This window comes from Altericroceibacterium indicum (assembly GCF_009828105.1).
GTDB lineage: Bacteria > Pseudomonadota > Alphaproteobacteria > Sphingomonadales > Sphingomonadaceae > Altericroceibacterium > Altericroceibacterium indicum.
The window spans coordinates 1-57,671 of record NZ_WTYQ01000002.1 but is presented as its reverse complement, the minus strand read 5'-3'; the positions used below and the strand labels follow the sequence as shown (position 1 = coordinate 57,671).

Sequence of the window (57,671 nt, the reverse complement as noted above, 5' to 3'; positions counted from 1 at the left end):
TCGTCAATCGCCAGCTTAAAGTCAAGAGACAAATAAACTGGCCTGGATGCAACTACATCACCTGCTACAATCAAAATAGATTCCAGAGATCTGTTTTTAGTCGGAAGCAGTTGTGGACGCTGTTTCCTCATAATACGCATTGTTTTCCCAAACTATCATCAACATATTTTGGTAGCCGCGAGAGGTAAGGCTTGAAATCCTTACCTCTCGCGGCGCAATCTTCCATTGACACTGCAACCTAAGGCCGTAAAAATAGAAGTCAACATAAAATTGATTGTAGTCAGGTGATATAGGGGGTGAAATGAAGCGTGGATCCATTCGTCTCGGTCTTGATATTGGCACTAATTCTATAGGGTGGTGCCTATATGACGGCGATACAATTCGTGACATCGGGGTGCGAATATTTTCTGATGGACGGGATCCTAAATCTGGTGCCAGTCTGGCAGTTGACCGGCGTGATGCGCGAGCGATGCGGCGGCGGCGTGATCGCTATTTAGGGCGGCGTTCGGCACTGGTTGAGCAACTCGTAGTGAGGGGCTTGCTGCCGAAAGAGAAAGAGGCGGCAACTGATCTTCATGGTGAAGACCCATATACCCTTCGTGTACGGGCCTTAGACGAAAAACTCGAACCTCATCAGATTGGACGTGCGCTGTTCCATTTGAACCAGCGCCGTGGGTTCAAATCCAACCGGAAAGCGGACCGTGTTTCAAACGCCAATGAGGATGGCAAGATTGCGAGTGGCACTAAAGCGCTTGACCAGGCGATGATGGATGCTGGCGCGCGTACATTGGGCGAGTTCTTGCATGGCCGCGAAACAAAACGTGTGCGAATGCGGCCTGAGGCTGATGGATATGACTTTTACCCAGATCGCAAGCATTACGAACAGGAGTTCGAGGCAATCTGGAGTGCGCAGGCACCATACTATCCAGCTCTGTTGAGTAAGGAAGAAAAAGCTGCGATCCATCGCATCATCTTTTTCCAACGACCTTTGAAAGCTCAAGTTGTAGGAAAATGCAGCTTTGCCGGATGGTATGGTATTCCTGATGATGAGAGGCGCTTGCCTAAGGCGCATCCTCTGTTTCAGCAGCGCCGATTGTATGAAGAGGTCAACCAGCTCGAAGTGGTGTCAGCTGGCGCTCCTTCGCGCAAGCTGACGCTGGACGAACGCGATAAGCTCATTCTGAAGTTGCAGGATAAGAAAAAGGTTACTTTTAAGGCGCTTGGAAAACTCATTAAGCTCAAAGAAGCAGAGCGTTTCAATAAAGAAAGTGAGAATCGTAAGGAACTGATCGGAGACGAAATCCGCGCCGAACTGATGGATAAAAAACGGTTCGGTCCGCGCTGGACAACCTTTTCAGCTGATCAGCAGTGGAAAATTATCGATCGGCTGATGAATGAGGAAAGTACCGAGCGGCTGCTGGCCTGGTTGAAAGAAAACTATGGCCTGGATCAGGAGGTGGCAGAATCCGTGGCAAATGCCCATCTTCCAGAAGGGTATGGGCGGTTTGGAATTACTGCAACCACCGCACTTCTAGACCAGCTTCGGGCTAATGTCGTCACATATTCCCAAGCTGCCGAAGGCGCAGGTTATCACCATAGTGATTTCCGCGATGGTCAGGAACACCGGGAATTGCCTTATTACGGTGAGGTGCTTGCTCGTGAAATCGCACCGGGTAAAGAGGATTATACGGATAAGCTTGAGCGCCAATGGGGCAAGATCACCAATCCAACCGTTCACATTGGCCTCAACCAATTGCGCAAGCTGGTGAATGCGATCGTCCGTAAATATGGCCGGCCCGACTATATCTATGTCGAACTGGCACGTGAACTGAAGCTAAACGAAAAACAGAAAGCCGAGCATAATCGCCGCATCAAGCAAACCACCGATGCTGCGGCAGCGCGGAGCGAGAAGCTGAAAGAAATCGGCCAGCGCGATAATGGTGGCAACCGAATGTTGCTACGCATCTGGGAACAGCTAAACCCTGCTAATCCGCTCGATCGGCGCTGTCCCTATTGCGGGGAAATGATCTCGCTGGAAATGTTGATGAATGGATCGGCGGATGTCGATCATATCATTCCCTATTCCCGCTGCCTTGATGACAGTGTGGGGAATAAGGTTGTTTCGCATACGCACTGCAATCGGCAGAAGGGCAATCGTACTCCATGGGAACAATGGGGCCAAACGGAGCGCTGGCCGATTGTTCAGGATCAGGTCGCAAGGTTGCACAAATCCAAACAATGGCGTTTCGGCCCGGATGCAATGGAGCGGGTGGACCGCGACGGCGGGTTTATTGCCCGCCAGTTGACCGACACCCAATATCTCTCCCGCTTGGCAGGTAAATATCTTTCAAGCCTTTATACGCCTGACGAAGGCCGCCGGGTCTACGCCATAACCGGGCGGATGACCGCGATGCTGCGTCGCCTGTGGGGGTTAAACGATATTCTGCCTGATCATAATTGGGTAGAAAATGAACATAGCAATGCGCCGAAAAATCGTCTCGATCACCGCCATCACGCGATTGACGCGGCAGTGGTTGGGATAACAGATGCGGCGATGATCCAAAAAATTGCAACGGCTGCGGGGCGTGCAGAGGAGCGTGATCTTGATCGCCAGTTTCTTGATCTTGAACGCCCATGGGATGGTTTTCGGGAAGATCTGCGCGAAAAGCTGTTTGCAACGACGGTCAGCTTCAAGCCTGACCACGGGCGAAAAGGTAAGCCCGAGAAGGATCATGATGTTACATCCGGCCGCCTGCATAACGATACAGCCTACGGATTAACCGGCCGGACAAATGCCAAGGGTGTGCCCATCGTGGTAACACGTAAACCCTTGCTCAGCCTGAAGCCGAAAGACCTGATCGATCCCGAACGTATGCCTGACAGCCATTTGCAGGAAGCCTTATATGAAGCGACCCGCGGCACCAGTGGCAAGGCGTTTGAAAATGCTTTGCGCCAATTTGCAAAGCAAGACGGCCCTTTCAAAGGCATCCGGCGTGTCCGGTTAACGGAGCCGCTCAATGTTATTCCAATCCGGGATAAAGAGGGCCGGGCCTACAAGGCGGTCAAAGGTGATGCCAACGCTCGGTTTGACGTGTGGCGCCTGCCTGATGGAAAATGGGTGACAAAGTGGAAAGATCGCGATGGTCAGGAACAATCAAGCATCATCTCGATGTTCGATGCACATCAGCGCAATTTCAAGCCAGCCAAACCGCATCCAGCGGCAAAGAAGGTACTGAGTTTACGCCAGAATGATTTGCTGGCGGTGGAACGCGATGGCGACAAACCTGAGATTATGAGAGTGATAAAGTTTGGAGGGAATGGTCAGATATTTTTAGCTGAAGACAATGAGGCCGGAGCGTTAAAAAATAGAGACGCGGATTCACAAGATCCTTTTAAGTACACAAGCGCAATGGCGGGATCGTTGAAGAAAATGAAAGCCCGCCAAATCCGGATTGATGAACTCGGCCATATTCATGACCCGGGGCCGCGTGATTGATATTAGATAGTTTAACCGATCACTTACTTTATTCTCATAAAGTTTGCCTGAAGGCAGTAAGGCGAGCGGATGAAACATGGATCGTATCGTTGATGTCGCTACTGATAAGGTTCATCTGTCTGCGTATCGCGGATTGCTGATTGTCACCCTTGATCATGAAGAGATTGGTCGCGTAGCGCTGGATGACATCGCAGCCATTATTGTCCACGCTCATGGTGTGACCTGGACAACCAATCTGGTTGTGAAATTGGCTGAACGTGGTGCGTTGATGGTACTTTGTGCGGCCAATCACGCACCTGTTGCGATGACGATCCCGATCGAAGGGCACCATGCCCAGAATGCCCGGTTTCGAGCGCAGTGGGAATCTACTCTACCTTTCCGCAAACAGGCTTGGAAAACTGTGGTGCAAGCCAAAATTCGTAATCAGGGTAGTTTGCTGAGTGCGCTCGGCCGTGAAGAGGGTGAGGCATTAGGGCATATTGCTGACCGGGTACGTTCAGGAGATAGCGCCAACGCGGAAGCTCAAGCTGCACGGCGATATTGGCCGGCGCTGCTTGGCCGTGATTTCAGGCGAGATCGGGATGCCGGCGGTGCCAATGCATTGCTCAATTATGGCTATACAGTGATGCGTGCCGCCGTTACTCGAGCGATTGTCGCGGCAGGTCTGCATCCCACCATCGGGCTGCACCATGCCAATCGGCTCAATGCTTTTGCCCTTGCAGATGATCTGGTGGAGCCGTTCAGGCCACTGGTGGATGCGGCTGTCCAGCAAATGACAAGCAGCGGCGATAGTGAGTTGAACGGGCTGGCAAAGGCGCGTTTGGCGGCGCTTCTTTCCGCTGATTTGGACATGCAGGGTAGTAATACGCCTGTCATTGTAGCGATGCAGCGTCTGGCCCAGTCTCTGGCAATGAGCTTTGAGCAGAAGAAACAAAATCTCACATTATTTCAACCACTCACTCCACTGGCCTGGAATGCGGTTGCATCTCACATTCCCGATTCAGCGATACGGTGATGGCCTATGACGATATGCATCTTAGCGGGTATCGACTGATGTGGATTCTGGTAATGTTCGACTTGCCTGTTGGCACTCGGGAGGAATCGCGCGCAGCCACAAAGTTCCGAGAATATTTGCTCGACGAAGGCTTTGAAATGAGCCAGTTTTCTATCTATGTTCGCTTCTGCTCGGGTAAAGAACAATATGAAGCTTATGTCAGGCGAATTGAGCGCAATCTTCCCGATAAGGGCGACATTCACATTCTGGGTTTTACGGACCGGCAATATGAAAACATCATACGCTTCAATGGCCAATCACGAAGGCGGCAGCGCAAGAATCCCGGTCAGCTTGCCCTTTTTTGATGATTCAGCGCTTTTTTACTATCCCCGATGTGGCGGAAAAAGATTTATTTTCAATCTTTTAGTGCCACATCGAGCATAGCAGTTCAGAAATCGCGGTCCAGCTGCAACCACATATGGCAGCACTGACACATCCATCGTAGCATAGCAGTTCAGAAATCGCGGTCCAGCTGCAACACGATCGAACGCGAGGAAAGCGACTGGATCAGCATAGCAGTTCAGAAATCGCGGTCCAGCTGCAACCCGGCAAGGTCATCACCTGCAACTGCGGCGAGCATAGCAGTTCAGAAATCGCGGTCCAGCTGCAACTCAAAGGGAGAGCAAAAGGATCGCCTTCAAAGCATAGCAGTTCAGAAATCGCGGTCCAGCTGCAACAGGGGGACCGTTCCTGCGCCAGGCGCTCAAGCATAGCAGTTCAGAAATCGCGGTCCAGCTGCAACTTTGGGCTATCCTTGGCCATTTCCTGAGCAAGCATAGCAGTTCAGAAATCGCGGTCCAGCTGCAACTCACCAGTGGTGAGGGTAAAGTCCCTATCCAGCATAGCAGTTCAGAAATCGCGGTCCAGCTGCAACATGCTGGGCAATGAGCGAGTGGAACGAGAGAGCATAGCAGTTCAGAAATCGCGGTCCAGCTGCAACCTTCAGCCCCAAGGGCAACGCATACAAATAGCATAGCAGTTCAGAAATCGCGGTCCAGCTGCAACTGGAGATCGAGCATCGTTATAAAATATATTAGCATAGCAGTTCAGAAATCGCGGTCCAGCTGCAACTTACTCGATGCGAAATGCGAAAAAGGATGAAGCATAGCAGTTCAGAAATCGCGGTCCAGCTGCAACAGCTGAGCAGCTGCGCCAGCGCATAGATCGAGCATAGCAGTTCAGAAATCGCGGTCCAGCTGCAACTGAGATATGGCTTTCCAGCACCATCGCTCTAGCATAGCAGTTCAGAAATCGCGGTCCAGCTGCAACGCGCCGACGGAACGGGATCACCGCGCGTCCAGCATAGCAGTTCAGAAATCGCGGTCCAGCTGCAACAGTAATTTTGTGGGGTGGTTGTGCTGCACGAGCATAGCAGTTCAGAAATCGCGGTCCAGCTGCAACCGCCAGGTTCTGGAGAGATATTCGGCCCAAGCATAGCAGTTCAGAAATCGCGGTCCAGCTGCAACAAATCTGGCTTGTTTGCCCAATGCGCGGAAAGCATAGCAGTTCAGAAATCGCGGTCCAGCTGCAACCAGTAAAATGTGGAGAATATCATCATGGACAGCATAGCAGTTCAGAAATCGCGGTCCAGCTGCAACAAAGGTCACAGCGAGGACGTGTAAGCGCCCAGCATAGCAGTTCAGAAATCGCGGTCCAGCTGCAACTTCAAAACTGAGCCTACCGACTTTGTGCGGAGCATAGCAGTTCAGAAATTGTAATTCACCTTGACTGCTGTTTCCATATCAAGTGGCGAGCACGAGATATGACGAACTCGCGCTTTGCCTTGAACGGTAAGGGTGCTTTGAGAACCTCTGCTGGCGTTGGTATGAATGTCGCTCGGCCTAGCAGTGCTGTGACACCGTTCTGCAGATCAACCTTTGCAACGTGCTTCAGCACCATTTTGAATATGTCGAGGAGGGCGAGAGCTTCTTCCTTTGATGGTCGCTTGCCTGATATTGCTAGCGACAGCAGGCTGATCTGCTGTTCAATATCTGTCTCACTCGCCAATGGCAGCTCTGGAATGTTGTCCAGGTACTCCTGCAGCCGCTGAGCTGTTTTTGGACCTATCACAGGGCTTTCACCGCTGAGCAGCAGATCTTGCAGTTTGGGCGGCAAGTGTGGCCAGGACGAAGGGATCGCTGGGTCCGTCTGTGTCGTTGGGGGCTCAGCATATGAGCCGCCACAACAAAGCGCACAGCGCCACTGAACCCGCTTCCGATACCGCCTGTGCAACGATCTGAGCCGAAGCTGCCCGTTCGCCGTGCGAAACCCGGCACGCTCGATGACTTGGTTGATTATTACTACAGCCCCATCACGCGCCTTGGGCCGACCCAGATCACGCAACAGAAGGTGATGGCGGTGATCGAAGATTTCCGCAAAGGGCGGGGCGATCGGATGGTGAAGGACGTTCGCTTTCATCACCTTGATGCGATCATCGCTAAAAAGCGTGAAGAGACCATTGGTTCAAACGAAGGCCGGAATACGGCCGACCGGTGGTGTGCACGCTGCACGCAAATTACGCAAAGAGCTGATCCGCCTATTCGGCTTCGCCAAGAAGATCGGCATGATCGATCACAACCCGGCTGAAGACACCGATATCGTTCGGGAGCGCCGGGAAGAAAAAACTGGCGGCTTCCATTGCTGGACAGAAGAAGAGATCAACACATTTCGCGCACGTTGGCCAATTGGCAGCCGTGAACGTTTGGGCATGGAATTGATTCTCTGGACCGATCAGCGCCGAAGCGATGTCGTGCGCATGGGGAGGGAGCAGATCAAGGATGGCCGTATTCCTGTGGTGCAGGAAAAGACCGGCAAGCGCCTGTGGTTGCCGCTGGCACCGCAACTGGTTGAAGCGATTGTGGCTATGAAGCCGCATGAGACGAGCCCGTCCTGCTTTCTCATCACCAAAAAGGGGACGCCATTCACCAAAGAGAGCTTTGGCAACTTCTTCCGCCGGGCATGTTCTGAAGCGGGTTTAGATCATTGCTCAGCCCATGGGCTGCGCAAAGCTACTCTGCGTCGTATGGCTGAGCTGGAAATGGCAAATTCATCCATGAAGTCTGTCAGCGGTCAGACGCGTGATGAAACGCTGGCGGAATATATCCGCACGGCTAATCAGAAGGCACTTGCAGAGAGTGCGATCAACCAACTTTCAAAGTGGGAGAAAGCTCAAAGTGTCTAACTTGATGAAGAAGTTAGACACTGAAGGGGCTGCAAAGGGCTGGAACACTACACTTTCAGAGAAAGTGTGGCTCCCCGAGTTGGATTCGAACCAACGACCAAGTGATTAACAGTCACCTACTCTACCGCTGAGCTATCGGGGAGCAGCCCCTGCGGGTGGAGCGGCGTATATGGGGGGGTGAAAGTTTTGACAAGGGGGTTTTTGCGAGAATTTCACTCAGACGATGAATTGTTCTGTCACGATCCGCTCATCGAGGCTGTGGCCAGGGTCGAAAAGTAATGTAAGTTCTTGAGTTTGTGAGATTTCTAAATGAACTTCGGCAATGTCACGAATTTCCCATTGGTCCGCAACAGCGGCAACAGGGCGCTTGTCAGGTTCCCGGATACGAAAGGTCACTTTGCTACGATCAGGAAGAATCGCACCGCGCCAGCGTCGTGGGCGGAATGGACTGATAGGGGTGAGGGCCAGCATATGGGAATCCAGCGGAAGAATCGGACCGTTGGCGGACAGGTTATACGCTGTAGATCCGGCTGGTGTGGCCAGAAGAATCCCATCACAGGCTAATTCTGCGATGCGTGGCTTGCCATTCACGAGCACTTCGATCTTGGCCGTCTGCCGCGTTTCGCGCAGCAAAGACACTTCATTGATAGCGCAATATTGATGACTTTCACCGTCCTGAGTGATGGCAGTCATAACCAGAGGTGAAACCGCTATGGATCGCGCTTTGGCAATTTTTTGCGTTGGTGTGCGGCTACTATGATAGCGATTCATGAGAAAGCCGACTGTGCCAAGGTTCAGCCCGTAAGCTGGTATCACACGGTTTTCGCGCAACATCTTATGCAGAACATGCAGCATGAAGCCATCTCCACCAAGCACGACCACAGCGTCAGCCTCTTCGACCGGAACCCAATCGCCTGAGCGCTTCAGTTCGGTAGCGGCATTTTGTGCACGTTCGGATGGCGATGCCAGCAGGGCCAGCTTTTCGTAGTGATTCTTGTTGCCAGAGGACATGAATCCCCTCCTTTCCCAGGGTTCCCCCTTACTGTAGCGCCGTCCCGATTTGCAACGCACTCACTATTGTTAGAGATTTTTGTCCCGATGTCGGCAACCACATTCTGATGTTGAGCCCCATCATGTATGACGATGAACTGCAGCGTGATTTGTTGACCGGTTTGGTTTCCGGCTTTTCCGCTATGGAAGCAATCGATTCCTGGCGCGGAGAAGCGGGGGAGCGTCCCTTCGTTCATGCTACGCTGATTGGGCTCAACCGGTTTGATACGGTCAATCTTGCTTATGGCGAAGAAGCTGGTGACAGTGCTTTGGTTGAAGTGGCTGCCCGTATCCAGCGATTTGCTGAAGGTGACGCGGTTGGGCCTGTGTTGGTTTCGCGGATCAAGGGCGGCAGTTTCCTGCTCGCCAGCTCCAAGCCTTGCAGCCGGGAACGGTGGCAATGGCTGGCGGAAGAACTGTTGGAGCGTATTGCGGTTCCGATCCGTAATCCTGAAGCAGGAATCGTCAGATTGTCACCTCGTGCAGTGCTTTATGGCGGCGTGATAGATTCTGCGGGTGAGATGTTTGCCCACCTCGAAGACGCGCAAAGGAGCCTGCAGGTTCAATCGGGTGCGCGATTATTATGGGCTGATCGCAATATCATGTTAGCAGGGCGGCCAACGCAATTGCTCGAAGCCGATCTTTTGACGGCGCTCGACCGGGATGAAATTCAAATCTTCTACCAGCCACAATTCTCTGCGGCTGATGGGAAGTTGCTGGGAGCAGAAGCGCTGGCGCGTTGGCAACATCCTGAATTAGGGCGCATCGGTGCCACGGCTCTGTTTGCCATAGCTGAGCGGGCCGACCATGTGAGCCAATTATCCCGCCATATTGTTCGCAAGGCGATTGCTGGGGCAGTGCCCTGGCCCAAATCCTTGCGCCTTTCACTCAATGTCACGCCTGCTGATCTGGCGTCGGGCAATTTTGCGGAAGAGTTTATCGCGACAGTCAATGATGCTGGCTTTCCGATTGAACGCCTTACCCTGGAAATTACCGAACATACGCTGGTGACCGAGTTGGATCGTTCAGCCATGCAATTGGCGCAATTGGCAGCATTGGGAATGCGGATTGCATTGGATGATTTCGGTGCTGGATTCTGCAATTTTCGCTATCTCAAGCAATTGCCGCTCCATTATTTGAAGCTTGACCGCTCAATGGTGGAAGGCATCACCCATGATGCACGCGACCTTGCGGTGTTTCGTGGTATCATCGCCATGGCCCAAGCGCTCGACCTTCTCGTCATAGCTGAGGGGATCGAGACTGCCGAGCAACTCAGTGTCATCGCAGAAGAAGGCTGTGAGAGTTATCAGGGTTTCCTGAGCGCAAGGCCGATGACAGGGGAAGATTTTCAAAGGCTTGTGGCGAAGACTTCACTGTGACTTGAGCGACTGTAGGCCATCGGCATCAGGCGCTGGCTTCCGCTTTGGCCTGACGCTTTTTTGCCTTGCGGGCGACCCCGCTCAAACCCTTGGTGAGTTGGTATAATCCGTTCAGGCGGCTCTGCGGGTCGCCCCATGCCCGGTTGATGACAAGCTTCATATCCGGCCGCAATTTGGCGGTCCCTTTCAACCGGTCCACATAGGCGATCAGGCCGGCAGGATCGGGGAAGTCGTCATTGTGGAAGGTTACCAGCGTGCCCCGTGCCCCGACATCGATCTTCGCAATATGCGCATCGATAGCCTGATGCTTGATTTCGATCAGGCGGATAAGGTTTGATGTTGCACTCGGCAAAGCGCCGAAGCGGTCGATCATTTCGGCGGCCATGCTTTCAACCTCGGCCTTGGTGTCGGCATCGTTCAGACGGCGATAAAGCGCCATACGGACGGCGAGATCAGGCACATAATCATCCGGGATCATGATCGGCGCATCGACAGTGATCTGTGGTGACAGGCCGGACGTGCTCTTTTCCAACCCATGATCGCCAGCCTTTACGGCTAAAATGGCGTCCTCCAGCATGGATTGGTACAGTTCGAAGCCAACTTCCTTGATATGGCCGGACTGTTCATCACCCACCAGATTGCCGGCTCCGCGAATGTCGAGATCATGGCTGGCGAGCTGGAAGCCTGCACCAAGACTGTCGAGATCACCGAGAACCTTCAGGCGCTTTTCGGCCACTTCTGGCAGTGTTTGGTCTTTGGGCGTGGTGAGATAGGCATAGGCACGCAATTTAGAACGGCCCACACGGCCCCTCAACTGATAGAGCTGGGCGAGGCCGAAACGATCCGCACGGTGGATGATGATGGTGTTGGCAGACGGAATATCCAGGCCACTTTCCACAATGGTAGTGGAGAGAAGCACATCATATTTCTTTTCGTAGAAGGCGCTCATCCGCTCTTCCACTTCGGTGGGCGTCATCTGACCATGGGCGGTGACGACTTTCACTTCCGGCACCGTATTGCCGATCCATTCTTCCAACTCAGCCATGTCGGAAATGCGCGGCACGATAATGAAGCTCTGGCCGCCGCGATGATGTTCGCGCAGCAGCGCTTCGCGCATCACCATTTCATCCCATTCCATCACATAGGTTCGCACAGCAAGGCGATCGACTGGCGGGGTCTGGATGGTGGAGAGGTTACGCAGGCCGGTCATAGCCATTTGCAGCGTGCGCGGAATCGGCGTGGCAGTGAGCGTGAGGACGTGCACATCTGCCCGCAATTGCTTTAGCTTCTCCTTGTGGTTCACGCCAAAACGCTGTTCTTCGTCAACAATTACAAGGCCTAAGCGATTGAACTTTACGCTCTTTGATAAGATAGCATGTGTTCCAACCACAATGTCGATCGTGCCGTTTTCGAGGCCTTCGCGCGTTTCCTTGGCTTCCTTGGCGGGCACCAGGCGGGAGAGGCGGCCAATGTTGAGCGGGAAGGTGGAAAAGCGGTCGCAGAAGTTCTGATAATGCTGGCGAGCGAGCAGGGTGGTGGGGGCAATCATCACCACCTGATATCCGGCCATCGCCGCTATGAAGGCTGCACGCAGGGCTACTTCAGTCTTGCCGAAACCTACATCACCGCAGACGAGGCGGTCCATCGGTTTGCCATCGCCCAAGTCGCCCATGACATCCTGGATAGCCGCTTCCTGATCTTCCGTTTCATTCCAGGGAAAGCGATCAACAAATTGATTATAAGAGCTTTCTTCCGGTTGAATGACGGGAGCTTGTTTCAGCGCGCGCCTTGCAGCGGTGGCCAGAAGTTCACCCGCAATGGCCTGAATACGCTCTTTCAGTTTCGCTCGGCGTTTTTGCCATGCCTCACCGCCGAGACGGTCAAGCCCAACGCCTTCTTCACTGCTCCCATAGCGCGAGAGGACGTCGATGTTCTCAACCGGGATATAGAGCTTATCGCCGCCATGATATTGCAGCATCACGCAATCATGCTGGCTCTTGCCAACCGAAACAGGTTCAAGGCCGAGATATTTGCCGATGCCATGGTCCATATGGACCACCAGATCACCCCGACTGAGCGCTTGTAGCTCGGCCAGAAAAGCGTCGGAATCCTTCTTCTTCTTGCGCCGGCGGACCAGGCGATCACCCAGCAGATCCTGCTCTGTGATGACTTCAATCTGATCGTTGGAAAAGCCGGTGTCGAGCGGCAGGATCATCGCTGCCGCTTTGCCCTTGGCCGATGCGCCGAGCGCTTCCTGCCAACTCTCGACCAGTGCAAGCGGCGTGCCTGCTTCCTCAATGATCGAAGCAATGCGGCTGCGCGAACCCTTGGAATAGGCGGCCAGCAGTGGTCTGCGGCCCTGAACGCCTACGCCTTTGAGGAATTTTGCTGCCGCTTCATAGACATTCACGCCTTGCGAGCGTTCAGGGGTGAAATCGCGGGCCGATTTGAACCCGAAATCCATCACCCGGTCGCTTTCCGGTTCGGCAAAGATGCCGGTGCGGTGGACTGGCCATTCGCCAATTTTGGCCGCAAATTCTTCCGGGCTGAGATAGAGCGCATCCTGTGGTAGCGGGCGGTAGGAGCCGGCTGCCTGGCCTGCCGTATCGGCACGTTGCTTGCGGTAATCGGCAATGTCGGTGAAGCGCTCTTCACCGGCTTGAAGCGCACCATTATCAATCACAATCACGTCATTCGAGGCAAGGTGATCGAATAAAGTGGCGAGCTTTTCTTCGAACATGGGCAGCCAATGTTCCATGCCCGCAAGGCGGCGGCCTTCGCTCACCGCCTGATAGAGCGGATCGCCGGTCGCATTGGCGCCGAATTTCTCCCGATAGCGGCTGCGGAAGCGTTTGATCGTGTCATCATCGAGCAAGGCTTCGCTGGCCGGAAGCAGCAGGTGATGGTCCAGTGTGGCAGTGGTACGCTGAGTGGCCGGATCGAACAGGCGCAGGCTTTCCAGCTCATCACCAAAGAAATCGAGCCGCAAACCCTGATCCAGACCGGACGGGTAAATGTCAAAGATAGACCCGCGCACGGCGAAATCGCCTGCATCCACCACCGTATCCACCCGCGCATAGCCTTGGCGACGGAGCAGGCCGGTCAGGCTTTCATGACCGATCTCAACGCCCGCTTTCAGCTCCCGCACATATTCACGGATGCGGAAAGGTGTGAGGACACGCTGGGTAACGGCATTGACCGTGGTTACGACAAGTTGTGCGCCCGTTGAGCCTGCTTGCAGGCGGTGCAGGGCGGACAGACGGCGGGCTGAGACGGACAGCGCGGGGCTGGCGCGGTCATAAGGGAGGCAATCCCAAGCCGGAAATTCGATCACATCCAGTTCCGGCGCAAAAAAGCGCGCTGCATCGGCCACTGCGCTCATCGCCTGCTCATCGGGCGCGATGAAGACTGCACGGCCTTTGGCGGCACGCGCCAGATCAGCCAGGACAAGCGGCTGCGCTCCACGGGCCACGGAAGCGAGGGTCAGCGGCTGAGACGCGTTCAGAATACGGGAGAGATCAGGCATAGAGGTTTTTAAATGTTCGCTCAGCGGCAGTTGGGGCAGGCCAGCAGACCCACGCATGGGACAAACCGGCCTCAATGCGGAGATTTGGGGCGCGCAAGCTTTAACGGCAAGAGTGCGACCTGTCGATTATCCTCTCAGGCAGGCCCAGAAGGTGGTTAAAGGTAGCTCACCGTTTTGGGTTTTTCGGGGAGGGGAATACGTTCATCTTCATCGCCCGGCACCACAGCAAAACGGCCTTCGCGCCAGTCTTCCTTGGCCTGATTGATCCGATCGCGGGAGGAGCTGACGAAGTTCCAGAACACATGCCGCTTGGTAGAAAAGGCTTCGCCACCCAGCAGCATGACCCGGCCACCATTTGTGCTGCGCATGGTCATCGGTTCACCCGGTTTCAGTATGAGCAGGCTAAACAATTCCATCTCCTGCCCATCAATGCTGGCATCGCCGCCGACGAGCATGACCGCGCGCTCTTCGCTGCGGGCATCAATCGGAATATAGCTCGCCGCTTGCAGCATGATCTCAGCATAAATCGTGTCGCAATAGGTCGTGGTGGGGGCGCATTTGCCCCACAGCGAACCCATGATGACTTTTGCCGTCACACCATTATCTTCCAGCATAGGCAGGTCGGCAATGCCCTCAAACGCGGGGGCGATTTCTTCCTGGCCATCAGGCAGGGCCAGCCATGTCTGCATTCCATAGAGCTTGGGTCGGCCGCTGCGTTCTTCCGGGGGCGTGCGTTCGGAATGGGTGATGCCGCTGCCAGCGGTCATCAGATTGACCTGTCCGGGGCGGATGGTGGCAAATGATCCGATACTGTCACGGTGGTCAATCGCCCCTTCGAACAGCCATGTAACCGTAGCCAGATTGATATGCGGGTGCGGGCGGACATCCATCGCCTGCCCCAAGGCCAATTCTGCCGGGCCAAATTCATCGACGAAGATAAACGGCCCCACCATGGTTCGCTTCCGCGCGGGGAGCGCACGGCGGACAGTGAAGCCGCCTAAATCATGGCTGGTCGGGGTCAGGGTCTGGATAATAGTCATCCTGCATCAAGCTCCGGATAATTGCGGAAAATGCCTTCGGTGCCAAAGGAGGCGCAGCGATCTGAGGAACGATAGGCCGCGATAGCGTCCAGCGCGAAGATCTGATCGCGGATGCTGTGGAGGCGGGGGTACTCTGGTGCCAAAGCGTTCATGCGCTTGGGGAACATGAAATGGAGGCCATCCAGTAGATAAGCGATGGACGTGTCGCCGGTGGACCAATCTTCGCCGCTCAAAAGCCAGTCACCATCATGGGCAGAAGCGACACGTTCAAAATGGCTCAGATATTTGGGAATGCGTTCTTCGCGGAAATGTTTCGCCGCCAGTTTCGCCGCGTCTTTCTGATCCTCGTAATAGAGGCTGGTGGAAATAGGGTGATGCACCGCGTGCACTTCTTCCACCATATCGGCAATGTCACACTGGAGCTGGTTCAAATAGCGAATGCCAGCAGCATCTTTGGGGCCAAGTCCGTGTTCCTGCGCAAGAAAAAGCAGGATATTGGGCGTTTGCGCGATGCTCTCACTGCCGGTTTCCAGCAGTGGCACCGCGAAAGCATGGCGTGTGTCCATGGCATCGAGATGCTGAGGGATTGCTGAAAAGCCATCCTCAACCTCGCGGGCGCGATCCTTGTAAGGAATTTGGGCAGCTTCGAGTGCAAGCCGGACAAACTCCCCTCGGCCGGGAAGTGTGGGCCAATACCAAAGATCATAGGCCATGGCTCACGCGCCTTTTTGTGCATCATCCGGCGCGAAGGCGCGAATGGCCAGGGCGTGAACCCGTTCACCGGGAATATCGCCCAGCGCATGATTGACCATGCGCTGGCGCTGGAGGCGGCTTTTGCCTGAAAATTCAGCGCTTTCAATCACCACGGTGAAATGGGATTCCCCGCTGCCATCATCGCCCGAATGGCCTGAATGCATGGCGCTATCGTTAATCACTTCGAGCCGGTCTGGCTTGAAGCTATTGGTCAGTAAATTGTGGATTTCTGTCTCTAACGGTCCGGCCATAATATCCTCAGGGGTTTTCAACGGGGCATTCTGTCCCCATCCTAATGAGCGTGAAGACGACAAAGTTCCATGGCCGATTTGAGTCCGAAGGTAGACAGTGTGAAAGACCCGGCTGCATCGCAGCGGGAGAATTTCGTGCGCCCGGTTCCTCTGGCCCAGGTTTTGACGGGCCGGGTAATTATCGTTGGTTCTGCCTCGATCATGTGCGCGAATTCAACGCTGGCTATGACTGGTTTGAGGGGATGAGCGCGGAAGAAATTCTCGATGCACAGGCCCCCACTGCCGGATGGCGGACGGAAAACCGGGTCTATCAAGGCATGGGCGCCGATACGCCGCGCTGGGCCGATTATGATGATCCGCTCGACGCAATCAACGGGCGAGCGCGTGATATAAGGCGCAGGGCGGCGGCAATGAATGCCGACCATGGCCGCTTCACCCCGCAGGAACGCGATGCGCTGACCGTGATGGGCCTTGCCTCAGACACGGATCAGCCCACTCTCCGCCGGCGTTATTCCGAATTGGTGCGGCAATATCACCCAGACCGCAATGGTGGGGATCGCCAGCATGAAGCCCGATTGCAGCGGGTGGTGGAAGCCTATCAGCTCCTGCGCCGGGCGGCCGCTTTTGTCTGAACCATTTCAATTGTTGCCAAGGGCTTCGCAGCTTGCTTCACTCTCCGTTGAATGGGGAAGGGCAACACAGCAGGGCCGGGGCCAGAGCATTTACGTGCTTTCCATGTTGCAGCCGCTCGCCTCCACGTCTACTCAAGCGCTGCCATGAACAATATGACCGAAACCAAGCCCCATAACGCTGACACCACCATCCTGGCCGCACCTGACATTGAAATGGATGTGCGCCAGACTTTTGGCATCGATATCGACATGAAAGTTCCGGCTTTTTCCAAAGCCGATGAACGCGTGCCTGATGTTGATGATAGTTACGTGTTTGACCCGGATACCACTCTCGCAATTCTGGCGGGCTTTGCGCATAACCGCCGCGTGATGGTGCAGGGCTATCACGGTACGGGTAAATCGACTCATATTGAACAAGTGGCAGCGCGTCTTAACTGGCCATGCGTGCGCATCAACCTGGATGCGCATATCAGCCGTATCGATCTTGTGGGCCGTGATGCGATTGTGCTGCGTGATGGTTTGCAGGTAACGGAATTTCGTGAAGGCTTGCTGCCATGGGCACTCCAGCACCCGGTTGCTCTGGTATTTGACGAATATGACGCAGGCCGCCCTGATGTGATGTTCGTGATCCAGCGTGTGCTGGAAACGGCCGGTAAGCTGACACTGCTCGATCAGAACCGGGTGATCCGTCCCAATCCTTTCTTCCGCCTGTTCGCCACTTCCAATACTGTTGGTCTTGGTGACACCAGCGGCCTTTATCATGGCACGCAGGCAATCAACCAGGGCCAGATGGACCGCTGGAACATGGTCGTTGGGCTGAACTATCTGCCAGCGGAAACGGAACTGAACATCGTTTCAGCCAAGACCACGCTGGATAAGGAAACCGTGGCCAACATGATTCGCGTGGCAGACCTGTCGCGTCAGGGTTTCGTGAATGGGGATATCTCCACCGTGATGAGCCCGCGGACGGTGATTAGCTGGGCGCAGAACACCGAAATCCTCGGCGATCTGGGCTTTGCTTTCCGCCTATCCTTCCTCAACAAATGTGATGAGGCTGAGCGCATGCTGGTAGCAGAATATTACCAGCGCGTGTTTGGTGTGGATCTGCCTGAAAGCGTTGTCAGCAAGGCTTAAGATCACATCGTCATTTCCGTGAACGCCAATTCGTCATTGTCGTAGATACCATTTCGTCATTCCCGCGCAGGCGGGAATCCAGAATGGAAACGAGCGAGCGAGCGGTGCTAGATTCCCGCCTGCGCGGGAATGACGAGGCAAATGAGTTTCTTGGCTCTGCCTACGCGAGAATCGCGGGCAGGCTGAGGCCTCTACTCCTCGTCTGGATATATGGCTTTCACGAAATACAGGCCATCAGGCGGGGCGTTGAGGCCTAGCGCCTGACGATCCCGCGCTTCCAGAGCCTTGGCCATCTGTTCTACCGCCCATTGCCCCCGGCCGACCATGGCAAGGCAACCGACCATGGAACGGACCTGATGGTGCAGAAAACTGCGTGCGGCGGCTTCGATAATCACCCATTCGCCTTCACGCCGCACATCCAGCCGATCAAGTGTTTTAACCGGACTGGCCGATTGGCAATGGACGGAACGGAAGGTGGTGAAATCATGCAGGCCGATCAGGGATTGCGCGGCTTCATGCATCGCCTGATGATCCAATGGCTGAGCAATATGCCATGCGTGACCACGATCAAGCGTCAATGGCGCGGGACGATTACAAATGCGATATTCATAAGCCCGGCCGATACAGGAAAAGCGCGCGTGCCAATCGTCCGGCTTGATGGTGCATGCTGTCACCACCACCGGATCAGGCCGCATTTTACCATTCAGAGCAGCCATTAATCGTTTAGGCTCAAAGGGTTTTTGAATATCAATATGGCTGCGCATGGCCAGTGCGTGCACGCCCGAATCCGTCCGTCCTGCACTATGCAACGTTACCTGCTCGCCGGTGATGGCGAAGGCTGCATCTTCCAGCGATTGTTGAACAGTCGGCCCAGTGGCCTGCCGCTGGAGGCCCATGAAGGGGCCGCCATCAAATTCAATCCTCAGGGCAAACCGTGTCACGCCAGCACCGTCCCCACAGGAATAGATTTGCCGCGTAGAAAGGCTTCTGTATCCATCACAGGCTTGCCAGCGCGCTGGATGCGCACAGGGCGAAGCGCGGCATTGCCGCAAGCGATGGTGAACTGATCATCCAACACTGTTCCCGCAGCGCCGTTCATGCCAATCACATGGGCTTCCAGCACTTTGACCCGCTCGCCATCAAGCTGGAACCATGCGCCGGGGAAGGGAGCAAAAGCGCGCACTTCGCGTTCGAGCAATTCAGCAGGCTTGGAGAAATCCATCCGGGCTTCGCTTTTGGCGATTTTTGCCGCGTAGGTTGCTTCTTTGTCATCCTGAGCGACAGGATGCAGCGCTTCGAGATCAATCAGCGTGCCGACCATCAATTGCGCGCCGAGTTCGGCCAGTTCTTCAGTCAATTGCCCTGCGGTCTTGTCTTCAATCGGGGTCCGCACGGTGGCGATCATGTCGCCGGTATCCAGCCCTTCAGCCATTTGCATAATGGTGATCCCGGTCACCGGATCACCTGCCAGAATGGCTCGTTGCACAGGTGCGGCCCCCCGCCAATGCGGCAGGATTGAGCCATGCACATTCAAGCAGCCATGGGCGGGTGCGTCCAGAATGACCTTGGGCAAAATCAGACCATAAGCGGCCACAACCGCCAGATCGGCTTCCAGTGCCAGAAAATCAGCCTGAACCGCCACATCTTTCAGCGATGCGGGATAACGAACTTCAATTCCCAGCCTTTCCGCTTCGCGCTGAACGGGGGAGGGTTGGAGCTTTTTGCCCCGGCCCGCTGGGCGCGGCGGCTGGGTGTAAACGGCCACAATCGTGTGGTTCGCTTCGGCAAGAGCGGTGAGGGTGGGCACCGCAAAATCGGGCGTTCCCATAAAGATGATGCGCATATGGTGTGGCGAGGCCTTCCTAAATTCTTCAGAACGCCCTATCTGCCCCACTATGGCATCGCAAGAGATCGACGCGCTTTCCGCTTCATTGTCCCGCCTTCCGGGGCTTGGCCCCCGTTCTGCACGGCGCGCTGTGCTGTGGCTGGTCAAACGGCGTGAAACGGCTCTGCCGCAATTGCTCGAAGCGCTGGCCGCAGTGCGCGATACGCTGGTGGAATGCGCCATATGCGGCAATGTGGATACGCAGAACCCCTGCGGCATCTGTGCCGATACCCGCCGCGATCAGCGCCAGATTTGCGTGGTGGAAGATGTGGCTGACCTGTGGGCACTGGACCGCGCGCGTCTGTTCACCGGCCGCTACCATGTGCTGGGTGGCAAGCTTTCCGCCCTTGATGGCGTGCGGCCCGAAGATTTGTCGATCGGTGCCCTGCTCGAACGGGTGCAGAACGGCGGGATTGATGAAGTGGTGCTGGCGATGAATGCCACGTTGGAAGGCCAAACCACCGCGCATTACATCGCTGAAAAGATGGATGGAATGCCTGTGCGGATCACCCAGCTCGCCCACGGATTGCCCGTTGGTGGGGAGCTGGATTATCTCGATGAAGGCACATTGGCACAGGCCCTGCGGGCGCGCCGCCCGATGGCGGGCTGAGGCGGCTCAGGCCATGACAGCTTCGGCGTCTACAAAGGGCATCACCGCCGCCATCGCACGATCGATATAGGCCTGTTTTTCACCCACTGGCGCGACATAATGCATCGCGTCTATCGCATCTTGCCGACCAGCACCGCGCGCAATCATCCAGCAGGCCAGATATTGCGCCGCCAGACAGCCGCCAGCGGTGGCGACATTGCCATGGGCCACGAACGGCGTGTCGAGCACTTTTACCCCCGCTTCCACGACCCATGGCTTAGTGGTGAGGTCCGTGCAGGCGGGAAGCTCACCCACCAGCCCAAGCTTGGCCAGCAGTAAAGTGCCCGAACATTGCGCGCCGATGAGCTGACGCGCCGGATCAAGTGCAAGCTCAGCCAGAAGCTGCGTATCCTGCGCAATCTCACGGGTCTTGATCCCGCTGCCAATAATCACCGCATCCGCGTTGCGCGCAAAACCAAGCGGTTCCTGCCGGGAAATCGTCACTCCGTTCATCGAGGTGACTTGCGGAGTAGGGCAAGTGATCCTCGCTTCCCACCCTTTGGCCCGAAGTCGGTTCAGAATGGTCGCCGCGACAAAAGAATCCAGCTCGTTGAAACCATCAAACGTCAAAACAGCGATCTTCATAGCGGATTCCTTGAACATGATGCGCATCATGGGCGGAGCGGGGCAGTCATAACATCAAACAAAGCAACACATAAGATTTTATGGAAGAAGAATTGGTTCAATATTCTCAATTTGACTTCAAAAATTCCCGTCCCGGGTTGCTATTGAAGTGAAGGGGTTTGATTCGTTTTTGTTTTATATAGATTCTTTTATTTCAGGATCACTATGTGACCCTGTTTCAGCCCTATAATCTACCGTTTGCCGTCGCTTTGGCCGTTATGTTGCTGTTGGCGCTGGCTCAGTTGATCGGCTTTGGCGATTGGTCTCCCGACACGGATATGGATACTGACGGTGACATCGGCATTGCTGATGGATTGACCAGTATGCTCGGTATCGGACGCTTACCACTTACCATGTGGCTCGCAGTTTTCCTGTGTGTCTACGCGGCTGGCGGTGTGGCTTTGCAGTCTTTCGCTGACAGCCTTACGGGTGCACCCTTGCATGCTGTATTGGCGGGGGTGATTGCGCTTGTTCCTGCGCTTCCCGTGACGGGGCTTCTAGCCCGGCCTTTGGGGGCCATCATTCCCAAGGATGAAACAACCGCCATTGATCGCGCCAGTCTGGTGGGCAAGCGGGGTGTTATCACAATGGGCCGTGCCGCACGCGGATCACCTGCCCGGACCTGCGTGAAAGATCGCTTCGGCCATCCCCATTTCGTCATGGTTGAACCGCATGAGGATAATGTTGAATTTTTCGAAGGCGAAGAAGTGCTGATCGTCCGCAAGGAAGGCGATGGGTTTCTCGCAATCGCAGTTGAAGACCATTTTTTGCTGAACAACGCCTGAGCGCTTGTTCTTAGGGGGACACGGACGGAATGCTGACCAATTATATAGATATCGCCATCTGGGCAGGGGCGATATTTTTCGTCATTTTGATATTCGCGATGACGATTACCCGGCTTTATCGCCGCGCGAGCAAGCAGGTCGGCTTTGTGCGGACAGGTTTTGGCGGGGAAAAGTGGTGATGAATGGCGGCGCGATGGTGCTGCCTGTTCTGCATGAAACCATGCCGGTCAATATGAACACAGTGCGGCTGGCAGTGGGCCGCAACAAGAGCGATGCTTTGATTACGCTCGATCGCCTGCGGATCGACGTGAAGGCCGAATTCTACGTCCGGGTACGCCCGGATGCCGGGAGCATCGCCATGGCAGCCCAGACGCTCGGTGCACGGACGATGCACCCCGAAGCGCTGAAAGATCTGGTCGAGGGCAAGTTCGTTGATGCTCTACGCTCTGTCGCTGCGGGCATGACAATGAATGAATTGCATGAACAGCGTGCTGAATTTGTTCAAAAGGTGCAGCAGGTTTCCTCTAACGATCTGGCCATGAACGGGCTTGAGCTGGAATCCGTTTCACTCACTGGTCTGGATCAGACTTCGATTGAACATTTCAACGCCAATAACGCATTTGATGCTGAAGGCCTCACCAAGCTCACTGAACAAATCGAAGCACGCAAGAAGCTACGCAACGATATTGAACAGGAAACTCGGGTTCAGATTGAGACGAAAAATCTCGAAGCTGACAAGATGTCGTTGACCATTTCGCGTGACAACGAATTTGCCCGGCTTGAACAGGAACGCGAAGTCGAAATGCGCCGGGCAGAACAGATTGCGGAAGTGGCTGGAGAACAGGCACGCCGCAATCAGGAAGCGGAAGCCGCTCGGATCGAAGCCAAACGGGCTGTGGATTCTCGCCAGATTGAAGCCGATCGTTCAGTCGAAGAGGCCCGTATTTTGCAAGCGAAAGCGATTGAAATGGCACAGCAGGATCAGCAAATTGCGGTGCAGAACAAGAGCCGTGAAGAAAGTCAGGCGCGGGCAGAAGTTGATGAAGCGCGCGCCAAGGCCGTGGCGGCCGAAGAAGGCGTTGTTACTGCGCGCAGCACCGAAATTGCTGACCGTGATAAAATGATCGAACTGATTGAAGCGGCCAAAGCGGCTGAACGCGATGCCATCCGCGTCAGGGTGGAAGCTGAAGCGGAACGGGATGCTGCGGCCAATCGTGCTGAAGCCCTTCGCCTGGAAGCAGAAGGTCAGGCTGAAGCGGAAAAACTGCGCGCAGAAGCGGATCGTGTTCGCTTTGAAGTGGAAGCTTCCGGGCAGCGGGCTGTCAATGAAGCGGCGAATATTCTGTCCGACGCTCAGATGTCATTGCAGACGAAGCTCGCATTGCTCAAAGTCCTGCCTGATCTCATTCGTGAATCCGCCAAGCCATTGGAAGCGATTGACTCGATCAAGATCGTGCAGGTCGATGGTTCGACGCAATCTGGCGGCAAGGCTTCCGGTGGCACATCGCATTCCATCGGTGGCTCGGGCAATCTCGCCAACGATGCAGTCAGCGCGGCACTGGCCTATCGGGCGCAGGCACCGGTGCTTGATGGGTTGATGAAGGAACTTGGCCTTGATGGCAGTTCACTCGCCAATCTGGTGAACGGCCCTGCTGGCATGAACGCTGAGGAAAAGGCTGAAGGGCCTGCTGACGCTGACGAAGGCTAACAATATCTGGATCGCTTCGGCACCTCACATGATGAGGGCCGAAGTGATCCACTTTGGGCGATGCCATCAACAAGGCTTTGCTCTCCAGCCGCTTGCGCGTTTGACTTGTGCGCATTATCTTGTCAGCCATGGCTATACGTGAAATCCTGGAAGTGCCGGATCCCCGGCTCAAAACCGTGTCCAAACCCGTTGAGACTTTCGACGATGAGTTGAAGGCGCTTGTCGAAGATATGTTTGAAACGATGTATGATGCACCCGGGATCGGCCTTGCTGCTATCCAGGTGGGTGTGCCGCTGCGTGTGCTGGTGATCGATCTGCAAGAACCCGATCCCGATGCAGAGCCGGAACAGTGCCACGATCACGGTTGCGGGCATGACCATACTCCGGTGATTAAAAACCCGCGCACCTTCATCAATCCTGAAATTCTCGATCCCAGCGAGGAACATAAAGTCTATCAGGAAGGCTGCCTGTCAGTCCCTGAAATTTATGCCGATGTGGATCGTCCGGCAACCTGCCGTGTGCGCTATCAGGATCTTGATGGGAAAACTCATGAAGAAGATCTGGATGGCCTGATGGCCACCTGCATCCAACATGAAATGGATCATCTCGAAGGCATTTTGTTCATCGACCATCTTTCCCGTCTAAAGCGGAGCATGGCGCTCAAGAAGCTTGAGAAGCTGCGTAAAGCGGCGGCCTGATTTTACCGATTTTGAAATGTGAAGGGCGGGGGATATAATGTCCCCCGCTTTTGTTATATGCGCTGTATGTTCAGCACATTCTCAAGCCCTTTAGGTTCTGTTCAGGCGCTTTTATGTGCTGTTCAGCACCCCTTCAAGCAGGACGGGGCATAGCACTTGCAAAGCAGTTGCCACTGCACGTTTGACACCCTAAACCAGACCTTCGAAATTCCTGAAAACAACGCAAAGCCAGTCGTTTGATCCTCTCCCCTTTTGAATGGACTATCGCCAAGCGATATATGCTGCCCGGCAGGGGCGAAGCATTTATCACGCTGGTGGCGGGCATCAGTCTTGCAGCCGTTATGCTGGGTGTTGCCGCACTCGTGATCGTGATGAGCGTGATGAACGGTTTTCGCGCGGAACTCCTTGATAAGATTGTGGGCCTGAACGGCCATGCGATCATTCAGGCCTATGGTGGAAGGCTCGATGATTGGGAAAATGTGCTAGAGGATGTCCGCAAGACTCCCGGCGTTGTCAGAGCCTCTCCGCTCATTGAACAGCCTCTGCTTGGAAGCTTCAACGGCCGTGTTGAAGCGGTGCTTATTCGCGGGAATACGCAGGCCGATATCAATCGTCTGAGTGATAAAGTTGTCAGCGGTGATCTGTCCACGTTGAAGCCGGGTGAGAACAACGTGGCTATTGGCTCGCGCCTCGCCATGAACCTTGGTGCCACGGTGGGCGATACGATCACGATCATTAATCCGATGGGCCGGTCCACGCCATTTGGTACGGTTCCGCGCCAGATTGGCTACAAGATCACGGCAATTTTCGAGATCGGGGTCTATGATTATGACCAATCCTTCGTGGTTATGCCGATCCCCAATGCGCAGACATTGCTGCTGACAGGCAATTCAATCGGCATGATTGAGGTCAAGACAGTCAATCCAGATACGGTTGATCAAACCCTCGCTCCGCTCAAGAGCAAGCTGGCTGGCCAGGCGGTGGTGTCAAACTGGAAAGAGATAAACGGGTCGCTTTTTCAAGCACTTGAGGTAGAGCGCGTGGCGATGTTCTTCGTGCTCTCGATCATCGTTCTGGTGGCGGTTTTCAATATTCTGTCCTCGCTCATCATGCTTGTTCGGGCCAAAACCCGCGATATTGCGATCCTGCGAACCATGGGGGCGACGAGACGTTCGCTGCTCAAGATATTTGTCACAACAGGCTTTGTAATCGGCGCCATCGGCACGGCCGCGGGCCTCTGTCTTGGTTTCATTGTGCTGTATTTTCGCCAGGGGATCGTGCATTTCATGGAAATCGTAACCGGGCAAAACCTTTGGAACCCGGAAATTCGTTTCCTCACCACTTTGCCTTCGCGCACTGATCCGACTGAAGTGATTGCGATTACAGCCATGGCTTTGGTGCTGAGCTTCCTCGCCACGCTGTACCCGGCTATGAAGGCCGCGAGCACGGACCCTGTTCAGGTGCTGCGATATGAATGATTTTCCTATGAATTCTGCCGGAAAACCGGTCGTCAATCTTGTTAACCTCACGCGATCATTTGTGCAGGGCGGAGCGAAGATCGATGTGCTTCGCGGCGTTAATCTGACCATCCAGCCAGGTGAAATCGTCGCATTGCTGGGCCCGTCCGGTTCCGGCAAATCCACGATGTTGCAAGCGGTCGGGCTGCTGGAAGGCGGTTTTGGCGGAACCATTGAGATCGCGGGTATTGATGCCAGCAAGCTCTCCGGCGATGATCGCACGGCTCTACGTCGCAACCATCTTGGATTTGTCTATCAATTCCATCACTTGCTGGCTGATTTTACAGCACTGGAGAACGTGGTTCTTCCTCAGTTAGTGGCTGGCGTTAAGCGTGGTGATGCTGAGGAGAGTGCTGCAAACCTACTCGAAAAACTGGGGTTGGGGCAGCGTCTTTCACATCGCCCAAGCCAGCTTTCAGGCGGTGAACAGCAGCGTGTTGCCGTAGGGCGGGCTTTGGCGAACAAACCCAAATTGGTTCTCGCGGATGAACCCACCGGTAACCTTGATGAAGCAACAGCGGATAAGGTTCTGGAACAGTTTCTTGACCTTGTAAGAGTGCAAGGCAGTGCTGCACTGGTAGCAACTCATAATGAGCGGTTGGCTAAGCGCATGGATCGTGTGCTGAGGCTTCACGAAGGCGTTCTGACCTAGCGTTCAGTCCCAATTTTATAGTAACAACGTATAAAATGCCCCTTCAAGCGGCACAAAAGGTAGAAGGAATAAGTGATGACCGACCATCCCAGCACTTTCAACGCGGGGCCTAGCGAGGGCTCTGACATCGACTGGGACGATCGCGCCTCAATCCATAAAGTTGATGATGGCCGTGGTTTGCTCGACGGAATGAAAGCCCTGTATCGTGGAACACTTGCCGAGATGGTAAAGCGGATCACCCAGATGCCAGAAGAACACCGCGCGGATTTTGTCATTCAGAAAGCAGGCGATCACCGCCTCGAATTGAGTGAAATTATGGCTCTTGCGGCACGGTCGGATTTTCCCGGCTAAACTCTCTGCGGTAGAACATGAATAAAGGCGGTGCAGTGATGTGCCGCCTTTTTCATTTGTTTGCTGAAAACCGCTGAAATCGCAGGAAACTGACAGGGTTTTCCCCAGAGCACATTACGTATCTCTTGATTGAAGTCGCTGCGGGTCGCAAATTACCCTTATGCCTCATGCCCCTTTCGTTCCCTTACGCATCATGTCCTCCTACTCCATGCTGGAGGGTGCGATTGATCCCAAAGATATTGCCAAGCTTGCCAAGCAGCGGGGGTTTCCGGCGATTGCCATCTGCGACCGCAACGGACTTTATGGATCTTCCGCTTTTGCAGCAGCCTGTCAGAAAGAAGGCATTCAACCAATCATAGGCACATTGCTCGGCGTTTCGCGCGGGGATAGCTATGCGATCGACTATCTTCCGCTGTACGCTCAGGATGATGCAGGATGGAATAACCTCTGCTATTTGGTCAGCAAGGCCCATCTTGAACGTCCTCTCGAACTTGAACCCCATGTCCTTTACAGTGAGCTGGAAGGGCATACGGATGGTTTGATTGCGCTGACCGGGGGTAGTGAAGGCGCGATCACCAAGCTCTATGCAGAGGAACAGCGCAATCACGCTGAAGAAATCGCTGAAAAGTTGATCGAGTATTTTCCGGGCCGCTTATATGTCGAGATAGAACGTCGCGGTAATCCAGTGTCTGATGGCGCGGAAGAAGCACTCATCAATCTGGCCTACTCTCGTGAGCTACCACTGGTGGCAACCAATCCCGCCAACTTTGCCGAACCCCACATGCATGCAGCGCATGACGCTATGCTCTGTATCGCCAATTCCACTCATGTGGACACTGAAGAGCGCCCGCATTCCGAACCGGAAGCTTTTGTGAAAACGGCAGAAAAGATGGAGGAAGACTTCGCGGATATTCCCGAAGGCTTGATGAATACGCTGGTGATCGCACAGCGGTGCGCCTTTGCTCCACCCCGCCGGAAACCTATTTTACCCAGTCTGGCTGGAGACCGGGAAGGTGAAGAGAAAATGCTTGGTGATGACGCAAGGCGTGGCCTTGCCAAGCGTCTTGAAGCCTATGAAAATTTCTCGGCTGAAGAGCGCGAAGTTTATGAAAAGCGGCTTCAATATGAAATTGACGTTATCGTCAGCATGGGGTTTCCCGGCTATTTTCTGATCGTTGCTGACTTTATCAAATGGGCCAAGGCGCAAGGGATTCCGGTTGGGCCAGGACGTGGTTCGGGTGCAGGCTCACTGGTCGCCTGGGCGCTGACGATTACTGACCTTGACCCGTTGAAGCTGGGATTGCTGTTTGAACGGTTTCTCAACCCCGAACGTGTTTCGATGCCTGACTTCGATATCGACTTTTGTGAAACCCGTCGCGGTGAAGTCATCCGTTATGTGCAGAACAAATATGGCCATGACCATGTGGCGCAGATCATCACCTTTGGTAAGCTTAAGGCGCGTGCTGTTTTGCGCGATACAGGGCGCATTTTGCAAATGCCTTATGGCCAGGTCGATCGTCTTACAAAGATGGTGCCAAACCATCCCACTGACCCTTGGACGTTGGAGCGCGCACTGAATGGTGCGACAGATTTCAGACGTGAGTATGATAATAATGACGACGTAAGGCGGCTGATTGATCTCGCCAAGCAATTGGAAGGGTTTCCGCGCAATAGCTCTACCCATGCCGCCGGTGTGGTGATTGGTGATCGCCCGCTTAATCAACTCGTTCCGCTATACCGTGACCCGCGTTCAGACATGCCGGTTACTCAATTCGACATGAAATATGTCGAAGATACGGGGCTGGTGAAGTTCGACTTTTTGGGCCTCAAGACGCTTTCCGTTCTTCGCAAAGCCCTTGATTTGTTGGGCCGTCGCGGGATTGAAGTCGATCTGGCGCAAATCCCCATGGATGACCCGGATGTGTTCGGGCTGCTGAAACGCGGCGATACTGTGGGTGTCTTTCAGTTGGAATCTGAAGGGATGCGGCGTACCCTTGCGGCGGTCAAGCCAACGAAATTTGAGGATATTATTGCGCTTGTTTCGCTCTATCGGCCAGGTCCGATGGACAATATTCCGCTGTTCGGGAAGCGCAAGAACGGCGAAGTCGCCATTGAATATCCGCATGAAAAGCTGGCCGGTATTCTGGAGGAAACCTATGGGATCTTCGTCTATCAGGAACAGGTCATGCAGGCCGCGCAGATCCTTGCGGGCTATTCTCTCGGCGATGCAGACCTTTTGCGCCGTGCCATGGGGAAGAAAATTCAGGCAGAAATGGACGCACAGCGCACCCGCTTCTGCGACGGTTGCAAGGAATTGTCCGGGATTGAAAAGAACAAGGCCAATGAACTGTTCGATTTGATCGACAAATTTGCAGGCTATGGTTTTAACAAGTCCCACGCTGCGGCCTATGCTTTGCTATCTTATCAGACGGCCTGGCTGAAGACCCATTACCCGGAAGAATTCTACGCCGCAGCTATGTGTTTCGACATGCATCAGTCTGAAAAGCTGGCAATCTATGTCGATGATATGCGCAAGAACGATATCGCTATTCTTCCACCGGACATGAACCAGTCCGAAGCGGAGTATATCGTCCAACAGACCCAGCATGGCCATGCTGTAAGATATGGTCTCGCCGGTTTGCGTAATGTCGGCGAAAAGGCGATGGATGCAGTTGTCGCCGAGCGGGAAAAGAATGGCCTGTTTGCGTCGCTCGAAGATATCTTCAAACGTATGCCGCCGGGGGCGATGAATCGCCGCCAGTTGGAAGGTTTGGCAGGGGCAGGGGCGTTCGATCAGTTTGAACCGAACAGGGCGAAGGTTCTGGCCAATGCTGATATGCTACTTGCCGTGGCTGAGGCATCTGAACGTGAGAGAAGCAGCGGGCAGGGGGGGCTGTTTGGAGGTGACGATCATGCTGAGCCAGATCTGCGCCTGGTGGACGCTGAGCCGCTGAGCCGTAATGCACAAATGGCGATGGAAAAGGACGTTTTTGGATTTTACTTTGCTGCACATCCGGTGGAACAATATCGCGCTGTGGCGTCAGGCAATGGTGCGCGTAGCTATGCCAGCATTATGAGCGGCGGCGTTGCCGGTGGGCGTACGCAAGCTGTGATGGCTGCCATGGTTGAAGGCGCGAGCAAGGGAAAAACCAAGCGCGGCAAGGACTTTGTTCGGGCTGATTTCTCCGATAGCTCAGGTCAGTTCAGTGCTGCCTGTTTTGAAGAAAACATGGTCGAGCCATTCCAGAAATGGGCTGCGGAAGGCGCCTGTGTTCTGCTGACTGTCGAGCTGGACAGCCCCAGCATGGATGAACCGCCCCGTGTGACCATTCGCGGCGCGCAGCCGCTGGACCAAGTTACAAGTGCGGCCAGAATGCGGCTCACGCTTGAAGTCGCATCGGTTGAGGCTTTGCAAGAATTGCGCCTCGCACTGCAAGAGGGTGATAAGGGACGCGGTGAAGTGTTGGTGCGTCTGCGTTTGAGCGATGGCCCTTCAGACCCACTCTTACGGCTTGGGGCGGATTTTGCGATTGATGGTGAGCTGGCCGAAAAGCTTTCGGAAGTGCCCGGTTTAGCGAATGTCTCCCTGACCACCCGAACTGGATCGGCAAACCTTAAGCTGGTGGCCTGATTATGGAAATATGCCCAAACTTTGCGACCGATCAACGCGGTGCTATAGAGCATTGCGATAATCAAATTTGCCCAGCAATTGCAGGAAATTGGTGAACGATGGCCTATCGCTTCCGCCGCAAGGATCGCACGGCTCAAAAGGGTGTTCGCCGTATTGCGCGGGAACAGATCGATAAGGCAATTGCCTCTATCGATAGCGGCGATGATGATGCCGATGTTATCTATGCGGTTCGCAAAAGATGTAAGAAGCTGCGTGCATTGCTCAGGCTTGTCGAGCCTGTATTCCCGAATTTCACAAAAGAAAACAGGGCGTTCGGTGATATTGCGAAGCTGATTGGTGACTTGCGCTATTCGCATAAGATGCAGGAGGCCTATGCCCGGCTCGTCGTGACCTATGGCAAAGAACTTGATCGCGAAGCCTTCAAGACCATCGGCGAGCATTTCCGGGCCGAACGCGAAGCTGAAATAAGCCGTATGGATGTCGATGCCCGGTTAGCGGCATGTAGTGACCATTTGCGGAAGGCACGAGACCGCGTTACGCATTGGCAAGTGGATGCTGATGGTTGGGATGCAGTGTCTTGGGGATTGCTTTCAAGCTATCAGAAAGCTTGGGATGCGTTTGGCAAGGTGAAAGAAACATCCCAGATGGAGGCTTATGAAGAGCTGCGTAAATGGGCGAAGTGCCACCGCCATCACGCGCGGCTTCTGCGCTCCATATCTCCCGATTTCATGTCCGAGCGTGCCAGCCAGGCGCGTAAGCTAGGGAAATTGTTGGGCGAACATAACGATCTGATTTTGTTTGAAGAAAAGCTCAGGAAAGACCCTCAGATCTACGGTTCCGAAGCGGATGTGGAGGTTGTTCTGATCCTCGCCAAGCGGCAACGTATTGTGCAGGAGGCAAAGATCAGCCGGACAGGCGGAAAACTTTTCGCGCACAAGCCTCAGCATCTGGTCGAAGATTGGCACAAGCTGTGGGATAATTGGGACCACAACGCCCGATAAGGCGCGTTCGTCACAATTCTCAGAAAAGCTCCATCTGCCCTTCCTCTGATGGTCGCCGGAACTGGCTGCAATCGAGATCGAACTTTGGCCTTCCGAGGCCAGATCTTTTGCATGCAAGGCGAAAGCGCGTTCGAAAAAGTTCTGCCCAAACCCCGGTCGGTCGCATTCTGGCACCAAATCGGGGGTCATTGTCGCGGCCTTGGCGGATTGAGCGGATGATCGCCATGACTTTACCTGCTCTGTCGGGGAAGTGGGTCTCTAGCCATTCTCTGAACAAGGGTGCGACTTCATGGGGCAAGCGTATCGCAATCCAGCCTGCTGAGCTGACACCGGCTTCTGCCGCCCTAGCGATGATCGCTTCCAAATATTCATCCGTGATCGAGGGGATGACAGGCGCGATGGAACAGTGTGTAGGAATGCCAGCGTTTGTCAGCTTTTGAAGAGCTACAAGGCGTTTTTCTGGTGAAGCGGCTCGAGGTTCAAGCAATTGCGATAGTTTTGCATCAAGGCTGGTGATCGAGACAGCGACTGCCGTCAGCCTTTGTTCTGCCAGGGCCCGCAACAGATCGATATCGCGCAAAACACGATCAGACTTCGTCGTGATGGTCACCGGATGGCGTGCTGCAAGGCAAGTCTCCAGAACTTGCCGTGTAATGTGATAGCGCCCTTCGATGGGTTGGTAAGGGTCGGTGTTTGTGCCCATCGCGATGGGGCGCGGAATATAGCGTTTGTTGGCAAAAGCTTTACGCAGCAGTTCGGCGGCCTTGGGTTTGGCAAAGAGCTTGGTTTCGAAATCCAGTCCTGGTGACAGGTCATGCCAGGCATGGCTGGGACGAGCATAGCAGTAGATGCAGCCATGTTCGCAGCCGCGATAGGCATTGATCGAGCGGTCAAAACCAATATCTGGGGAAGTGTTGAAGCTGAGGATCGTTCGCGGAAATTCCTCTGTCACTTGCGTGCGCAACTTGGGGCTGGGGCCATCAATAGTTTCTTGGATGTCCAGCCAATCGCCATCAGCTTCCGTTTCAGGAATAGAAAAGCGTGTGCTTTGGCGATTGTGAGTCGCTGCTCTACCACGATGTATTGGCATTACTCGATTAGAACATAAAGAGAACAAATTCGCAAGGGTAGTCAGTTAAACAATTGCCACAATTGTTGACCAGCCAGCACCACAAACAAGATGGAAGATCCGGCCAAAACGACATTGGCAAGCCAGCCATTACGCGCCTCTTCCGGCACCGCTTTGGAGTTGAGTAGCAGGATCAAGGTTACCGCGAGAAAAGGCATGAAGAGCGCACCAAACGCTCCGTAAGCAATAACCAGTAAAAATGGCCGCCCGGCAAATAAGAGGATCATTGGTGGGAAGGTCAGCCAAAAAAGATAGGCTTTGAAAGCAGGCGTTTTTTCCCGTTCCGAGGAGAGGGCCTCGCCCTGCCCTTTCATGTGGTAATACCAATCAGCGAAAAACAGGCTCATTCCATGCCACACGCCGAATACAGAAGAGAGTGCAGTAGCCGCAAAGCCAATGAGGAAGCCGATGGCAATTGTGCTGCCAAAGCGTGCTTCGAGAACATTGGAAAGGTCGAGCAAACCTCTGTCACCTTTTTCCAGTGCAATACCTGCTGAATAGAGCAATTCAGCGCCAACAATCAGCATGGCGATCACGAATATCCCGGTCACGATGTAGGCCGTGGCGTTGTCCAGTCGCATCAGGGGAATCCAGCGTGGTCCGTTCCACCCTTTGACCTGTACCCAATAGCCATAGGCTGCGGTGGTCACTGTCCCGCCGACACCGCCAATCAGGCCAAGTGTGTAAAACAATGCGCCTTCAGGAAGGGAAAATGTCAGGCCTGAGAGGATATCGGGCAGGCTAGGAGTAACCAGAATGGCAAGGCTCACCATGATGATGAACATGGTCCCAACCATAAATTTCATGACCAGTTCAAAAGTTTCATAGCGATTGAGCAGGACAAAGAAGAAACCTGTGAGCCCGGTGATGACGGCCCATGCAGGAAGCGGGATAATGGGGAAGAGTGCGGTGAGGGGGAGGGCTGTGGCGCTCATTGCTGTGGCGCCATAAATGAAGCCCCACAAGATGACGTAAGCCCCGAAATACCAGCTCGTCCATCGACCCAGAATTTTCCAGCCCGCTAAAATGGTCGAGCCAGTTGCCAGATGATAGCGCGCTGAACCCTCCGAGAGAGCAATTTTTACCACACAGCCAAGGACAGCGGCCCACAAAAGAGCATATCCAAACCGCGAACCGGCAATCAGCGTCGCAACAAGGTCTCCTGCGCCAACACCTGTGGCTGCAACAACAATTCCGGGGCCGATCTGACGCCAGCTTTTGCGAATGGTTAAAGCTTTACCTTCCTGCTGTTTCATTGCCAATCTCCCACGAACAAGCCATTTTGCACCACATGTCCCAGCTGAGCAATACACAGCTTGTTAAGCTTCATGCCGCCCGGATTTCGTAGCAATACGGGTGGATGCATGAGCATTAACCTTATGATGAATTTCTAATTTCCCGTTCTGCGCACAGCTTTTTGTGCGCCTCGAAAACGGGGAATTATGATGTCGAAGACTTTCATCCTGTCAGATCGTGCTGGAGCAATGCGCTATCGGTCGCTGCTCTCGCTCGTAGGGGCAACTTCTGCGTTGTGCCTGATCTCTGCCCAGCCAGCCTATGCTGCAAACGATGATCACATTGCATCTTTGCAGATCACCGGTTTTGCGGAACGGCCTTCAGCGATGCTGCCGGTCGCGGCGGTTAGTCCTGCCAAGGATGCAGGCCACACGGTGTTTAAACAGGTAGAGCCACGTTTTGAGCCTGTCTTAGTGGCTCAGAATATTAATGATTTCGACCTTTCGGAAATGAACCGTCCGTCGGGAGGGTATACTGGGCGCAAGACGTATTCAGCCGCGATGACATTTGACAAGGCTCAGCTTGAAAGGCGTGAAGTTACTGACAGTGTTCTGCGCAGTTTTCCAGATCGGATCGCTTACGCGATGCCGGAAAATCAACAAGCTGAGCTTGCAAATTTGCCTGAAGCGATGGAACCGCCGGTTGTGGTGGAAGGCGAAAAGGACCGTGTTCGCTGGAATGACGTGAAGGTCTATGAATACGCTTTCCAGACACTCAATCTCATTGATGCTGTGCAGACTGTGGCGTTGCTCTCAAATGACGGGCATCATGAAAAGAACCCTATTTTGGGAAAAGATCCTTCGCCCATCGTGGTTGTTGGCTACAAAGCGGTGGGCGGTCTGCTCCACTATGGCATGACCAAATTTCTGCTCTCTGAATCTCCGCAACACACCAAGCTTTTCCAGCAATTGAGCCTTGCGGTTCAAGGCGGTGTGGTTGCCTGGAACATGCAGTTCGTTTTCTGAGGGCAGCCGTCGGCGGATTCGGCGGATAATGCTCAAATATTAAGTGTGAAAAGCGAGGGTGTTCTATGGCTGCTGTTCATGGCTTGGCTTCTTCGTTGCGAATACCGCTACGCTCAATAATTTTTCGGGCTTTTTCAGGCCAGGCCGCACCCTCGACTGCGACATTATCGAATGCCCGATTGTTCAGGTAGTCGGTCCAGTTTCCTTGTAGTCGCCCTGAATTATACCAATTGCCAGTTGCCAGATTATCCATCGCCGTGCGTTTTGGTGCGATGTGATCCTGTGAATTGAGGTTCAGCCACACACCGCCCACATCATCGATCACATTGTCGCGAACGGTTACATAGCGTGAGCCTTCGTCGAGATAGATGGCGATGCCTCCTGATCCTTTGACATCTGAGATGTAGTTTTCTGCGATGAGCGAGTCTGGATCAGCAGAGAGGTGATAGATGGCGCCACCATCAGGAAACCATTGCTTTACGCGCGAGACGCGATTGCCCATGATGACAGTGTCGCGCAGGGTGGTGGGCGTATCATAGACATGATTGCCCGGCATGTCGTAATAGCTGCGCTGCTGGCGCCAATATTCTGCGCTACCGCCTGGGTCATTGGCGCCCCATCCCCAGCCTACATCAATCCCATCATAGGGCGTATCAGACACATTATTATTGAGGATCAGCGTTCCGGAAGCATAGGTCACCAGGATGGCAGACTGTTCCTTATAGTCATGCGAGATATTGGTGATGCGGTTGTTGCGGATCAGTATGTCACGCAGACCCATGACGGGTAGCGTAGGGTGGTGGGCATTTGGCTCTATTCCGCCAACCATGATGGCACCGCCTGCAAGATCTGCAAATTCGTTGTCGGTTACTTCGATGGCTGAGGTGCCAAGACCAATCCCGCTTTCGTTGGCATCGGCGTTATTGCCGATGCCGAGGGCTACCTGCCCCAATTGTCCGAAGTGGTTATCGTCAAACACTATGCGAGTGGCTGCTGCTATTTGAACAGCGGCCGGTTGTTGGCTCCAGTGGTTGCGCCTCGCTTCGAAGGCAGGGCATCCCCAACTGCAGTCGCGGATCGGATTGGTGGGATAATCAGAGATTTCTCCCGCGAGATAGGCACCACTTTGTTGGCTGGCATACCCTTCAGGGCCAGAGGGTTGGAGCCAGCTTGTATGCTGAAAGGACAGGCCGCGAAATTGCAGATCGCGGACTGGGCGATCATAGGTGCCAGCAATAGAGATCAAATACTCAAGCCGAGGCAGCACAATTTCTGCCTGTCGCATATCTTCTCCGGCATGTGGCTTGTAATACAGGGTCCCAGCGCGAGGATCAGCATACCATTGGCCAGGTTCACGCAGAAAGGCGAGGGCGTTGACCAGAAACATCCGGGCTACGTCAGCCGAAACTGGCCGGGCAAAAGTATCATATCCAATGAGATTGTTGCGCCACCCTGGCTGCTGCATGATGATACGGTCAGCTTCGATCCGCTCCACCATCGCATGACGATGGGTGAACCAACTCATTCCCTCAACTTCGATCCGGCGCTGATCAGGTAGAGCGGCAAGCGTTTTCCACTGATCGTCTTTAATCAGTAACCCCCATGGATGAAATTCGACCGCGTTGCGGGGAATTTCCACGCGCGCACGCTGTGCAAGGCGTCCGTTGACGCTGAGTTGTCGAGGGTTGGTTCCTTGGGGAATGCGCGCTTGCCAGATGCCCAGCTCGGGGTCTGCAAGCGTCCACCCGCTTACCGTCACGCCTCCGGAGAGAGCAGGATAAGAGCCGCTTGCACCTTCCCAGCGGACAGTAAATCCGTGCTGACCACCATCATCGGCGGTGAACCGCAAGGGGGCAGTGAGAGGATAGGTGCCGCTGGCGATTTGAACTGTTACGTCATGGCTTTGGCTGAATTGGCGAACTGCTTTTTGTGCTTGTTCGAAGCTCACAAAGGGATGTTCAGCAGAGCCATCACCATCAATTGATCCATCCGGGGATAGGTGCAAAATCACAGGTATCGGATCGGGCCGGTTGGGAATGACAATTCGGTGGTGTTCTGGTTCAACATGCGGCGGCGCTGTGGGGATTGCAGGGAAGGGACCTAGCTGAGCGCTGGCAGGTGTGGCGATCATCAGCAGTAATATTGTCAGGTCAGCCGGTCGCAATCTGTGCATCGTCATCTCCCAGGTGAAATGAGATCGCGGTCCAGCAAATAACCCAACCTCTCGCCTCAGCCCCTTTTGTCAGACATTTAATCTAAACGCGTTCGCTAAGATTGCAATGAGATGAGATTACCGTGGAACTGGAGCCCTGCTGCTCGTCATCAAGCTGTAATCGCCTCACAGTAAAGGCGCATCAGCTACGCAAATGGGGCCGCACCGTGAATTTCGATGAAACGACGTATCGCCTGCTTAGAAGGGAAGTCTATGCGCAGGCGTATCGGAGTTTGGGCGATCACCATGCAAGCGAGGATATTGTTCAGGATAGCTTTCTCAAGCTCTCGAAATATCGCGCTGGAGCACTCGCCAATGTTGGGGCGATGATCAATACGATCGCCCGTAATCTGATCGTTGACCATGTGCGCAGCAATCGCCGTCGGCCTTATAGCCCGATTGCGAACGAGCCGGAGATCGCGACAGAAACACCGTCCCAAGAACATGTTTTGCTGCATCGGGAGCGGGCGGAACAGGTTTCTGCCATTATCGCCCGAATGCCTGAACAGCGGCGCAAAGTGTTCATCATGCGTCGCCTGCATGGAAAATCTGCGAAAGAAGTTGCTTCAGAACTGAACATCTCGCCAGCGGCCGTCGATACACATGTTGCCCGCGCAGTTCTTGCCCTGCATAAGGAACTGTCAATCCTTGAAGGGCATGCGTAAGATCACATGAGTTACACAAATTCGCACTACAGCGAAGATGAGGAAGCTGCGCTGTGGGTTGCTCGCCATATGAACAATATGGTGGATGTTATTGAATTCAAAGAATGGCTCGACGGATCACCAGGCCGCCGGGAACGGTTTGACGCGCTCTGGGCAACCTGCATGGAAGATGCAGTGACGCAGGGACTGCAACTCACTGCCGCTCAGGAATGGCCATGGTGGGATGAAACCAGTCCATATTCGGCCAAAGAACGCCAGTCGACTTTCTGGAATCGTACCGGATTATTTGGCGCTGTGGCTGCGAGCCTAGTTGCGATATTGACCTTCGCATGGCCCTATCTCCACCCGGAGGGCCAGGTCTTCACCACCGCAGCCGGGCAAACGCGCGAGGTGGTTTTGGCTGATGGTTCGACAGTCATACTCAACGGTGCGAGCCGTATCTCCGCGCAAATCTCAGACGAACAACGCAATATTACGCTTGAGGCGGGTGAAGCACTATTCGATGTCACCCATGATCCAGCACGTCCATTTACGGTGATCGCTGCTGAGGGACGGGCGACCGTGTTGGGTACCCGTTTTGATCTCGCGCTCAATAACAAGAGCTTAGATCTGGAAGTTGAGCGCGGAAAAGTGCGTCTGGAGCCGCTAGACTATGCGGATCGCGCGGTCGTCGTTACAGCATCGCATCGTGCATCGCTGATGGATAGCTATGTTTCGCAACCTCTGGCTATCGAGAAGGCGACCGCGACCAGTTGGGAGGATGGTTGGCTTGAAGCTCAGAATATGTCCTTGGGAGAGATTATCCCGCGCCTGCAGCGCTGGACTGATCGGCAAATCCGGGTTGAGGATGCCGGGCTGTTAACTATCCCGGCTGCTGGACGGTTTCGTCTGTCTGATCCCGATCTTGTGCTCGAAAGTCTGGGGACGCTGTATCATTTCAAAGTGACGAAGCGCGATAATGCCTTCGTTCTCTCGAAACAGTAGCCCAAAGGGGGGCGAGAAAGTGTATTTTCCCGCTGTCCGGTCATCATGATCGGGCACGATAGATGCTCGGTCATAGCCATTTTGTGTGCCGCCACTATCGCCATGGTGGCAGATGCTACCCCTGCCACGGCCAAGCAGACTACATTTAATATTCCTGCTGGGGATCTTACCCATGCGCTCCCGATGATTTCTCAGGTGAGCGATATTCAGATTATTGCTGATCCCAGAGTTCTGGATGGACACAAGACACGAGGTGTTGTCGGGACATATTCAGTGCGTAGAGCTTTGCGTGTGCTGCTTCAGGGAACGGGGCTGACATTTCGTGAAAGTGGCGGAGTGTTTTTGATTGTCCCTGCACCAAAGGCAAGGCCGGTGAGGCGACAACAGGCCGATAGTTTTGAGAGTAGGAAACCACAGCCGCACCAGAAAGTGCCGGAACCCTTAATCGTGATTGGCCAGCGCCTGGCCGATCAGGCCGCCATTGCGATTAAAGAGCGTGAAGTGAACATCTCGGATGCCGTTGCAGCGGACGATGTGCAGCGTCTTCCGGATAGCACTGTCGTAGATGCTTTGCGCCGCATTCCGGGCGTCTCCGTGTTACCGATTGCGGATAATGAGCATCCCCGCGATGTTCCTATCGCTCCGGTAGTGCGGGGCCTGTCCCAAGCTTATAACAATGTCACCATCAACGGTCTGGCAGTTGCCTCAACCGGTATCCCCGATGCACAATCCAATAGCGTTAGCAGAGGTGTTCGGCTGGATATTTTGCCTGCCTCGGTGATCAGCAGTCTGGTTGTGATCAAGACCTTCACGCCTGATCTCAACCCCAATGCGATCGGTGGGGCGATTGATCTGCGGACCCGTAGCGCTTTTGAAAATGGCGGGGAGCGATATGTCTCAGTGGATGGAGGTGCTGCTGTTTCAAGTCGCCATGGCGAAATCCGCTCACAAGCGCCGCTGGGAACACATGCTTCGCTGACCGCCAGCGATACGTTTGGTTCCGACGATCAATTTGGCATCGTTCTTTCTGCCAATTACCGGCATCGCGAAAATAACAGCGATATCCACGGAACGAGCGACAGCAATTATTTAGAATTCTTCAATGTCGCTGGTGAAAAGATTGACGATCCTGTGGGCGGTGCGTGGATGGCGGTGCCGCGACAGGATAAATATTGGCACAACAGTAGCGACCGTCGCCATTGGGGGCTGACCGCAAGGGCAGAGGCTGAGCTGGGTGACTGGCATTTGTCCATGTTCGGCGGCAATCTGCTTTTTCGTGATGGCTACACCCGCAATGAGATCATTATCGCGCCGCTTTCTGACGAAGTTCAGGATATCACCCCCACTTCAGGGCGGTTCAGTGGAGGAGAGGTGCAGGTCGGTTATCGGGATGGGGTGACGCATAGTAAAACCCGCATTGCGCAATTTGTGGCGGATTGGCAGGCATCGCCGCATGACAAGATGCAATTTGCGGCCGGTTATTCCCGCGCATCTTTGCAGGAAACCTACAAGATGGTGAAGTTTACCGGCGGTAATGCCGATGCTGGAACTGCTGGAAACTTCGGCTTTGGTTATGACACATCCGCATTCCAATACAGTTTCAACCCGCCACCAGCGGCCTATTATGACCTTGCCAACTATGGCCCGGCCTATTGGCGCAAACGTGAGCGACATGCGCGCTCACGGATTGGAGTTGCCCAGCTTGATTGGCGGCATAATATGGAACGGGGCGAAAGCGGTGCAGGCTTCGCGGCGGGGCTGTCATACACAGATGCACGCTTTTCTTACCATTATCAGAACGTTCAATATCGCTCCAAAGACCAGAGTTTGACGCTCAATAAGGTGGGGAAGGTAACGGACGTCCGGTTGCCGTTCAATCAGGAGCATCTGAGCTTTATCGTGATTGATCCGACATTGGCCTGGCGGTTGTTTGATCAAAACCGGCAGAGCATATTTCAATCCGATACGCTCGACGATAATTTGCGCGATGATTTTACCCATGGAGAGACTAATCTGGCTGCATATGCCACGGCGCGATTGTCCAATGGGGGGCTCGACATTCTTGGTGGGTTTCGGTTGGAACAGACCCGCGCACAAACCGACAATTTCTCGAAAATTGAGGAGGAATGGAAACCCGAAGCCAGTTCAGCGCACTATACTCGGTTGTTGCCTTCGCTCCTGGCTGATTGGGAGCCGGGCAATCAATTGAGGGTCCGGGCTGCCTATAGCCGCACAATTGGGCGCCCTGACTATGAGGACTATGCACCGCGTTCAGTTATTGAATTTGCTCAAGGCGCTACGGTTGGCGATCCTGATGCCAAAGGCGTGAGTGTCACTTTGGGTAACCCCGAGATCATGCCACGCCTGTCTGATAATTTTGACCTGAGTTTTGAATGGACAATGCCTGGCCAGCCCAATGGCTTCCTGTCAGCGGCACTGTTCCATAAGGCGATCAGCCATGAGATATTTGAGGCGCAGACTGAGGGCTATGCAATGGATGGTGTGTTCTATCGCTATGCCGAAGTGCACAGGCCCGTGAATGCAGATGCCGCGCATGTTTCGGGAGTGGAGCTCAATGCCATGATCGGTTCGCTCAGACCTGTTTCACACCACCTCACCCATGTAGGCTTTAGCGCAAACTGGACGCTTCTGGATGGTGCCATCAAGGTGCTGCGCAGCGATGGGACGACACGGCATGTGCCGCGCTTTGTTTCCCAGCCGGAACGGATCGGGAATGTCAGCCTGTTTTACAATGATGGCGCATTTGAACTGCGTGGCGCTTACAATGCTACCGGCCTGGCCTTGCGCAGCCTGGCCCCGGACAGACCCGATCAGGATATCTATTGGGCGCCGCGTCACCAGTTTGATCTTCAGGCCCGTTACCGCTTTCAGGCGGGGCCAAGTGTGGTGCTTGATATTGCCAATATCACTGAAGAGCGCGTCACAAGCCTGACCGGGCCGGAGCACAGGTGGCTGAAGGATAGCTATGCTGTCCCGCGTACGATCAGTCTCAGTCTGGTGTGGGGCATCGGCGCCTGAACAGGATCGACACCCCAGCAGCTCGAATTATTTCATGTCCCTGCAGCGATGCAGCGTCTGGCGCAAAAGGGCAGGGTAGTCGGTTTGGATAACAGATACGCCCATTCCGGTCAGCTCATTGAGCTTGGCACAAGTGTCTTTAGCACCCGAGGCCATTGCCTCGTCAGTATCACCCAACGCATTGGCCCAGATACGTGCAGGAATTTGCTTAATCTTGCGCTGGAACTCTGGGGTAAGAGATTGAGGATCGCCATGAACGATCTGAACGGGCGCAAGGCCACGGTCTATTTCATCAAGCTTTCGGCCGACCCGTAGCCGTGTCATCACCTCCAGTTGTGGCGCAATTTGCCGGCTGGCGCGCAGCACGTTGCTGTCATCGTCAAACATCTGCACCTGATCGAGCATCCCCAACCCTTGGACAGTGGCCACCACCGGAGCGATGCGGTCCGTCTTCATATCCAGAATAACCAGCACCCGGCCACAGCTGTGCCGCAGCACTTCCAGCAGGGTTGGTGGCGGTTCGTCACTGCCTTGCAGCCGCAGTTTGCGGAGTTCGGCATAGGTCATATCCTCGCCCGTGCCTTGCGCGCCGGTAGTGCGGGTGACGGTGCTGTCATGCATGATGAAGGGGACCCCATCGCTTGAAACACGCACATCAATCTCGATAAAGTCTGCTCCGGCGGCGACCGCTTCGTCGACAGCGGCAAGCGAGTTTTCCGGAGCTTTCAAATGGCCGGCACGGTGGGATGCAAGCATCACCGGCCCTGCAGGATTATTCCGTTGCTGCTCCAGTTCGGCAATCCGCGCAGTGTTGCCGCAAAATGGTTCAGCCAATGCCGGTGTCGCCGCCATAAGTGTGACGCAGGTGGCCATGACAAACAGGCTGCGTTTTGGGATCTTTCTGGTCATTGTAATATCCTGAAATTCACGTGCGGGTGCTGACGCTTGTGCACAGTGGACCGGACAAGATCATATCTGTCCGGCCCAAGCTGCCAGGGGGCATCAAAAGCGAGCGTTGACACCAAGCCAGATCACACGGCCTTTCTGGCTTCGCTCTGCGAGCAGCCGTCCGGTTGGCATTTTGCGATAATATTCAATCTCAGATTTGGTGAGGTTCTGCCCTTCAAGAATGAAAGTCACGCCATCCAGTGCTTCCCACCGCATTTGTGCTGAAAACTCACCGCGTCCCTTGCTGAAGATATCGAAGGCTTCAGAGTCCTCATTGATCGACTTCAGATAATCACCAACGTAATTGTAAGCGATTGAGGCACCAAAGGACCGATTTTCATAAGACAGCGTGGCATTGGCGAGATATTTGGGCTGCGCTTCCAGGCCGTCCACATGGCGAATGGATTCATCGCCCTGAACAACAGTTTGCTTACCCTGAATGAATGTGGCGTTGGCCGAGGCAACAAAATTGCTGAAGAAGCCCGAAGCGATATCGCGGAAATCCTGCCGGGCTGACAGTTCTACCCCCTTCAATGAAGCGCTCTGCGAATTCATCGGCGTATTGATACGGGCAGTATAAAGCTCACCCTTATATTCGTAATTGTCCTGGGTGATATTCTGCATGAAGATGAGGTTCTTCATATCCTTATAGAAAGCTGCAACCGAGAACATGCTGCCCGTTGAAGGGTACCATTCCAGCGAAGCATCAAAATTGTTTGATGTCCGAGGTTTGAGATCGGCATTGCCACGTGTGATGCTGATGTAATTTTCGTCGCTATCTTCAGGCAAGCCGATGGATTCACTGATCGCGTAATAAGAGAAATTCGGGCGGCCAATGGTCTTGCTATATCCTGCGCGGAGCATCACGCCGCTGCCGAAATCGTAACTCGCGATCACTGATGGCAGGAGATAGTGGTAATCCGCTTCACGATGCGTGCGGACATATTGGGCGGCATCATTGGGTTCTGCGGGCAGATTATCATCCTGTGCCCACAGGTCGATTTTGTTCTTGGTGGAATCGAAGCGCAGGCCTGCGCGAATGTAGAGATTATCAGTCTTGTAGTCGCTTTCTGCATAGGCAGCGTAGACTTTTTCATTCAACTGATAGTCGCTTGAAATATCCGTGTCGCTGTCATCTCCTGTATTGGGGTAGCCAGCAGCAATCCATGCATCGCGATAGGCTGCATCATCGATAAACAGGAAATCGACATTAGGGTCGGTTGTCTTCAAGCGGGTCGGCCGGACGAAATCTTCCATCGTCCGCTTGTCACCATTCGCATCGAGCAGCAGGCCACCGACACGCCCTTGATCGTATGATTGATCGGTCGTTTGGAAGCTTGCACCAATGTTGAACCCAAGGCCGGTTTCATTGCGACCGAAATTATTGTCGATATTCCCACCGAAGAAGGTCAGATTTTGAGCGGCACGCTGTGTGATATGCTGAATATAGCCTTCGAGATAATTGGCTGGATCATTGTCATAATCCGGATCATCAAATGAAAGTACCGGGTAGCCAGCGCTTAAATCGTAAGAGAAAGCGCCATCAGCGGTGTTCTTGTTCATGCTGAATTTTGAACGGTCACGGATGGTGTTGAGCCGGGCCCGCGAATGTGTGGCACGCAGATGCGCGGCAAAATTGTCTCCCATTTGCTGGTCCAGAATACCGGAAACCACAAAGGTTTCACGCTTCTGTGGCTGGTGCGAATAGCCAAGTGCTGTTTTGCCCTTGGCCCAAGTGCCCGACGTTGCCGTCTGATCGAGCGGAGCGCTGCCGGTATCGGCAGACGCCAGATATTCGTTACGGACCTCATCTTCCTTCTGGTAGAAATAGCCAGTGTAAATGGATGCGTAAGTTGCTTCACTGGGATTATATTCCAGCTTCACGATACCCGAGGCACGGGTCACCTTGTCATCATAAACGAAGATCTGGTTACGCGACGCAGCGGAATAGCCGTTGGTGTTGCTCAGATCGTTATAATCGCTGATTTCCTTGTTCGTATCACGGTCATACAGGCGGTAGCTATTATCGACGGCTCCCGGCTTCTGGTCATAATTGCTCGAATAAAAGCGTGAGAAGGAGCCGGAAACGACAATCCCGAAATCCTTGTTCTGGCCGAAAGGGGAACTGAAAGTGGCATCAGCACGCAGGTTCTTACCCTGCTTCACATCATTGCTACCAGCGGCGGAATTGTCGCCAATCGACGCGCGTGTGATGAGCGACGTTTCATTCGTGTCAAAGGCACTGGCAGTAATCAGGTCCAACTGGCCGCTCAAAGCATGAGGGTCGAGATTGGCGGTGATCGTCTTCACCACATCGATGCGGCTGATGAAGGAAGGCGGCAGCAATTCGATCCGCGCACCACGGCTGTCTTGCGAAGTCGTGGCGAGGGGGAGGCCATCGAAGGTCACAAGATTATAGCTCGAACCCATGCCGCGGATCAGCACACTTTCTGCCAGATCGGGTGAACGGTCGTTCGACGTGCCAAAGTCAGGCACCAGAGCGACGCCGGGAATACGCTGGGCAACCTGCGCAATGGTCAGATCAGGTAGCAAACCTGCCTGATCCTGCGCGATGGAATCTGTGATGCCGGTGGCATTGCGCTTGGCTTCAATGGTCGCCGTATTGGAAGAGCGATATCCGGTGACGACGATCGTGTTCTCACGATCTCCCTCTTTGCCTGCTTTTGGGTCGTCTTTAGTGGTTTCAGCATGGAGTGGCGTGGCAGCGAAACCGGCGATGAGTGCGCAGGCTGCAACAGCCTGGTGAAACGTAATTTTGTGTTTCATAGGTACAGTAATCCCGTCCATTGAGAAGCAATGTTATGAAAATTCAGGTGTTTGAGTGATGGCAGGCGCCGCAGTGCCTAAGGCGGCGAACAGCTACGTGCTTTGGCGCCGGTCCGTTCGATATAGGCTTTGAGCTCGAGGGGAGCGTCTGTCTGGATCGCATTAACGCCATGGGCAAACAGGCGGCCCCAGACCCGATCCGGGTCTCTGATGGCAACATCATCATCATAGGCACGCCCCGCCAGCGTATCGATCCAATAGCGTGCACAACGGGCATCAATCAGCGGCGTTAGAACCGGCGTGAAGGCCTGATCCTTGATGTCGATTTCATAGCTGACCGGCCCAATCGTGTCATAGCTGGCGATTATAGCGGCTGGATCTTTCTGCATGGCAGGCTGGCGTATGATCGGCTGGAAATGCACCTGATCGATCCATGGTGCTTTTGCGCGGATGTGATCGACCGGCGCTTCTGCCTTGAAGAGCACCTGCGCCCGGCTGCCAACCTTGTCTACCACAGCGAGGATATCCTCGATCCTATCGGTTTTCGCATCAATGTTGATGAGGATACGATCCTTCGCCGCGCGCAAGGCGTCTTCGAAAGTGGGGATGCGGTTTTGCGTAAGCGGGGTACCGTGTCCACGATCTGCACGAAGGTGCAGCTTTTGCAATTGTGCCCAGCTTAAGTCTGAAAGCTGACCGGTCCCTTCCGTCATGCGGTCAACCGTTGCATCGTGCATCAGCACCAGCACACCATCGCTGGTCATGCGTACATCCAGTTCGACCATGTCGATACCGGCAGTGATGCAAGCATGAATTGCTGCGATGCTATTCTCGGAAGTGCCGATCCAGCAAGCCCGGTGGGCCACGATCATGATGGTGCCATCTGGTCCTGCTAGGTGCCTTTCTAGCACCTCTCTGTGGCTTTGAGTCTGTTCTGCATGGGCATGGGCTGGCCATAGAGATGTGCAAATTGCAGCAGCTACAGCCATTCCCCATCTGGGAACGCTGGCCAGCGCACTCTTGAAAACTCCCCGCACCTCGTGATTCCCCGCATCAAGCCGTGCCGCAATATTCGCGGCCTCTGATTACTCGACGGCGGAGGGGGCATTATCTGACACAGTTGAGCAGATTTTTTAATTGTGTGAAGATTGTCAAAAATCTTCGTAATATCTGTAGTTTAGGCCGAGAAAGCGCTCGTCTGGACTGAGAAGCCTTATCCGAACTGAGCGATTAGTTCATCCAATCTTGAGCGAATATTCATAGGCATCAGCACATCATCTCGTCGATAATCGCGCTGGCCTCTCCCAGCCTGCTCCACCAATTCATCGTGCATACTGCCCATCAAGCCATTGATGGCACTGAGAAAGCGAGACATGCGATAGAGTTGTTCATTGGGGGCAAGGGTTCTCATCGTGTCGTAGAATGACACCTGACGGCTGATAATCTTGCGGATTGTGTGAAAGCGATGAGCGGTCAGCGTTCCGCTTTCCAGCCATTCGGCAAGTCGTTGGAATTCGGCTTGCCTAAAGGTTAGGAAGCCCTGCTCGCTATCCATCTTGACCGTTTCCATTTCACGCTGGACTGCCAGCCATACCGGCCAACTGAGCAATACTCTCAGTAACAAGGCATACGCAGCCGTTGTCCGGCTTTGGTGATTGCGGAAAGCATCCTGAAGGTGCCCCATTACCGCTACCGTGCAACGAAACAGAAAAGGGGCCTTATGGCGCTGGCCATAGAGGACCAAGGCAAAGCGCAAATGTTTGTATCTTGCCCGGATATGTTTGTAGCGAACACGCTCCTTGCCTGACAAATCGCCCTTTTGAAGCAGAGTATTGGTGAGCCCGATCATGTCAGACCGAACCGCACCTTCACGCCAGAACTGCAAGCACAGATCGAGGCATGCGCGCATAGTTTGGCTGGTACAGGCCATCGGCACCGGGTTGGGCAGGCTAACAACCGGGTCAACAATATCATCTGTATCGACCGCTTCGAAGAGCGCATCCAGTGTTTCAGGGGAAAATGTCTGGCGGGAGGTGGCATCATTCATGACGTTTGACCGGATTGGCTTGCGATGAGGTGCGAAAGCGTATGTCGCTTGCGATAAGCCCAGATGGTCGGGATGAGCATAAACAGCGTTTTGAGACAAATTCCGACAATATAGGCAAAGCCTGCACCGTTGAGGCCAAACAGATGGGTCAGGGCTACCAGAAAACCTGCATAGCATAAGACTGCAGCGCCCTCCGCGAACATGGCAGAGCGCTGGCGCCCCGCCATGAAGAGCAGGGATTCGAGCGGAAAGCTGGCCATTGTTACGATCAGTGACACGGTCATCAACTGCAATAGATCAAACGCTTCGATATAGTGTTTACCAAAGACCAGACCGATCAATGGTGCGCCGCCTACCATCACCAGCAGCAAGATCAGAAACCCAATCGCACCTGAAATGAAGGCGCTGCGGATGGCCAATTGCCAAGGGTGCTGGCCAGTCGGGTCGAGCCGCATGATCTCCGGATAAAAACTACGGCTCATCAAATCGGCGGGTTTGCTGGCAGAATCAAAGAAGGTCGCGGCGACTTTGAACAAGCCAGCACTTGCCGGGCCTAGAAGGGCACCGACAATGAGATTACTGATCGGTCCCCATGCCGCCCAGATCGAATGGGACACATTGGTTGTCCAGGCAAAGTTCCATGCACCAGGCAGCCGTTTTGCCGGACCTAAGAGGCCGGGATGCAGCGCTTTATGGATACCCTTGCGGCGCAGCTCGCGCACTGACATCACCCACAGACATAAGTCTCCGGCCAGATCACCAATATACCAGGTCAGCACAAAACCGACGAAGCCAAAATCTCCAAAATAGGTGATCGCTGCGCCGATTGATCGAATGAGGGGAGTCACCAATTGCTGGGCGGCCAATTGATCAAATTTGTCGAGTACGCGCAGGATGCCGGTGGGGGTGGCGGCGATCATTGTCGGGATGAGAGTGCAATAAAACATCGCGATGCCGAGGTTTTCTGAGCCGATACCAAAGCTATGCGCAAGAAATGGCAGAAGGATCAGGCCGCCAGCCATCCCGATAAGGCCGCTGACGATATCCAGGCCAAAAGCAAACCCGGTGGCATCGCGCAATTCATCAACATCACCTCTGGCCAGAGCTGGTGCACCAAACCGGACGATGAGCTGCCATGTCTGGAATTTCACCACGGCCCCCACGCCGTTGGCATAGGCGTGGATCAGCACCAGCGTACCAAACAGCGCCGGCGTTAGCCCACGACCTGCGCAGGCCAGTGCAATCAATCCAAGTAGTGCACCGACAAGCTTGCTGGAGGCTAAATACCACGCATTACGTATAATCGTACGCAATACCCCATCAGCGAACCATTCCTTGACTTTCAAGGCTTTCATCAGCCAGCAATTTCCATATTGGAAACGTTATCTGCCGCTGAGTTTTCTCTGGCCGCTAGCATATCAGCGATTGCCGCCTTCGCCTGAGCAAGAACATCTTCAAGTGGCTGGTCAGCATTGATATCAACTATGGGTGCCGCTCCGAAGCTCAGCTTGGGCACATCGTTGACTTTGCGCGCGAGTGAGGAGGGGCGGTGATCGGGTTTGCGGGCCAGGGCGACTTCCAGTGATACATTCAGGCGCAAAACCAGATCGGGCCGGTTCGCTACCATCGCTTCATAGCTTTGCCGCTCTTTTCTGGCGAGCAGGGCAACTGCCCCCCCACGCTTGGCATTGGCAAGGCCGAGCCCGTCCATTGGGCCGGGTGTGCTTAGCTGAGGAAACCGATCTGCAATGATTGTAAAGCCTTGGCGGCGTAAGCGCATCATGCGGGCAAAGCGGCGTACACGGCGCATTGAAAACAGCCAGATGACTGTGGCTTCGGGCCATTTGGGGCCGTCACCGACCTGTGCTTTCTGGGCCTTGGAATGAATTGATTTGTCGAGGCGTTTCCCAAGCAGTGGCAATCGTGCGATACGCCTGCCAATGTTGCCGGACTGCTTACCAAGGTGGCATATCTGGGTTGGCCCCTGCGTGCTTAGCCACTTTTTTAGCTCTTCAGTAACAGTGGATTTGCCCGAACCATCGCAGCCCACAACCGCGATAAGCGGGGGCAGCGGAGATTGAGCAGAGTTGAGGTCTTGCATCGCCGTCAGGTCCGAAAATATTCAATTGTAAGCGTGAAGTTACGCTCGCAGTCCAAATCGCTGCAACACCGCAAGGGTGCTAGCCAGCACGTCTCCGTAAGGGCGTGTAGCATCAATGTCGACTATTCGCGCGCCGGCGAAGCTCAAAGTTGGCAACACAGCTATCTTTTTTTCGAGCAGGGCGCGCTCATGATCGGCTTTACGAGCAAGAGCAGTGTCCACGTCCACATTCAGACGAATGATGACAGTAGGCTGATAGGCTGCCATCTGACGGTAGATTGATTGTTCGCGGCGGGCGAGATATTCTACCAAAGGAGAACCTTTACGAGCCGAGTTAAGCCCTGGGCCATCAAAGCCGCCAGCCAATTCAGCTTGCGGATAGCGATCCGTAACAATTTGCACGCCTTTTTTGCGATACTTCAAGGCCTCACGGAACCGGTGGCGGCGGGTCAGCGAAAGACCGAACATTGCCAGCGCCGTGGCTAATCCGGGCAAGCGCTTGTCGCGTCCTTCATGTGCCTTGCTGGCCTTGTTTTGTAGAAATCGAGAGACCACTCCGCCGACGAGTGGCAGTTTAGCAATACGTCGGCCAAAGTCTCCGGTGCCAAGACCCAAATAGACCGAACGTGTGTTGATGTTTCGGTTTAACAGGGAGACCAGGTCGCGCGCCAAGGTGGATTTTCCTGATCCGTCACAACCAATGAGCGCGACACACGGCGCCAATTGGTTGTGAGAAGGTGACCGGGCTTGATTGAGGTAGTCAACGAGTTCGGAGTTGATGGGAGAAGCGCCGATCAATTCGCGGCGTGTGTGATGTTTCGTCATTATATTTTCAGCGTTCTTGTTCTTGATGTGGGCAGCCGCAGTTCAGCGCTGCCTCAGCGGGTTAATTCACTCGCTAGAACGTGAAGCTGATGAGAGCCTGATGATTGTCAAAAAAATGCAACAAAAGGCGCTGGCAAATCCTGAAAGGTAGCTTGCCTATGGCAGTTCGGTGAAGCTGATAGGCGGTTTGACCGTTACTGCGAGCTAGGGTAACCCAGAGTTTAGGTTGAATGTTTTCCGTACTGGAGCTCTGTCTTGCCTCGCCTGCTGGTAGCTGAAGACGATGCTGATCTTGGTCCGGCTATTAAGCAGTCGCTTGAGTTAGACGGGTATGTAGTCGATCTGTACGTGCGGGGAGATGACGCGCTCGCCGCTGCTGCTGTGACCAAATATGATGTTCTTCTGCTTGATATCGGGCTCCCTCAGATGACGGGCCTCGATGTACTCAGCCATTTACGCAACACAGGCGATGCAACGCCTGTAATCATTGTCACTGCGTTTGATCGTAAGCGCCAGCGCATTGATGGGTTGGATGCCGGGGCTGATGATTACGTGGTGAAACCGGTTGATTTGGAGGAGCTGGCTGCCCGTATTCGGGCGCAATTACGGCGACAGGATCGTAGGCAGAGTGACATTGCCAGTGTCGGAGATGTGACGATCGATTTCACCGGCCAAGTTGCCAGCCTGAACGGGACGCGCGTGTCGCTGACAGCCAAGGAATTCCGAATATTGGCATTATTGGTCCGGCGAGCACGACGTTTTGTATCAAAGACCGATCTGGAAGGCGAATTGTACGATCAGGAGCATTGGGCAGAATCCAACACCGTTGAAGTTGCCATCTCTTCGCTTCGGCGCAAGTTCGGACGCGATTTCATTCGTACGGCGCGTGGCTTAGGCTATATGGTTGGTGGTAAAATATCATGAAGAACATAGGCACTCAGTGAGACATTCTTCCCTTGCTGTTCGACTGTTTTGCCGGCTGCTGTTGCTGCTGGCACTGACAGGCATGGGCATGGGATTTCTCCTGTACAATGTGGCCGACCGTGAAAGTAATCGTGCATCGGATGCGCAGCTTATGAAAGCTGCGCGCTTGCTTAACATGATGATGCAGGATGAATTAACGGCTGGCGTATTGGTTGCGCATGATCAGGTACTGTCTGCCAACGGTGATTTGTTGCTTTCTCCGGAAGAGAAGAAGGCGTTTCATGCCTCTTACGATTGTTGCATGTTTGCCGTGTTTTGGGATGGCCGAGCTGTGGCCCAATCGGGTTGGGGGACACCGGTTGAACAGCTTCCCCGGGAGCCGGGTTTACATGACTTCGTTGTCGTTTCCAGCGAATGGCGCAGCTATGGTTTAGCAGGCAAAAATGCCAGGCTGTTGGTTGTTGTTGCTGAACGCGCCTCTACCCGAGGGCTTTCGGTCATGATGGCACTGCAAGAACTGGCCGCACCGCTGACATTGCTGCTCGTTTTCGGTGTGTTGGTGCTATGGCTGACTTTACGGAAAAGCCTTTCAATCATTGGCCGGCTGGCAGATACGTTGAATGCTCGTTCGCTCGCAGAATTGAAGCCATTAGACCCTGTTGAATGGCCCAGCGACCTGTGGCCTGTTATTACTGCGCTCAACACCCTGTTTGCCCGTCTTGACCAGGCTTATGAGCGTGAGCAGGCTTTCACAGATGATATCGCTCATGAATTGCGTACACCCCTAGCGGCCATTCGGGCACGTGCTCAACTGGTTCACAAATCTCTGCCAAATGTTCATGAGGACGATATAGCCCGTCTCATTGCCTGTGTTGACCGTGCATGTGACCTGATCGGCGGGATGTTAATTCATGCACGGCTGGATACTGTCAAACTCTCACGAAGGTCGGCCGATATTCATGCGATTGTTTCTGATGTTGTCGCTGAAGCGCTGTTGGATATTCCGTCAGACAGCATACAGTTCACGGTCAACCCGGATTATATTGTACGTTGGCCCTGCGATGTTTCATCGCTAACCATAGCTTTATCGGCAGTGATTGATAATGCGGTGCGGCACGCTGGTGAGGGCGGTCATGTCGATATTGCCATGGTCCGCAGTTCCGAGCGATTGGATATTATGATCGCAGATAAAGGTCCAGGTATACCAGTTGAAGATCGAAAGCGGTTGCAGCGCCGTTTTGAGCGAGGAACCTCCCCTTCATCGGGAAGTGGCCTTGGCCTTGCAATTGCAGTCACTGCTATGAAACTGATGGGGGGCACGCTTATTTTGCAGGATCGTCAAGATGGTCCCGGCCTGCTGGTAATCTTGCGGCTTCCAGCAAGCTAATCATATGTGTCTTCAAAATCGGGTAAAAAGCTCTCTCCGGCATGTCAAAACGCACTGGCTTTATTCCAAATTGTATGGCCGGCCATAGGCTGCTTCGATCCACGCCCCCGTGAAGGGGCGACTGTCACGCTCAGTGGCCTCAGAATGACAGGAAATTGCACGGTATCCTCTAGGCCAGCACAAGCGCCCTTTATGCCTTGTTCGACACTGCTAATTTAGGCCTTGCGCTTAGTGTAGCCGTTGCATCGTCAGATGGGCAGGGTGGTTCCGCGGGGGAAGATACTTAAAAGCGAAAAGCAGTCGAATATTTATCACCCCCCCACAAACGTAATTCACTCCCTCCCTGCCTGCTTTCCCTGTCGGTTTTGGTGCAGCCTGAATTTATCGTGCTGGGCAGGAAAGCTGAATTCTCAGGTTCAATCGCAGTTTTATACGAATTCGTGCAGTCACAATGCTAGCGGTGCTGGCTCGGATATTCATTAGAAATTGTTTTGAAAGGGGAGGGGGGAGAGCGCCTGAAACCGGACAATAAGCGAAGCTCCGGGTCAGAGGTAGGGGGCTGAGTGGCTGCCGTTCCTACAGCGCCGCCTCCCGACCAAAGGTGGGCGTTCAGATAAAACATCGCGAACGGCAGATTCTGACATAAGCTGCAAATTGAATGGCCAGAAGCGTATCGCCAGCTTTGCGCCCTATTTCGGGCATTCCACCCATCGCCCTGTCCACTTAAAAGCAGACGTTGGGGCGATAGTGCGCCAATCTTGGCTCAGCGGCTTGGTTTCAGGCCAATGGCCAGATTGACAGTAGCTGTGGCACGCTGGAATTGTCTCTGTAGGGGAGGGGCCCGGAGCGAAACCAGACCCTCCTCCGTGATCGCCCAAAGAGTACTAGAATTCTCCAATCACTCCAACACGTGCGGTGGTGCTCTTGCCTCCTGCATAGGAAACGCCGGCGGTAAACGCGAAGGGCTCTTCGGTGTTGGCCCTTGCGGCAATCGAGGCGCCAAAGGCGGCCTGGCCGCGATAGATTGAGGTGTTCGCAGTATAACTGATGCGCCCAGGGGTCGAGGGCATGGGCGCCGCGGTCAGCGCGACCGAAGCAGCGATCCCGCGATTGGTCGCGGTCCGCTCGCTCGCTACGAGTTCGTAAAGATCGAAGCTGGTCGTGCCCAGATTGCCCTGCGCATCGGTGGTGACGAGCATGACCGGGCCGGACTGGCGGGCATTGCTTTCATCGGACGCAATCCCGGCGAAGGTATAGGTGCTTTCGCCCGAACCGATCGCGACCTGCCCTGCCTGTGTTGCGACCGCTCCACTGCCGATCGCCACGGCACCGTTGCCGGTCGCGCTGGCGCCGTTGCCGAGCGCGATGGCGCTTTCGCCGATGGCCGAACTTTCATTGCCCAGCGCCACTGCCCCGGTGCCGGTCGCGGTGTTGTTCGCCCCAAGCGCCACTGCCCCGGTGCCGGTGGCACGGTTAGGATCGCCGATCGCGACCGCACCGTCTCCCGAAGCAATATTGCCCGAGCCGATCGACACGGCCTGGCCGTCCTGCGCCTGCGCCTGATAACCGATCGCCACCGAGCGTTCGCCGCTGGCGCTGGCACCCGATCCCATGGCGAGCGCATCCTTGCCCGAGGCAGTGGCGCCGGGGCCGGTGGAGTTGCTTTCGAAGAAGGCAAGCTCGGCGGCATTCGCGTCGGCCGTCTTCTGCGCAGACTGAGCCTCCTCGCGGGCCAGATCGGCGGCGCTCTGCGCCTTCACGGCTTTCTCGAATGCCGCGTCGGCGGCCTCCTGCGCCTCGGTCATGTCGCCGGTGACCTTATCGGCCGCAAGTTGAGCGGCGCGCGCTTCCTCCCGGGCGGTATTTGCCGTGGTCTGTGCAGCGGCAGCGTTCTGAAATGCCTCGTCGGCGCGTTTTTGCGCGGCATTCGCTTCGGCACGCGCGAGATCGGCTGCGCTCTGCGCGGCGGCGGCGGCGGCGGTCACGGTATTCAGCTGGCCGAGATTGACCGCATCGGTAGTCTCGGTCCCTGCCGCAACGTTGACGATCTGCCGCTGCAAATCCGCGCTGCCGACCGAAATGGTGTCGGACCGCGTCGCGACCGAACGGAAGCCGAGCGCCACAGCGCCGGTGACGTTTTTCTGCACCTCAGAAAAACTGCCCAGAGCGAGAGAGCCGGTAGCGCCGGTGGCGGCGTAGGCTTGATGACCGAGCGCTACACTATAAATGGCGTCTGCATAGCTTTGGTTACCTGTGGCGGTACTGTAATCGCCCATTGCACTGCTGCGTCCGCCTGTCGCGGTGCTGTAATCGCCGAATGCCCAGCTGCGTCGGCCTATGGTGGTGCTGTAAACCCCCTTTGCCTTGGTCCAGTCGCCTATGGCGATGCTGTTTTGACCGGTTGCCTCGGCGTCTTCGCCTAGGGCGGTGCTGTGGTCTCCGGTTGCTTCGCTGTCACGGCCTAAGGCGGTGCTGTTATTGCCACTTGCTGTGCTGCCTGTGCCTAAGGCGGTGCTGTAATTGCCACTTGCCGTGCTGTCTGTGCCTAAGGCGGTGCTGTCATTCCCACTTGCCTTGCTGCCTGTGCCTAAGGCGGTGCTGTAATTGCCACTTGCCGTGCTGTCTGTGCCTAAGGCGGTGCTGTCAGAGCCACTTGCTTCGCTCCTGTGGCCTATGGCGGTGCTGTAACGGCCAGTTGCCTTGCTGTACTCACCACACTCAGTCGAGTGCAATCCCGAGCCAGCGTTGCACTCAGCGCCGGAATCGGCAGCGGCAGGGGCGGCGATGATCGCCAGGATCGTCACGCTGGTCCCGGCAAGAAGGTTGCGGGAGAGTTTTTGGAAGGTGTTCGGCATGGGTTTTCTCCGGATGGTACAAAGCAGGGGAACAGTCACGCGGTCAGGACGGCGGACAGGCCGGGGAGATGGAGTTTCGGCACGACTATGGGACTGCGCTCGGCCGTGCCGAGACAAGCGGCCTTGTCGGGCCTGCGCTGCGAGAAGCCCGTGCGTACCAACAGGATCGCGCCTTCGAGAATGAAGGCCGGCCGCAGCGCGATCGCGGCAGCCAACGACAATAAGCACGCACCAGCGCGCGGGTTTGAAGCAATCACGGTGCGCCCCGAACGTCTTTCCTAATCATGTCTGGGGGCATTCGGAAACTTGGTTCCCCCCCGAATTCCGCCCCCTGAGCCATTTTGACCCCTGTGCGGCCAAAGACTGCAAGGCAGCTACGCGCACCGCAACAAGCGGCTGCCGAGTTGCAACAATGGATGCTGAATTGCAAAATCAAGCGGATTCTAGCGCGGGAAAAGGAGTGCTCGGGTATTGGCGGCACAAAGGTGTTTCTCATCGGCGCGCCACAGCTTACGGGATTGGTTCGCAGTTTTTCCTTCCCACCCAAGTTCGCAGGCGACATCCATGGGTTTTGAACACCGCTATCCGAAAGTAGAAATGCACTCCGAAGCGCATCCGCGGCTCGGCGGTGGGGTCGCGGTGTGGAAATTTGGTGCCCTTCCCGACATGCTCGGCCCCGATTGCTGGGCGGTAGTGGCGGCCCGCCTGCTCCTGTCGCAGCCGTTCGAGCCGGGTCTTGCCGCGGTGCTTGAATTCATCGGGCGCTCGGCGCGCGCCGACAGGGCCTGGGTACTCCGCTTCAACCACGATCTCACTACGATGCGAAACACCAACGAATGGTGCGCCAGCGGGATCACTTCGCATGTTGAGGATCTGCAGGACGTCCCCGTCACCATGATCGGCGACATGCTGCTGCCGCTCAGGGAGGGACAGACCCTGGCGATCAACGATGTCGAATTGCTCGGGCGCGGGATGCGTTCAATGCAGCGCGAATTCCGCTTGCAGGGTATTCGCAGCACGCTGACGGTGCCGGTGATGGCGGAGGAAGGGCTGATCGCCTGCATCGGCCTCGATTGCAACCGTCAGCAGCGTGACTGGATGGAAAGCGAAGTGCATGCACTCACCCAGATTGCGGCGCTGATCGGCGTCAGCCGGATAGAAGGGGCGCCGCTTACGCGCGAACTGATCGCCCCGACAAGCAGTGCCTCCGCGCGGCTTTACCTTCGCAGCGGACATTCGGCGCGAGGCGTGGATCCCGAGGATATCTGCTCGGTCGAGGCCGACGGCAGCGGGACGACAATCCTCCTGGCGAGCGGGGAGACCGTGTCAGACGATCGTCCGCTACGCTGGTGGCATTCGGTTCTGCCCGAACAGATGTTCCTGCGGACCCATCGCTCCGCGATTGCCAATCTACGCAAAGTAGAGCGTTTTCAGCGCCGTTCGCGTGGGCAAGACCCCGAGCTCATCCTCAAAGGGAGCAAACGCCCCACGCCGGTCGCGCGCAGCCAGGTGCCCGAAGTTCGTCGCCGACTGGGAATGTAGAGATCATCGAAGCTGGAAGGTGGGGTCAAGTCCGTCGAAGCAGTTGGTGAAGCTACTTCGGGCAGTCAGTATCGTGCACTGCGGACCGTATAACGAAGTAAGCGAAGCGAGCCTTTACCAGACGAGAGCATTCGCTTTATTGGACAGGCTAGAAAACGGTAAAACCTCAGTCGGCACACGACCTGGCTAGGCGGCGTGGACAAATTGGTTGACGTTGCGATGGCGGGTTGATTCAAGGCTGCCTTTTGGAGGCGGGCTTGAGTCGGGGTGATCTTACCGAAGCAGAATGGCGTGTTTTGAAGGGGTTGCTTCCGATTGATGCGTCGAACCGTGGGCGCGGACGACGTCCTGAAGAGAACCGTGCGATCATCAACGGCATTCTCTGGCGACTTCGCTGCGGCACACCCTGGCGCGACGTTCCGCCAAAATACGGCAACTGGAACACGATCTATCGGCGGTTCAGGCGATGGAGCGATGCCGGGGTTTGGGAGGCCGTGTCGGTTACACTGGCCGAGATCATGGCGGACAGCGGCCACTACAGCATCGACAGCACTACGGTTCGCGCCCATGTTTCGGCGGCGGGCGGAAAAGGGGGACTCGTCGAAGAGCTCTTGGCCGCTCGCGGGGCGGGTTCACCAGTAAACTTCACTGTCTGGCTGATGGACGAGGGCGACCGCTCGCCCTCCACCTGACAGTCGGCGAAGCCGCTGATTGCAAGGCCTATGACGCCCTGATCGCTATGGCAGACCAAACACCCAAGGCGCTACTGGCTGATAAGGGATACGATGCCGACGCCATTCGCGCCGATCTTGCCGAACGCGGTATCGAGGCCGTCATTCCCGGACGATCAAACCGCCGTGTGCCGATCGAGCACGACAGGAAACTCTACAAGCAGCGCAACCAGATCGAGCGCTTCTTCGGACGCCTCAAGATCAACCGCGCCATCGCGACACGCTATGATCAACTCG

At 54.9% G+C, this 57,671-nt stretch carries 44 protein-coding genes, 1 tRNA gene, 2 pseudogenes and 1 CRISPR repeat array; of the genes and pseudogenes, 25 read left to right on the top strand and 22 right to left on the bottom strand.

Going from position 1 to position 57,671, the window contains the following annotated elements; all coding sequences use genetic code 11:
• Window positions 1-301 precede the first annotated feature (301 nt).
• From cas9 to cas2, 3 genes are all read left to right on the top strand, one after another.
• Window positions 302-3,496: a type II CRISPR RNA-guided endonuclease Cas9 gene (gene cas9, locus GRI39_RS05265; protein WP_160738682.1), complete on the top strand. Its 3,195-nt coding sequence runs from the start codon at window positions 302-304 to the stop codon at window positions 3,494-3,496.
• Window positions 3,497-3,572: 76 nt separating this feature from the next.
• A complete protein-coding gene (cas1, locus tag GRI39_RS05260; protein ID WP_160738681.1) occupies window positions 3,573-4,511 on the top strand; it encodes a type II CRISPR-associated endonuclease Cas1 in 939 nt (312 codons plus the stop codon).
• Window positions 4,511-4,855, top strand: coding sequence for a CRISPR-associated endonuclease Cas2 (gene cas2 / locus GRI39_RS05255; protein WP_211371462.1), 345 nt, complete (start codon window positions 4,511-4,513; stop codon window positions 4,853-4,855). Before cas1 ends, cas2 begins: the two co-directional genes overlap by 1 nt.
• A 72-nt stretch (window positions 4,856-4,927) precedes the next feature.
• Window positions 4,928-6,214: a CRISPR direct-repeat array (repeat unit 36 nt; unit sequence AGCATAGCAGTTCAGAAATCGCGGTCCAGCTGCAAC).
• Window positions 6,215-6,269: 55 nt separating this feature from the next.
• On the opposite strand, the gene GRI39_RS14820 is transcribed toward cas2, so the two are convergent.
• Window positions 6,270-6,665 carry a hypothetical protein gene (locus GRI39_RS14820; RefSeq protein ID WP_425482325.1) on the bottom strand — a complete coding sequence of 132 codons (396 nt, stop codon included), beginning with the start codon at window positions 6,663-6,665 and terminating at the stop codon, window positions 6,270-6,272.
• Window positions 6,666-6,776: 111 nt separating this feature from the next.
• Between GRI39_RS14820 and GRI39_RS05250 the strand changes: the two genes are divergently transcribed.
• Both GRI39_RS05250 and GRI39_RS05245 read left to right on the top strand, forming a co-directional pair.
• The gene (locus GRI39_RS05250; protein ID WP_160738680.1) at window positions 6,777-7,136 is read left to right on the top strand and encodes a hypothetical protein; all 360 of its coding nucleotides are present in this window, start codon (window positions 6,777-6,779) and stop codon (window positions 7,134-7,136) included.
• Window positions 7,114-7,731, top strand: a complete 618-nt coding sequence (locus GRI39_RS05245; RefSeq protein ID WP_160738679.1) for a tyrosine-type recombinase/integrase — start codon at window positions 7,114-7,116, stop codon at window positions 7,729-7,731. The genes GRI39_RS05250 and GRI39_RS05245 overlap by 23 nt, the downstream gene beginning before the upstream one ends.
• A 67-nt stretch (window positions 7,732-7,798) precedes the next feature.
• Here the strand turns inward: GRI39_RS05245 and GRI39_RS05240 are convergent.
• Together GRI39_RS05240 and GRI39_RS05235 are read right to left on the bottom strand one after the other, a co-directional pair.
• Window positions 7,799-7,873 (bottom strand) — tRNA-Asn (locus GRI39_RS05240).
• 74 nt (window positions 7,874-7,947) lie between these two features.
• On the bottom strand, window positions 7,948-8,742 hold the full coding sequence (locus GRI39_RS05235) for an NAD kinase (RefSeq protein ID WP_160738678.1): 795 nt from the start codon (window positions 8,740-8,742) through the stop codon (window positions 7,948-7,950).
• A 107-nt stretch (window positions 8,743-8,849) separates the two neighbouring features.
• Between GRI39_RS05235 and GRI39_RS05230 the strand changes: the two genes are divergently transcribed.
• Window positions 8,850-10,160 carry a bifunctional diguanylate cyclase/phosphodiesterase gene (locus GRI39_RS05230; RefSeq protein ID WP_160738677.1) on the top strand — a complete coding sequence of 437 codons (1,311 nt, stop codon included), beginning with the start codon at window positions 8,850-8,852 and terminating at the stop codon, window positions 10,158-10,160.
• 25 nt (window positions 10,161-10,185) lie between these two features.
• Here the strand turns inward: GRI39_RS05230 and mfd are convergent, their stop codons facing one another.
• The 4 genes from mfd to GRI39_RS05210 form a co-directional block, all read right to left on the bottom strand.
• Window positions 10,186-13,686, bottom strand: coding sequence for a transcription-repair coupling factor (mfd, locus tag GRI39_RS05225; RefSeq protein WP_160739206.1), 3,501 nt, complete (start codon window positions 13,684-13,686; stop codon window positions 10,186-10,188).
• A gap of 155 nt (window positions 13,687-13,841) precedes the next feature.
• Window positions 13,842-14,726 (bottom strand): pirin family protein, encoded by an 885-nt coding sequence (locus GRI39_RS05220; RefSeq protein WP_160738676.1) that lies wholly within the window; start codon window positions 14,724-14,726, stop codon window positions 13,842-13,844.
• The gene (locus GRI39_RS05215) at window positions 14,723-15,439 is read right to left on the bottom strand and encodes a glutathione S-transferase (protein ID WP_160738675.1); all 717 of its coding nucleotides are present in this window, start codon (window positions 15,437-15,439) and stop codon (window positions 14,723-14,725) included. Before GRI39_RS05215 ends, GRI39_RS05220 begins: the two co-directional genes overlap by 4 nt.
• A gap of 3 nt (window positions 15,440-15,442) precedes the next feature.
• Window positions 15,443-15,730, bottom strand: coding sequence for a BolA family protein (locus GRI39_RS05210; protein WP_160738674.1), 288 nt, complete (start codon window positions 15,728-15,730; stop codon window positions 15,443-15,445).
• Between the two features lie 50 nt (window positions 15,731-15,780).
• Here GRI39_RS05210 and GRI39_RS05205 point away from each other — a divergent pair, with 50 nt between their 5' ends.
• Together GRI39_RS05205 and cobS are read left to right on the top strand one after the other, a co-directional pair.
• Window positions 15,781-16,362: a DnaJ domain-containing protein gene (locus tag GRI39_RS05205; RefSeq protein ID WP_160738673.1), complete on the top strand. Its 582-nt coding sequence runs from the start codon at window positions 15,781-15,783 to the stop codon at window positions 16,360-16,362.
• A 144-nt stretch (window positions 16,363-16,506) separates the two neighbouring features.
• On the top strand, window positions 16,507-17,496 hold the full coding sequence (gene cobS / locus GRI39_RS05200) for a cobaltochelatase subunit CobS (protein ID WP_425482324.1): 990 nt from the start codon (window positions 16,507-16,509) through the stop codon (window positions 17,494-17,496).
• A gap of 191 nt (window positions 17,497-17,687) precedes the next feature.
• Here the strand turns inward: cobS and truA are convergent, their stop codons facing one another.
• Together truA and fmt are read right to left on the bottom strand one after the other, a co-directional pair.
• Window positions 17,688-18,437: a tRNA pseudouridine(38-40) synthase TruA gene (truA, locus tag GRI39_RS05195; RefSeq protein ID WP_160738672.1), complete on the bottom strand. Its 750-nt coding sequence runs from the start codon at window positions 18,435-18,437 to the stop codon at window positions 17,688-17,690.
• Window positions 18,434-19,339, bottom strand: a complete 906-nt coding sequence (gene fmt / locus GRI39_RS05190; protein ID WP_160738671.1) for a methionyl-tRNA formyltransferase — start codon at window positions 19,337-19,339, stop codon at window positions 18,434-18,436. The genes truA and fmt overlap by 4 nt, the downstream gene beginning before the upstream one ends.
• Before the next feature lie 52 nt (window positions 19,340-19,391).
• Here fmt and recR point away from each other — a divergent pair, with 52 nt between their 5' ends.
• A complete protein-coding gene (gene recR, locus GRI39_RS05185) occupies window positions 19,392-19,991 on the top strand; it encodes a recombination mediator RecR (RefSeq protein ID WP_160738670.1) in 600 nt (199 codons plus the stop codon).
• A 6-nt stretch (window positions 19,992-19,997) separates the two neighbouring features.
• Here the strand turns inward: recR and GRI39_RS05180 are convergent, their stop codons facing one another.
• Window positions 19,998-20,615 (bottom strand): DJ-1/PfpI family protein, encoded by a 618-nt coding sequence (locus GRI39_RS05180; RefSeq protein ID WP_160738669.1) that lies wholly within the window; start codon window positions 20,613-20,615, stop codon window positions 19,998-20,000.
• A gap of 206 nt (window positions 20,616-20,821) precedes the next feature.
• Between GRI39_RS05180 and GRI39_RS05175 the strand changes: the two genes are divergently transcribed.
• The 8 genes and pseudogenes from GRI39_RS05175 (at window position 20,822) to GRI39_RS05140 (ending at window position 30,997) form a co-directional block, all read left to right on the top strand.
• Window positions 20,822-21,439 (top strand): OB-fold-containig protein, encoded by a 618-nt coding sequence (locus GRI39_RS05175; protein ID WP_160738668.1) that lies wholly within the window; start codon window positions 20,822-20,824, stop codon window positions 21,437-21,439.
• 98 nt (window positions 21,440-21,537) lie between these two features.
• Window positions 21,538-23,147 (top strand): annotated as a pseudogene (locus GRI39_RS05170) (flotillin family protein).
• A gap of 128 nt (window positions 23,148-23,275) precedes the next feature.
• Entirely contained in the window at window positions 23,276-23,845 is a 570-nt protein-coding gene (gene def / locus GRI39_RS05165; RefSeq protein WP_160738667.1) for a peptide deformylase, read from the top strand.
• Between the two features lie 236 nt (window positions 23,846-24,081).
• On the top strand, window positions 24,082-25,323 hold the full coding sequence (locus GRI39_RS05160; protein WP_160738666.1) for a lipoprotein-releasing ABC transporter permease subunit: 1,242 nt from the start codon (window positions 24,082-24,084) through the stop codon (window positions 25,321-25,323).
• Between the two features lie 7 nt (window positions 25,324-25,330).
• Complete coding sequence (locus GRI39_RS05155; protein WP_160739204.1) at window positions 25,331-26,014, top strand: ABC transporter ATP-binding protein; 684 nt, start codon at window positions 25,331-25,333, stop codon at window positions 26,012-26,014.
• Window positions 26,015-26,089: 75 nt separating this feature from the next.
• Window positions 26,090-26,365: a hypothetical protein gene (locus GRI39_RS05150; RefSeq protein WP_160738665.1), complete on the top strand. Its 276-nt coding sequence runs from the start codon at window positions 26,090-26,092 to the stop codon at window positions 26,363-26,365.
• Between the two features lie 160 nt (window positions 26,366-26,525).
• On the top strand, window positions 26,526-29,996 hold the full coding sequence (gene dnaE / locus GRI39_RS05145) for a DNA polymerase III subunit alpha (RefSeq protein ID WP_160738664.1): 3,471 nt from the start codon (window positions 26,526-26,528) through the stop codon (window positions 29,994-29,996).
• 98 nt (window positions 29,997-30,094) lie between these two features.
• On the top strand, window positions 30,095-30,997 hold the full coding sequence (locus GRI39_RS05140) for a CHAD domain-containing protein (RefSeq protein ID WP_160738663.1): 903 nt from the start codon (window positions 30,095-30,097) through the stop codon (window positions 30,995-30,997).
• A 19-nt stretch (window positions 30,998-31,016) separates the two neighbouring features.
• Here the strand turns inward: GRI39_RS05140 and GRI39_RS05135 are convergent, their stop codons facing one another.
• Together GRI39_RS05135 and GRI39_RS05130 are read right to left on the bottom strand one after the other, a co-directional pair.
• Entirely contained in the window at window positions 31,017-32,087 is a 1,071-nt protein-coding gene (locus GRI39_RS05135; protein WP_160738662.1) for a PA0069 family radical SAM protein, read from the bottom strand.
• Window positions 32,088-32,128: 41 nt separating this feature from the next.
• On the bottom strand, window positions 32,129-33,382 hold the full coding sequence (locus GRI39_RS05130; RefSeq protein ID WP_160738661.1) for an Nramp family divalent metal transporter: 1,254 nt from the start codon (window positions 33,380-33,382) through the stop codon (window positions 32,129-32,131).
• Window positions 33,383-33,568: 186 nt separating this feature from the next.
• Here GRI39_RS05130 and GRI39_RS05125 point away from each other — a divergent pair, with 186 nt between their 5' ends.
• Complete coding sequence (locus GRI39_RS05125; protein ID WP_211371459.1) at window positions 33,569-34,387, top strand: hypothetical protein; 819 nt, start codon at window positions 33,569-33,571, stop codon at window positions 34,385-34,387.
• Window positions 34,388-34,463: 76 nt separating this feature from the next.
• Here GRI39_RS05125 and GRI39_RS05120 read toward each other — a convergent pair whose 3' ends face one another.
• On the bottom strand, window positions 34,464-36,560 hold the full coding sequence (locus GRI39_RS05120; protein ID WP_160738659.1) for a right-handed parallel beta-helix repeat-containing protein: 2,097 nt from the start codon (window positions 36,558-36,560) through the stop codon (window positions 34,464-34,466).
• Window positions 36,561-36,766: 206 nt separating this feature from the next.
• Here GRI39_RS05120 and GRI39_RS05115 point away from each other — a divergent pair, with 206 nt between their 5' ends.
• From GRI39_RS05115 to GRI39_RS05105, 3 genes are read left to right on the top strand one after another with little or no spacing between them, the layout of a single operon-like run.
• On the top strand, window positions 36,767-37,264 hold the full coding sequence (locus GRI39_RS05115) for a sigma-70 family RNA polymerase sigma factor (protein WP_160738658.1): 498 nt from the start codon (window positions 36,767-36,769) through the stop codon (window positions 37,262-37,264).
• Window positions 37,265-37,270: 6 nt separating this feature from the next.
• The gene (locus GRI39_RS05110; protein WP_160738657.1) at window positions 37,271-38,248 is read left to right on the top strand and encodes a FecR family protein; all 978 of its coding nucleotides are present in this window, start codon (window positions 37,271-37,273) and stop codon (window positions 38,246-38,248) included.
• A gap of 45 nt (window positions 38,249-38,293) precedes the next feature.
• Window positions 38,294-41,287, top strand: coding sequence for a TonB-dependent receptor (locus GRI39_RS05105; protein ID WP_160738656.1), 2,994 nt, complete (start codon window positions 38,294-38,296; stop codon window positions 41,285-41,287).
• A gap of 27 nt (window positions 41,288-41,314) precedes the next feature.
• Here GRI39_RS05105 and GRI39_RS05100 read toward each other — a convergent pair whose 3' ends face one another.
• The 7 genes from GRI39_RS05100 to GRI39_RS05070 all read right to left on the bottom strand — a co-directional run bounded on the left by GRI39_RS05100 (window position 41,315) and on the right by GRI39_RS05070 (window position 49,995).
• The gene (locus tag GRI39_RS05100; protein WP_160738655.1) at window positions 41,315-42,196 is read right to left on the bottom strand and encodes a glycerophosphodiester phosphodiesterase family protein; all 882 of its coding nucleotides are present in this window, start codon (window positions 42,194-42,196) and stop codon (window positions 41,315-41,317) included.
• A 93-nt stretch (window positions 42,197-42,289) separates the two neighbouring features.
• A complete protein-coding gene (locus GRI39_RS05095; protein WP_160738654.1) occupies window positions 42,290-45,022 on the bottom strand; it encodes a TonB-dependent receptor in 2,733 nt (910 codons plus the stop codon).
• Window positions 45,023-45,099: 77 nt separating this feature from the next.
• Complete coding sequence (locus tag GRI39_RS05090; RefSeq protein WP_160738653.1) at window positions 45,100-45,894, bottom strand: glycerophosphodiester phosphodiesterase family protein; 795 nt, start codon at window positions 45,892-45,894, stop codon at window positions 45,100-45,102.
• Window positions 45,895-46,235: 341 nt separating this feature from the next.
• Window positions 46,236-47,069, bottom strand: coding sequence for a hypothetical protein (locus GRI39_RS05085; protein ID WP_160738652.1), 834 nt, complete (start codon window positions 47,067-47,069; stop codon window positions 46,236-46,238).
• Entirely contained in the window at window positions 47,066-48,424 is a 1,359-nt protein-coding gene (locus GRI39_RS05080) for a lipopolysaccharide biosynthesis protein (protein WP_160738651.1), read from the bottom strand. The genes GRI39_RS05085 and GRI39_RS05080 overlap by 4 nt, the downstream gene beginning before the upstream one ends.
• Window positions 48,424-49,170, bottom strand: coding sequence for a nucleoside/nucleotide kinase family protein (locus GRI39_RS05075; protein WP_160738650.1), 747 nt, complete (start codon window positions 49,168-49,170; stop codon window positions 48,424-48,426). The genes GRI39_RS05080 and GRI39_RS05075 overlap by 1 nt, the downstream gene beginning before the upstream one ends.
• A gap of 39 nt (window positions 49,171-49,209) precedes the next feature.
• On the bottom strand, window positions 49,210-49,995 hold the full coding sequence (locus tag GRI39_RS05070) for a nucleoside/nucleotide kinase family protein (protein ID WP_160738649.1): 786 nt from the start codon (window positions 49,993-49,995) through the stop codon (window positions 49,210-49,212).
• Between the two features lie 255 nt (window positions 49,996-50,250).
• Between GRI39_RS05070 and GRI39_RS05065 the strand changes: the two genes are divergently transcribed.
• On the top strand, window positions 50,251-50,919 hold the full coding sequence (locus tag GRI39_RS05065) for a response regulator transcription factor (RefSeq protein ID WP_160738648.1): 669 nt from the start codon (window positions 50,251-50,253) through the stop codon (window positions 50,917-50,919).
• 16 nt (window positions 50,920-50,935) lie between these two features.
• A complete protein-coding gene (locus GRI39_RS14760) occupies window positions 50,936-52,306 on the top strand; it encodes an ATP-binding protein (protein WP_160738647.1) in 1,371 nt (456 codons plus the stop codon).
• An 884-nt stretch (window positions 52,307-53,190) separates the two neighbouring features.
• Here GRI39_RS14760 and GRI39_RS05055 read toward each other — a convergent pair.
• Together GRI39_RS05055 and GRI39_RS05050 are read right to left on the bottom strand one after the other, a co-directional pair.
• On the bottom strand, window positions 53,191-55,161 hold the full coding sequence (locus GRI39_RS05055) for a YadA-like family protein (RefSeq protein ID WP_160738646.1): 1,971 nt from the start codon (window positions 55,159-55,161) through the stop codon (window positions 53,191-53,193).
• Between the two features lie 35 nt (window positions 55,162-55,196).
• Complete coding sequence (locus GRI39_RS05050) at window positions 55,197-55,418, bottom strand: hypothetical protein (protein WP_160738645.1); 222 nt, start codon at window positions 55,416-55,418, stop codon at window positions 55,197-55,199.
• A 307-nt stretch (window positions 55,419-55,725) separates the two neighbouring features.
• On the opposite strand from GRI39_RS05050, the gene GRI39_RS05045 reads away from it, so the two are divergent.
• Both GRI39_RS05045 and GRI39_RS14545 read left to right on the top strand, forming a co-directional pair.
• Window positions 55,726-56,703 carry a GAF domain-containing DNA-binding protein gene (locus tag GRI39_RS05045; RefSeq protein ID WP_160738644.1) on the top strand — a complete coding sequence of 326 codons (978 nt, stop codon included), beginning with the start codon at window positions 55,726-55,728 and terminating at the stop codon, window positions 56,701-56,703.
• A 227-nt stretch (window positions 56,704-56,930) separates the two neighbouring features.
• A pseudogene (locus tag GRI39_RS14545) lies at window positions 56,931-57,671 on the top strand (IS5 family transposase); the annotation flags it as partial.

Excerpts from the sequence above, each read along its gene's own strand:
- cas9 (WP_160738682.1), top strand. The coding sequence starts at position 302 with ATGAAGCGTGGATCCATTCGTCTCGGTCTTGATATTGGCACTAATTCT.
- cas1 (WP_160738681.1), top strand. The coding sequence starts at position 3,573 with ATGGATCGTATCGTTGATGTCGCTACTGATAAGGTTCATCTGTCTGCG.
- cas2 (WP_211371462.1), top strand. The coding sequence starts at position 4,511 with ATGGCCTATGACGATATGCATCTTAGCGGGTATCGACTGATGTGGATT.
- GRI39_RS05245 (WP_160738679.1), top strand. The coding sequence starts at position 7,114 with ATGATCGATCACAACCCGGCTGAAGACACCGATATCGTTCGGGAGCGC.
- GRI39_RS05235 (WP_160738678.1), bottom strand. The coding sequence starts at position 8,742 with ATGTCCTCTGGCAACAAGAATCACTACGAAAAGCTGGCCCTGCTGGCA.
- GRI39_RS05230 (WP_160738677.1), top strand. The coding sequence starts at position 8,850 with ATGTTGAGCCCCATCATGTATGACGATGAACTGCAGCGTGATTTGTTG.
- mfd (WP_160739206.1), bottom strand. The coding sequence starts at position 13,686 with ATGCCTGATCTCTCCCGTATTCTGAACGCGTCTCAGCCGCTGACCCTC.
- GRI39_RS05220 (WP_160738676.1), bottom strand. The coding sequence starts at position 14,726 with ATGACTATTATCCAGACCCTGACCCCGACCAGCCATGATTTAGGCGGC.
- GRI39_RS05215 (WP_160738675.1), bottom strand. The coding sequence starts at position 15,439 with ATGGCCTATGATCTTTGGTATTGGCCCACACTTCCCGGCCGAGGGGAG.
- GRI39_RS05210 (WP_160738674.1), bottom strand. The coding sequence starts at position 15,730 with ATGGCCGGACCGTTAGAGACAGAAATCCACAATTTACTGACCAATAGC.
- cobS (WP_425482324.1), top strand. The coding sequence starts at position 16,507 with ATGAACAATATGACCGAAACCAAGCCCCATAACGCTGACACCACCATC.
- fmt (WP_160738671.1), bottom strand. The coding sequence starts at position 19,339 with ATGCGCATCATCTTTATGGGAACGCCCGATTTTGCGGTGCCCACCCTC.
- recR (WP_160738670.1), top strand. The coding sequence starts at position 19,392 with ATGGCATCGCAAGAGATCGACGCGCTTTCCGCTTCATTGTCCCGCCTT.
- GRI39_RS05180 (WP_160738669.1), bottom strand. The coding sequence starts at position 20,615 with ATGAAGATCGCTGTTTTGACGTTTGATGGTTTCAACGAGCTGGATTCT.
- def (WP_160738667.1), top strand. The coding sequence starts at position 23,276 with ATGGCTATACGTGAAATCCTGGAAGTGCCGGATCCCCGGCTCAAAACC.
- GRI39_RS05155 (WP_160739204.1), top strand. The coding sequence starts at position 25,331 with ATGAATTCTGCCGGAAAACCGGTCGTCAATCTTGTTAACCTCACGCGA.
- GRI39_RS05150 (WP_160738665.1), top strand. The coding sequence starts at position 26,090 with ATGACCGACCATCCCAGCACTTTCAACGCGGGGCCTAGCGAGGGCTCT.
- dnaE (WP_160738664.1), top strand. The coding sequence starts at position 26,526 with ATGCCTCATGCCCCTTTCGTTCCCTTACGCATCATGTCCTCCTACTCC.
- GRI39_RS05140 (WP_160738663.1), top strand. The coding sequence starts at position 30,095 with ATGGCCTATCGCTTCCGCCGCAAGGATCGCACGGCTCAAAAGGGTGTT.
- GRI39_RS05135 (WP_160738662.1), bottom strand. The coding sequence starts at position 32,087 with ATGCCAATACATCGTGGTAGAGCAGCGACTCACAATCGCCAAAGCACA.
- GRI39_RS05130 (WP_160738661.1), bottom strand. The coding sequence starts at position 33,382 with ATGAAACAGCAGGAAGGTAAAGCTTTAACCATTCGCAAAAGCTGGCGT.
- GRI39_RS05125 (WP_211371459.1), top strand. The coding sequence starts at position 33,569 with ATGATGTCGAAGACTTTCATCCTGTCAGATCGTGCTGGAGCAATGCGC.
- GRI39_RS05120 (WP_160738659.1), bottom strand. The coding sequence starts at position 36,560 with ATGCACAGATTGCGACCGGCTGACCTGACAATATTACTGCTGATGATC.
- GRI39_RS05110 (WP_160738657.1), top strand. The coding sequence starts at position 37,271 with ATGAGTTACACAAATTCGCACTACAGCGAAGATGAGGAAGCTGCGCTG.
- GRI39_RS05105 (WP_160738656.1), top strand. The coding sequence starts at position 38,294 with ATGATCGGGCACGATAGATGCTCGGTCATAGCCATTTTGTGTGCCGCC.
- GRI39_RS05100 (WP_160738655.1), bottom strand. The coding sequence starts at position 42,196 with ATGACCAGAAAGATCCCAAAACGCAGCCTGTTTGTCATGGCCACCTGC.
- GRI39_RS05095 (WP_160738654.1), bottom strand. The coding sequence starts at position 45,022 with ATGAAACACAAAATTACGTTTCACCAGGCTGTTGCAGCCTGCGCACTC.
- GRI39_RS05090 (WP_160738653.1), bottom strand. The coding sequence starts at position 45,894 with ATGATCGTGGCCCACCGGGCTTGCTGGATCGGCACTTCCGAGAATAGC.
- GRI39_RS05085 (WP_160738652.1), bottom strand. The coding sequence starts at position 47,069 with ATGAATGATGCCACCTCCCGCCAGACATTTTCCCCTGAAACACTGGAT.
- GRI39_RS05080 (WP_160738651.1), bottom strand. The coding sequence starts at position 48,424 with ATGAAAGCCTTGAAAGTCAAGGAATGGTTCGCTGATGGGGTATTGCGT.
- GRI39_RS05075 (WP_160738650.1), bottom strand. The coding sequence starts at position 49,170 with ATGCAAGACCTCAACTCTGCTCAATCTCCGCTGCCCCCGCTTATCGCG.
- GRI39_RS05070 (WP_160738649.1), bottom strand. The coding sequence starts at position 49,995 with ATGACGAAACATCACACACGCCGCGAATTGATCGGCGCTTCTCCCATC.
- GRI39_RS05055 (WP_160738646.1), bottom strand. The coding sequence starts at position 55,161 with ATGCCGAACACCTTCCAAAAACTCTCCCGCAACCTTCTTGCCGGGACC.
- GRI39_RS05045 (WP_160738644.1), top strand. The coding sequence starts at position 55,726 with ATGGGTTTTGAACACCGCTATCCGAAAGTAGAAATGCACTCCGAAGCG.